The sequence below is a fragment of the Hymenobacter sp. M1-2 genome (assembly GCF_057808495.1).
Window position 1 is genome coordinate 114,584 of record NZ_JBTYZO010000004.1, and the last position, 56,636, is coordinate 171,219.

Consider the following 56,636-nt stretch of genomic DNA (forward strand, 5'->3'; position numbering starts at 1 on the left):
CCTGTACTGGTTCACGGCGGAGTTCGGCCTGTTGCGCCAAGCAGATGGTTTGCGCATCTACGGCGCCGGCCTGCTGTCTTCGCACGGGGAGGTGAAGTTCAGCCTCAGCGAGAAACCCACTCGTCTTGATTTCACGTTGCGCGGGGTATTAGAGACGCCTTTTGAGAAAGACCATTTCCAGGAGCTCTACTTCGTACTCGACGATATGCAGCAACTCCCGGAAGCCTTGCAGGAACTGGTGCAGCAACTAGAGCAATAAGTATAAAACCGTAGGGGCCGGTTCGCACTGCGAACCGGCCCCTACGGTTTTATAGAAAGTCGAAGTTTGATAGGAGTGCTGGGGCGCTAGGCTACGTTCAGAAGATATGCAGAGAGGCGTACCATAACGTAGTCTGACTTCTCACCTCTCAGTTCTAAGCTCTTCCTATTTAGTACCTCCAGCCCAGTGCTCGGTAGACGAAGTGCAACAGCCACAATGGCCCGATAAGTAGGAACTGCACGTCTTTGAGAAAGGACGGTTTTTTGCCCTCTATCTTATGCCCCCAGAACTGGCCTATCCAAGCTACTACAAACACAATCAGGCACACGGCCCACAATGGCAGCACCGCGCTACCATCGACAAAGCGAAGAGCCGCCGCCATCACAGCCCACACCAGCAACATACCAATGGAGAGCCGCACCGAAAGCCGCAGGTAGTACACTATAGCTAGAAGCATCACCAGAGTGCCCAGATTCAGCCACGGGCTAATGGCGCGCAGGGCCACCGGCATCGGCACCGACCACAGCAAACCCAGCAACGAAAACATGATCAGCGGCACGCACACCCAATGCACGAGCTTGTTGGTGGGATTTTGGTGACTTTCGCCGTATTCGGAAAGCAAGGTGGGAAGAGTGGCCATGGCACGAAGGATGGGTGGGATGAGAAGCACAGAAGAAGCCTAGGTGGTAAAAGATAGAGCTTAGTACTTAAAAAGAAAAGGAGCAGCCTGTTGAGGCCGCTCCTTTCATTAACGGACAGCGCCGCCTCGGTAATGAGCTGAGGTTAGCTTTTCAGCTTGAGGTTTTTCTTCAGGTAGGTTACGGCAGCCGCGTGCGCGTCGTCGCCAAAGGTCTTGTTGTACTTAGGATTGGACGGATTGGCAAAGCCGTGGTCCGCGTCGTAGGTTTTCACGGCCAGGCCTTTTTTGGCGGCAGCCATGTCTTTCTGGAACTGGTCCACTACCTTCTGATTGATCCACTCGTCTTTTTTGGCAAAAACGAATACCACATCCGTGTTTAGCGTCTTGAGCTTAGCCACGTCTTTTTCGGGCATACCGTAATACATCACGCAGGCTTTGGTTTGCGGGCCAGCTAGCAGGGCAGTTTGCAGGCTCCAGCCCCCACCAAAGCACCAGCCGATGGTGGCTACCTGCGCTTTCGGACCAGCGTATTGTATGCCGCCTTTAATGATGGCCTGGGCCCGGTCGGTTTTTACGGCTTGCATGAGCTTGCCGGCTTCATCGGCAGTGGTAGCTACTTGTCCGTCGTAGAGGTCGAGGGCTATAACGTTAACGCCGGGTAGCTCTTTGGCGAATTTTGCGGCTTCCTGCTTGATATAATCGTTGAGGCCCCACCACTCGTGAATCACGAACAGGTACTTGTCGGATGGTGTGGCGCTCTTGACCTCGAAGCCTTTGCCGGTTTGCCCATCGGGCGTTTTAAACTCAATAGCCTGACCTTCGCCGGCGTAGGTGTAGGGTAGGGGAGTGTCGTGGCTGCCGGAGAAATTTTCGTTGGAGGCCAGCATGGCAAACGCCTCGGTGGCATTCTGGCTGGCCGGTTTCGCGCAGCAGCTCATGGCGCTTTGGGCCGAGGCCATGGTGATAGTGCTCAGCAATGCTGCGCAAAGAGTCCAGAGTTTTTTCATGATGGGCAAAAAGTAGAACGGTGAATGGTTGTGCCTCCCACAAGATGCAGAGGCACTATTTTGTTTGCAGAAGCAGGCAATGCCGCAGCAATTTCACAGCAGCCTAAGACAAAACTCTCCGCTACAAAGTAGCAGGATCATAGATAGCACCGCTGAACAGCACGACCCGCGTCTGCTCATCCACAATGGCGCAAAAGAAAGGTTTATCTGCCCGCACAACCACGCGCTTAGGAGCAGCTTGCGGCGGCCCGGCACCTGCCATGGCCATTAGTGCTGTTGCGGCAGCTGCTTCGGTGCCTTGTTCGTCTACAGTTAGGTACGTTTTGTGGAGGATGGCATCAATAAAACCACCTTCCGGAACAGGAAAGCCCATAGGAGAAAAATCGGCTCCGGGTGTAAATATGGGTGCTAGTCCTGCCGCTTTCAGCGGTTCAACTAAATCTTGTTCCCAAGTCACCCGAAACCGAGGTAGAGTGAAATCTACTTCCAGCCGCTCAGACTGCTGCCGGAAAGCAGCCATCCACTTTTGCCAGTTTTGCTCCGTGAGCTGGTCTAGGAAGGCTGGTAGACCAGCTGGGTTATCGGGCACAAAGATGTACATGGCCGTATAGCGCGGATACCCTTCGTAAAATAAGCGCACTGCCTGCCAGCCTTTTTCACGAAAGTATCCAATATCGGTACTAGTCTGCTGCATGAGAGGTAGCTGCCGATGTTGGCCGTTAACCAGAGTAAAGTTACCAGGCTTGGTGTCGGCGGCATCAAACTCATTCTGCCACTTCCCTTTAAAGTACACGCTATTTACCAACACCACGGAGACTGAGGGCGGGCCAGCTAGTGCTTCTGGACTCACTATTGCCGTAATCTTACCTTGGGTGTGCTGGTCAACCCAACGGTTGATACGTGGAGCAGCATCCGCCGCCGTCATGTCCAGCGTGGCAGCCTCGGCCTGATAAAAGGTGCGGGCACGCTCTGCAAAAGCAGGTGCCAGAGTCAGATGTTTATCGGCCCAGATGCTGTTGGCAACGTGGAGCGTGGCCTGTGCGTCACTGTTTTGCAGGAAACTTTGGAGCTGCGTTGCTATGGTTTGGTCCAGAACGTCGGGAGCTACATGCTCTAGGTGTAGTGCACGGGCCAGTGCCTCACGCGTAGTGCCCGCCGTACCGCCCAGCACCATCGTGAGAGCCGAAGAAACGCTGAAGGGCGACAAGAAAACGTTGCTATGCGCCGCAGATTGAAGCAGTACCTGCCGGAGCAAGGCAAAGCCGAACTGGTTTTGAGCGGCGGCCAGATTCTCTACTGGCAAAATAGGCTGTGGGGCAGCTCCACTGGAATCAAACGAAGTAGTAGAATTAGGCATAGCTGATGGAAAACGAGAAGTCTTGCGCCTTCTGACGTATAGCCAGACAGCAGCAATACAGGCAATAAGAAACGCGGCGAACAGTAGCTCAGTCTTCATATACCAGCGCGGCAGTTGATTAACGAAGCCACTCCGCGTGGGCAAGCTACTATAAAGTAGCGACCGGCTGGGGCACTTCAGCCTTGGTGTGCACCACGGCGCGCAGCTCCGTAAGCAAGGCGTACAAGCCTACGTAAGTGCGGTTGAGGTAGATAAAATGCTCGGAGCCGCGTGGTTCCCGCTGCTGGCGCAGTTCGGGTTGCTGCATCAGGTCGTCGCCGAGGGCGTAGAGGGCCTGCATATAAGAAGGGTCGCCGAAGTCGAACGTGGGCTGGCGGAACGGGCGGCCCACGAGTTCCAGCGAAGCTTGCATGGTACTGATATAGAAGCTCCTTTTGTTGGGCGCATCTTCGGGGCGCACTACGCCGGCTTCTTCCAGCAACGAAGCAAGGCGGGCTGGATCGGCGAGAGTTTCGGGGGCGAGTAGGGCAGTGAACAGGCGGTGCACATCGGCCGGAATTTCTTTTACGCACCCAAAATCGAGGACGCCTAGCGTGCCGCCGGCTTCGGTGCGCAGCAGAAAATTGCCGGGGTGCGGGTCGGCGTGTACCTGGCGCAACTCATTGAGCTGGAACATGTAGAAATCCCAAAGCGCCTGCCCGAGTTGGTTGCGCACTTCCTGGGTGGGATTGGTTCCTAGAAACTCCCGCAAGTGCTGGCCTGCTAGCCAATCCATGGTCAGGATGCGGGCGGCGGAAAGCTCGGGATAGTAGCGCGGAAACTCCAGATGGGGCAGTGCGGCACAGGCGGCGGCAATCTGCTGACCCCGACGCAGTTCCAAAGCGTAGTCCGTTTCTTCGACCAGCCGCGTTTCCACCTCTTGCAGATAGGGCCGTACCGTAGCTTCATCAAGCCCCAATACACGCAAGGCAATAGGCTTCACCAGCCGAATGTCGGAGCGGATGCTGTCAGCCACGCCGGGGTACTGCACTTTTACGGCCAAGGCTTTGCCGTCTTTGCGAGCGAAATGAACCTGCCCGATGCTGGCGGCCTGCCGAGCGGTGAGGTCAAACTCATCAAAAACCTCGAACGGCGACTTGCCAAAAGCATCCCGAAATGACTTCACCACCAACGGCCCTGACAGCGGGGGCGTTTGGTACTGCGCCTGCGCAAATTGGTCGGTGTAAGCAGTGGGCAGCAGATTTTTTTCCATCGCCAGCATTTGCGCCACCTTCAGGACCGAGCCTTTCATCTCACTTAAGGCACCGTACAACTCAGCCGCGTTGGCCGCGTGCAGGTTTTCGGTGGTGCTTTCCGCGCCTACGGCCCGCTTGGCATAGTGCTTCACGTAGTTGGCGCCCACGTTGAGGCCGGTTTTGGCGAAACGCGCAGCCCGCGCCACTTTGGTGGTGGGCAGCGAGGAAAGAGGCGTATTTTCGGTTGGTGCGGACATGTGAAGATATCTCCCGAAGCGGTGCTTCGGCCAGAAAAATTTGTTGAACCGTTTTAGCTGTGAAGCCCTACTTATACCAAGCCTCTGGCGCCGCGCTATATGCTCTCATACAACTTGGTGATGGATACGGGCTACGAGCGTTGCTTAACGTCGGCGGCGGTTGTGCAGCAGGAAACGGACGAAGTCGGTGGCTGAATCCAGCGTGTTGCGGCCTACGAGGTCGAAGCTTAGAGTTACCGCTTTCTCGATGGCGGCGTCGGTGCGCTCGAAGTTGATGCTTTCATCTTTGGCGAAAAAGCCGAGTACGAACAGCTGTTGCTGCCAGAAGAAGCGCGGGTAACCATCCTGAATAACCTGCCGGTTCGCCACTTCCTCTCGCTGGCGGCCTTCACGCAGAATATCCGCCACGAAGTCCTCGAAGTCCTGCCGGAAATCGGCGAGCACGCGCGGAGTGAGGCCGGGCATTTTAGACAACGAGCGGCGCAAGGCGTTGAGCGCGTAGCTGCGGTTGCGCTTCAGAATTTCAATCAGCGTGTAGTAAAAGCCGAGTAGCTTTTCGCGGGCGCCGTACTGCTCCCAAACAGGCTCTTTGGATATCGTGGCCCGAGCTTCGCGGCCAAAATCGGCCCACAATTCCCGGTCAATAGCATCGAAATTGGGATAGTAGAGGTAGAATTCCTGCTCCGGCAAACCGAGTTGCTGCGTGAGTTTGTACACCGAAGCGGGCTGCCGGCCCTTGTCCAAGACGTAGTCGAGGTAGGCTTGCTTGATACGGGCTTTGGGCGAGGCCGCCGTTTCGGGGGCTACCTGGGGAGAGGGTTGCTGTTCCATAGTGCAGCTATAACCAGCAAATCAACCAATAAGTTGACTTAAAGGCAGAACGAAATGTTTTTCGTGCTTACCCCGGCCCAGCTGCCCGATAAGCCGCCCGGAGCGTGTCCACGGCCCGTCCCCGCGCGAATTTGTGGTCCACGATGGGCGGCGGATAGGCACTGGTTCCGTACTCAGGCACCCATTTTTTCACGTAGGTCAGCTCCGGGTCGTACTGCTCCAGCTGGCTTTGGGGGCTGTACACGCGGAACCACGGCGCGGCCACTACGCCGGTACCGGCCATCCACTGCCAGTTGCCGACGTTCTGGCTCATGTCGTAATCAAGGAGCTTATCGGCAAAATACCGGTCGCCCCAGCGCCAGTCGATGAACAGGTGCTTCACCAGAAAACCGGCCGTAGCAATTCGGGCCCGGTTGGGCAGGTAGCCGGTTTGGTTTAATTCGCGCATACCGGCATCTACCAGCGGATAACCGGTTCGGCCCTCGCACCATGCCTGAAATTCTGCCTCGTTGTTGCGGTAGGGCACGTGGCGCAGGCGCGGCTCGTAGCTTTCGGTGGCCGTGTTGGGGTAGTGCCAAAGCAGCATCATGAAATAGTCGCGCCAGATAAGCTCGGCCAGCAGCTTGGGATTCAGCTGCTGGGCTTGGCGCATCAACTCCCGGACGCTCAGTGTCCCGAAGCGCAGATGCACGGAGCGGCGCGTGCTGCTATCTACCCGGCCGGGCAGGTTGCGGGTGAGATGGTAGTTGCGCACCAATTCCTCGGCGGGCAGCTCAGCGGCGGGCACATACTGCCGAAACTCCTCGAACCCCATATCCGCTAGCGTGGGGCGGGCGGGCAGGTTGGGCAGTTGCGCCAAGTTTTCAGCTCCGAATAATTCAGCCGAAGGATGGGGGAGCAGTTGCTCGTCGCGCAGAGCCTCCAGCCATGCTTTGCGGTAGGCTCCAAATACCTTGGAAGGCTTGCCCGACTTGCCTAGTAATTCTTGCTTGGCGAAAATCACCTGATCTTTCAAGGCGTGAAACTCGGCACCGTGCTGCTGGCAAAGCTTGGCTACGGCCGTATCGCGCTCCGTGGCGTAGGGCTCGTAATCCTCGTTGGTGTACACGGCCGCCACCTCGTGCTCGGCCAGGAGCCGCGCAAAAACATCCAGCGGCCGGCCGTAGAAAGCCAGCAACTGACCGCCAGCCTGCTCGGCCTCACGACCTAGTCGCTCTACTTCATCATAGATAAACGTGACGCGCGCGTCGCGGCGGCTGGGCAGCAAGTCCAGAATTTCACGGTCGTAGATGAACAAGGGTATTACCGGAAAGCCGCTTTGCAGGGCCGCTGTCAGCCCGGCGTTATCGTGAAAGCGTAAATCGCGCCGGTGCCAGAAGAGAGCAACTTTCAAGATAGCAGAAGTAAGAAGTGAGAGAAGTCAGACCAGAGAAAAGACGTAGATTTTGTTGCTCTTGTTGTCAAACGGCCGTCTTGTTTCTTGCTCTGGCTTCTCCCCGCTACAATTGTTTATTTCAGCCGGCCCATGCCACCGTCTACGGGCAGCACTTGGCCCGTAATAAAGGAGCCATGGTTGGAAAGCAGGAAGGAAGCGGTGTAAGCCAGGTCTTGCGGCTGACCGATGCGCTGCAAAGGGTGGCGCTTGGCGCCGGCTTCCGCCTTTTCGGGCGTGTTCAGCAAGGACGCCGCCAAGGGGGTGTCGGTGAGCGAGGGGGCAATAGCATTAACTCTAACATTGCTGGCTGCATACTCGGCGGCTAGGGCGCGAGTAAGACCTTCAATACCAGCTTTAGCGGTGGCAATACTGGCGTGGAAGCTCATGCCGGTATCGGCGGCCACAGTGCTGAATAGCACCACGGAGGCGCCACCAGCTTTCTTGAGGCGCTTCATAGTGGCTTGCAACACTTGCACGGCACCCAGCACGTTCAACTCGAAATCAGCCCGAAAGTCCTCCACTGGAATTCGCTCGAAAGGCCGCAGCTTGATACTGCCGGGGCAGTACACCACGCCGTGCAACACCTCGGGCAACCCATCCAGCGCCGCGCCGAGCGGCTGCGTTACATCCAGTTCCTGGAAGGCAGTGCCCAATGCGGCTAGCTCCGGCGAAAGGTGGCGCGAAGCCGTGAACAAATTGGCTTCAAGCTCGTGTAGCAGTTGGGCGGTGGCCAGTCCGATACCCGACGAGGCCCCAACGATGAGGATGTTTTTGTTGGCGAATTCCATGAATGGTGGTTCAGATACGTAGCATTCCTCAGCAAACTCTGCTGTAGGAATAAGGTTTGCCGCATCTATTGTTCAATCTAGAAAGAAAGCCCGCTGAGTTGAGCGGAAAACCGCAAGGGTAACTACCATTCGGTACTACTTTGGGTCGGAAGATCGAACTACTGGTGGAGCGGCTTGCTACTTGTGAGAGCAGATAATCTAACACGTCGAGCAGTACGGTGCGGAGCTATCTACAGTGAGCTTGTATTGTAGCCTAGAACGATTCTGATAGCGTGTGTAAAAAAGAGGGTAAAGCTTATGCCATAGATGAAAGTATAGTTATTCTGGATTTAAGAATAGTCGTTTAGTATAGTTTAAAGAATATGTATTACATTTAAACGTCTTTTTGGATTCACTGCTCTCTCACATGAATCGTTCTCTACGCTTTCTGCTCTTTTTCTGCTTTTTCAGGTTCTTAATACTTGAAGCAGCAGCTCAGAACCAAGCCGTTGCCAGCATGAAGGGCACTGTACAATCGGCCAACAAAGAATCACTTTCCAGGGCTTCCATAACCATCGTACATATGCCTTCGGGCACACGCCGTACTGCCAGCACTGATGAGTCAGGCAGCTTCTCCATCGTGGATTTGCCAGTCGGTGGCCCCTACACGGTCCTGATCACCCAGCCGAGCTACGAGAAGGAGATAGTGAATAATGTTTTCCTGCAAGCGGGCAAAACGGCCAACGGCACATTTATGCTGCGTCCGGGCCCAAAATCTGCGCAAGCAGCTAAGCGCGGCAGAAACCACTCCACTGCTTCTCCCGATGATGTGCCCGGTTACACGCCTGCCCGCATCGAGCAAGTAGTAGCCTCTACCGCCCCGCCAACACCCGTTTTAGCGCCAGCAACAGCTTCAGCATCGGCTTCCGCAACAACCGCGGCAGTAACTCCTGAACCGGTTTCCGCTCGCCCTTCGCGCTATCCGGCCCGCCGGTACTCGCCCCGGGTGGTTGTTCCAATAGTCGGCGGACATTATGATGCCAAAACCGGCAACTACATCTATGATACGGGTGCGCTTACGGAGTTGAAATTGCCCAATGGCGACAAAATAACGGATGTTGGTGTCAGTTCGACGGAGAACCTGCTGTATCGTTTTCTTTCTGATCCGAGCGTAAAAGTGGACACCGTAGACTTGAGCCAAGGCTGGATAAACTTTGACCGGGTATTTTTTGAAAGCGGCCGAGCTACACTCACCAAAGAGTCAAGGACGCAATTGCGCAACATAGTTCTGCTGATGGGAGGTTATCCTAGGGCCCGTATTAAAATTGGCGGCTACACCGACAGCACTGGCACTTACAAGGTAAACCGATTGCTGAGCGAGGCCCGCGCCCGAACCGCTTGGTCTGCCCTGGTTGAAATGGGTGTCAGCCCCACCCGCATTGATGCCAGAGGCTACGGCTCCAATTACAACATCTCCACCAACCAAACCGAAGAAGGCCGCGCCATGAACCGCCGCCTGAGCGTGAAAGTGCTGACGAAGTAGCTTTAGGCGCTTAAAGCAGTTGGCACAACCGCTTAGCGATGTTGCTCACTGTTAGAAAGCTACATAGAGTAATGCCCCACCGAAAAGAAAGAGCCGGAAAGAGTTAGCGAATTTTCGCTAACTCTTTCCGGCTCTTTCCGTAGCTTGCTACGCGCATTCTCCCTCTACCAAACCCTGCACTTCAAGATGAATATCCGCAAATTGCTGGTCGCCAACCGGGGCGAAATTGCTATTCGCGTGCTCCGGGCCGCAACCGAGCTGGGCATCCAAACCGTGGCCATCTACACCTACGAGGACCGGTACTCGCTGCATCGCTACAAGGCCGATGAGGCCTACCAAATCGGGCGCGACGACGAACCACTGCGGCCCTACCTGGATATTGAAGGCATCATCCGAACGGCCAAAGAAAACGGTGTCGACGCGATCCATCCGGGCTACGGCTTCCTGAGCGAAAATGCCACGCTGGCCCGGCGCTGCCGGGAAGAAGGCATCATCTTCGTAGGGCCGCGGCCAGAAGTAATGGAAGCCCTCGGCGACAAAGTAGCGGCCAAAAAAGTGGCCGTAGAGTGCCAAGTGCCCATCATTGAAAGCAGCCAGCAAGACCTCACCGACGCGGAAATCGCCAAAGAAGAGGCGCACCGCATTGGCTACCCCGTGATGCTGAAGGCCGCGGCTGGTGGCGGCGGGCGCGGTATGCGTGTCATCCGCGACGATGAAGAGCTGGAACGCGGCTTCTTCGAGGCTCGCAATGAGGCGCTGAAAGCCTTCGGCGACGACACCGTGTTTCTGGAGAAGTTCGTGGAGAAGCCCAAGCATATCGAAGTGCAGCTGGTGGCCGACAACCACGGCGGACTGGTGCACCTCTACGAACGCGACTGCTCGGTGCAGCGCCGCTACCAGAAAGTAGTGGAAGTGGCGCCTTCCCTCAACCTGCCCGACCACATGCGCCACCTCATATATGAGTACGCGCTACGCCTAGGCCGGGCCGTAAGCTACAACAACGTCGGGACCGTCGAATTCTTGGTGAATCCCGAGCAGGACCGCATCTACTTTATTGAGGTGAACCCGCGCATCCAGGTGGAGCACACCGTCACGGAGATGATTACGGGCATCGACCTCATCAAAACGCAGCTCCATGTTGCCGATGGCCGCCGACTATCGGACCCAGAGATTAGGCTGGGCAACGGGCAAAAGCCGCTGAAAATTGGGTACGCCATTCAGTGCCGCATCACCACCGAAGACCCCGAAAACGACTTCAAACCCGATTACGGCACCATCACGGCCTACCGCTCGGCGGGGGGCTTCGGCATCCGGCTCGACCAGGGCTCGGTGTACACCGGCGTGAAAGTGTCGCCGTTTTTCGACTCGCTGCTCGTGAAAGTGTCCACGCAGGCGCCCACGCTACAAGACGCAGCCACCAAGATGGCCCGCACGCTCGATGAATTTCGGGTGCGCGGGGTGCGGACCAACATTCAGTTCCTGCAAAACATTATTGCCCACCCGGTTTTCATGGCCGGCGAGGCCAACGTGGACTTCATCAAGGACCACGCTGAGCTATTTCGGTTCAAGACGAGGCAAGACCGCGCCACCAAGGTGCTCAGCTTCCTTGGCGACGTGATAGTGAACGGCAACCCCGACGTGCGCGGCCTGCTCGACCCCAAGCGCGACCTGCGCAAGCCCCGTCTCCCCGAAGCCGATACGACGCAGTTCATCCCGGCCGGCACCAAAGACCGGCTCAGTGAATTGGGGCCGGAAGATTTTGCTAAGTGGTTGCGCGCCGACAAGCAGATTCACTACACTGACACCACCCTGCGCGACGCCCACCAAAGCCTGCTGGCCACCCGCATGCGCACCTTCGACATGCTGAAAGTTGCCGAGCGGTACGCCCGTCAGCACCCGCAGACGTTCTCGCTCGAATGCTGGGGCGGCGCTACGTTCGACGTGGCGTTGCGCTTCCTGCACGAAGACCCCTGGGAGCGGCTGGCCCGCTTGCGCAAAGCCGTGCCCAACATTTTGCTGCAAATGCTCATTCGCGGGGCCAACGGCGTGGGCTACAAGGCCTACCCCGACAACCTGACCGAGCGTTTCGTACAGCAAGCCGCCGAAACGGGCATCGACGTATTCCGCATTTTCGACTCGCTGAACTGGATGCCCGGCATGGAAGCTTGCATCGGCTTCGTGCGCAACAAAACGCAGAGCCTAGCCGAAGCCAGCATCTGCTACACCGGCGACATTCTGGACCCGCGCCGCAACCAGAAATACAACCTCGAATACTACCTGCGCCTCGCCCGGCAGATCGAAGATGCTGGGGCCCACATTCTGTGCATCAAGGATATGGCCGGACTCTTGAAGCCCTATGCCGCCACCGAGCTTATCACCGCCCTGCGCGATACCATCAGCCTGCCTATTCACTTGCACACCCACGATACGTCGTCGTTGCAGGCCGCTACGTATCTGAAAGCCGTGGAGGCGGGCGTCGATGTGATTGATGTGGCGCTGGGCAGTTTGTCGGGGCTCACCTCGCAGCCCAATTTCAACTCCGTCGTGGAGATGCTGCGCGGGCAGGAGCGCCACCGGGAGTTCGACCAACTCTCGCTCAATGAGTTTTCCAATTACTGGGACACCGTGCGGGAGCATTATTATCCGTTTGAGTCGGGCTTGAAGGCGGGCACGTCGGAGGTGTTCCAGCACGAAATTCCGGGCGGGCAGTATTCCAACCTGCGGCCCCAGGCTGCTTCGCTGGGCCTGCTCGATAAGTTTGAAACCGTGAAAACTACCTTCGCCGACGTCAACCAGCTCTTCGGCGACATAGTGAAGGTGACGCCTAGCTCCAAGGTGGTAGGGGATATGGCGCTGTTCCTCGTTTCCAACAACCTCACCACCCAGGACGTGCTCGAAAAAGGCGCGACCCTGAATTTCCCCGAATCAGTACGGGAGTTGTTCCGTGGCGATATTGGACAACCCGAGGGCGGCTGGCCGCAAGATGTGCAGCAAGTCATTCTGAAAGACGAGCAGCCTTTCACCGACCGTCCCAACGAGCATCTGGCCCCCATAGATTTTGAAGCCGAGGAGCAGCGGTTCGAGGAGAAATTTGGGCGGCGCGGCAAGTTCACCGACGTGCTGTCGTGGTTGCTCTACCCGAAAGTATTTGAGCAGTACTGGGCGCATCAGGAGGAGTTTGGCAATGTGTCCGTGGTGCCAACTACCGTGTTTTACTACGGCCTGCAACCCGGCGAAGAAACCATCATCGACATTGCCCGCGGCAAGAGTATTATCGTGGGCCTACAAAGCATTGGGCCGGTGAATGAGGACGGTATGCGCACCGTTTTCTTCTCGCTCAACGGCCAAACCCGCAATCTCGAAATCCGCGACAACTCGGTGGAGGTGAAGCGCGTGCAACACCCCAAAGCCGACAAGGCTAACCCCCGCCAGATTGGCGCGCCGCTGCAAGGTCTGCTCTCGAAAGTACTGGTGAAAGACGGCGAAGAAGTGAAGCGCAACGCCCCGCTCTTCATCATCGAAGCCATGAAAATGGAAACCACCATCACCGCCAACGACGACACTACGGTGCAAGCCATCAACCTCCCCGAAGGCACCCTCGTGAATGCCGATGATTTGGTGTTGACGCTAGGGTAAACAGCACTACGAAGCGGCATAGCTTACGCAGTAGGATTCGTTTTATTTTAAAAACGAATCCTACTGCGGTTCACCCACCTCGACAGCAACCCGGCAACGAACAACGGGTCCACTCTACAGAGCGTACGGTGGGCCCCTGAAGTCGGGGTTTGAACAGCCATTAGCGCAGATACACCGCGTGCAGCACGGCTACTGGCGGCGTGGCCTCTTCCCCGAATAGCGGTAGCGTGTCGCCGCTGATACGGTAGGTGCGGGTGGCAGCAAGGGCGCGCATAAAGCCGCTTTCCGTGTTGTTGTCGGCGGGACTGGCGCAGGCCATGCGAGTAGAGAGCAACGCACCGAAACGCAACTGTCCTTCGGCGGGTAGCTCAAAAGAACCCCGAAACCGGTTGCAACTGCCATTGCCTTCGGCGCTTAGTTCCGTGTTGCGAAGCAGTACATATGGCTCGCCATTGGTGGGGGCGGGTACGGCTTGGCCATTTAATTGCTGTAACACCCAACGAGTGTTGCGTAGCTCGGCATTAGGTGCGACAGTGCTTTCCGCTGGAGACTGAGGTGTATTCCTGCCTGATGTAGAATTAAATGCCTGACAGCCAATCAGTAAAATCAGTAAAATAGAGAGGCAGGAAGAGAGTTTCATCTTGAAAACGGGGCGAAAACCAGTTCGTCACTAGTTGGTCAAATAACAAAAAAGTTACTGACGTTCTAAACAAATTGTACAGAAGACAGAACAAAACGGTTATTTTGCGGTATGCGAAAAATAACCTTCTTCGTTCTGCTTCTGTTTACTGCTTCTTTTTCGCTGCATGCCCAAAAGAAGCTAGGTACTGTGCCGGCTACGCCGGGCGTATCGGCAAGCACAGTGGAGAGAGTAGTAAAAGCTCTAGCCGCCGACGATATGCAGGGCCGCGCTACTGGTAAACCGGGGGAGCAAAAGGCCGCCCAATACCTAGCCAACGAGTTTCAGCGAATTGGTTTGGAGCCGCTACCGGGCCTTACCACCTACGAGCAAACATTCCCAGTCTACGAATCTTACGTGGCTGCTTTATTCGTGACGCTTAATGGAGCTTCCATGTCCAAAGACAGAGTGTTGTTGGTTTCCAGCCAGCCGCACCTAAACTGGACCGACGAGGATGAGCCTGCCACGCGGGTAATAATGATAGGCGCACAAGATCCACAGGATAAGATAGATAAATGCCTGCGCGACATCTTGCGTCCTCGCGAGAACACCGTGGTGTTGCTTCATCCAACGCATATAAAATCATTCAAACGTCTTGCTTACCAAGCTAGTGCTAGCGGGTTGCGTCTCGAAAAAGCCGGAAACGCCTTCTCCAGCTTAGTGGTGCTTACCCCGCCTCCGACAGAGGGTAAGGTAAAGTTTCAGGTGGCCGGCAATACCACGGTACGTACGGTGGAACTGCGCAATATCGTAGGCGTGCTGCCAGGCAAGGATGCCAACCTGGCGGCAGAGCAAGTGATTTTTTCGGCCCACTACGACCATCTTGGCGTATTGGACGCCGTAATGGGCGATTCCATCGCCAATGGGGCTGATGATGATGCCAGCGGTACGGCGGCGGCGGTGGCCCTGGCCGAGTACTTCAAAAAGAAGGACAACAACGCCCGTACCTTGGTATTCGTAGCCTTCACGGCCGAAGAAATAGGGGGCTTTGGGTCGTCTTATTTCTCCCAGCAGCTTGATGCCGGCAAGACAGTGGCCATGTTCAATATCGAGATGATTGGCAAGCCAGCGAAGTTTGGACCCAACACCGCCTTCATTACGGGCTTCAACAAATCAAACCTCGGGCAGATGTTGCAGGCGGGTGTGAAAGGAACCCCATTTCGCTTCGAGCCCGATCCATACCCAACGCAAAACCTATTCTACCGCTCCGATAATGCCACGCTCGCCCGCCTCGGCGTGCCCGCCCACAGCATTAGTACCGACCAAATCCCGACCGACAAGCTCTATCATTCCGTGGATGACGAAGTGAAGAGCTTGGATTTGGCTAACATGACAGCCGTAGCGACGGCCATTGCCCGGGGTGCAGCTGGTATTGTAAACGGGCAACAAACGCCCACGCGCATTGCCCCGGAAACCGCCGCGAATCCAAAGCCTTGAACTGGGAAGTAAGCGCAACAGAAAAGGCTCTACACTAGCAGTGTGGAGCCTTCCGCGGCAATAGAAAAGGGCTGTAGGTTACTGAATAAGTTGCAAGCAGTGTGAAAAGAGGGCCAGGTTTGCCGGAGTGAAAATCACCGGTTGGTGGGGCAAAACTATTGGCTTCCAGGTCGGACAAGCACATGATGATGTGATACTGACCTCAACGAGGTAGGCGCAAACTCAGGCCGCTGCCGATGTATGGCCCAGCTGGAGTATAGGAACTAGTACCAGCACCTCCTCCCGCTGTAACATCGAGCCGAAAGTTGGGCCAGGGCCGCCAGTAAATACCCGAGCTAAGGCCTGGCCGCCACCCTGCCGTGCGCTGCCACGTGGTGTAGGTTTCGGCGAAGAAACCGAAGTTCTCCCCCAAAGGTCCATTGAGTGCCAAGGTTCCTAAATAGTGGCCGCGGCTGGTATCGGCCGCCTTGAAGCCTCGCTGCCGAAAACCCAAATTAGCTTCCAGTCCAAACCGCCGGCCTAGTTGCTGCGAGACTAGCAGGCGGGCCGCCGGTTCGTACACCTTATCGGAAAAAGAAGCATTGCCAGTGCCAGGAAAAGTTAGCTCGGCCAGCACTGCCACTTGCGAGCGAGTGTCTTGATTGGATGAGGCCAGCATCTTTGTGCCCACCGTAAGCGGTGTGAAGCCAGTTGGTCGCGGAATTGGCATTGCGCCACCTGCTTCGGCAGTAGAGGAAACCGAGCCAGGGCGACTGTGGCAATAGCTTTGCTCGACCCGTAATTCCATCAAACCGAAAAAGCCTACTCGTAGCAGACCACGGGAAAAGCCGGGTGCCGTGTTCGCACCGGCCGTTGACTTCACCTGGCGTTGGGTACCCATTTCCACCTGCACTTGTCCCGGCCGCAGGATATTGGTCGTTATGGTCTGGCCGGGTCGGTCGGGGCGAATGTTGCGGATGAAAGGCGTGTCGGTATTGTCGACGTTGGGATCAATGGTTTGGGCCAGGGTGCAGGCCGGACCAGCGAGCAGGAGCCCGGCGGCGGTCAGCAGAGTGGTCGTGCGCATAGTCCCCCGGACGCCGGCCACGGACGGAAAGTTCGTAGCCACCAGCGGATTCTACAGCCGCACCTCGATTTTCGGAGCAGATTACAATCCAGAGGCTGAATGATGCCACTATTTTTTTAGGCAGAGCATATTTCGTCGGCTAGTCGTCCTCGTAGTCCAGGCCGAGACATTGGTTGAGGGCTTGCTGCAACTCGCTGGCGGCGTGCATCTGGCCGGCTTTACGGCTCACTCGGAGACCTTCGCGGTAAACTTTCTCGGCTTCATCGGGCTTTTGTAACTGTTCGAGCAACTTGCCGGCGTGGTAGTACGTGCCCACGTAATCGGAATGTTCGGTCAGAAGTTTCTGAAAATATTCCAGTGCCCGCAGTGGCTCAGCCCTCTTGTATTCCGTTGCCAGCGCGTAAATGGTGAACGGGTCGTTGGGGTCGTCTTGATAGAAGGCCAGGAGTTGCTGCAAACGACTAGGTTGGGTTTCCATGGGGCGGGAGTTTTCAGTATCTTCGCCCCAAATTTGGGGCTTTCCCGCAGTTTATCCTCCACTCAAGCAGCCGTAGATGAAGTTTCTCGTTTGCATCAGCAACGTGCCCGACACGACCACCAAGATTGCCTTCACTCCCGATAACAAGGAGTTCAACAAGGCTGGTGTCCAATTCGTGATTAATCCTTGGGACGAATACGCCCTCACCCGTGCTATCGAACTGAAGGAAGCGCAGGGCAGCGGCACTGTTACCGTCCTCAACGTTGGCGAAGCCGACACGGAGCCTAACATTCGCAAAGCCCTGGCCATTGGCGCCGATGATGCCATCCGCGTCAACGCGGCTCCTAAAGATGCCTTCTTCGTAGCGCAGCAGATTGCCAACATCGCCAAAGAAGGCGGCTACGATGTCATTCTGATGGGTAAGGAAAGCATCGACTACAACGGTTTCCAGGTGCACGGCATGGTGGGCGAACTGCTCGGCATCCCAACAGTAGCCCCGGCTATGAAGCTGGACATGAGCGGCAATACTGCCACGCTGGAGCGCGAAATCGAAGGCGGCAAGGAGATAGTAGAAGTAAATACGCCGTTCGTGGCCTCGTGCCAGCAGCCCATGTGCGAGCCCCGCATCCCCAACATGCGCGGCATCATGACGGCCCGTACCAAGCCCCTGAAAGTGGTAGAACCCACCGGCGACGCTCCCCGTACCGAAGTAGCCGAATACGCCCTGCCACCCAAGAAGCAAGGCGTCAAGCTCATCCCGGCCGAAAGCGCCGGTGAGCTTATCAAACTACTCCGCAACGAAGCCAAGGTCATTTAAAGAGACATGAGACTTGGAGACATGAGAAGTGAGACAGGCGCCAAGTCTGCTTCATGTCTCTCCAACAAAAGTCGTCTGTCTCACTTCTCATGTCTAACAATCTCACCTCTAAGAAAATGTCTGTACTAGTTGTTGTTGAATGTGATGGTGGCGAGGTAAAGAAGTCCTCGCTGGAAGTGGCTTCCTACGGGAGCCAGGTGGCCCAGCTGCTCGGCACTACGGCTACGGCCGTGGCGGTGGGCGAAGCTACCGAAGCCAACCTCGCCAAACTCGGTGAGCAGGGAATCAGCAAAGTGCTCTACGATGCGGAGCCGCGCCTGAAGGATTTCGTGAACGGTGCGTACACCAAGCTCATTGCCGCCGCCGCGCAGCAAGAAGATTCCAAAATAATTGTGCTGGCCAACTCCAATATTGGCGCTTCGGTGGGCTCGCGCCTGTCGGTGCGGTTGCAAGCCAGCTTGGCCACCAACGTAGTAGAGCTGCCCAAAACGGATGGTGGTAGCTTCGTGGTGAAGCGCGGTGCTTTCTCCGGCAAAGCCTTCGCCGATGTGAAGCTGGAAGGTGAGCGGAAAATCATCGCCGTAAAGAAAAACTCGATTGAAGCCCTGCACGAAGCCGGCAAAACGGCGACGGTAGAATCCCTCTCGGCCCAGCTCACCGACGCTGATTTCGCCGATGCTCCCAAGCAGGTAGTGTTGCAGGACCAGGCCGGTGGCATCTTGCTGCCCGAAGCCGATAAAGTGGTATCGGGTGGCCGCGGCATGAAAGGTCCCGAAAACTGGAATCTGATTGAAGACCTCGCCAAAGCACTCGGCGCGGCTACGGCTTGTTCCAAGCCAGTTTCGGACGTTGACTGGCGCCCTCACCACGAGCACGTAGGCCAGACGGGTATCACGGTATCGCCAAACTTGTATATTGCTTGCGGCATCTCGGGTGCTATTCAGCATTTGGCCGGCGTCAATTCGTCTAAAGTGATTGTCGTCATCAACAAAGATCCCGAGGCCCCGTTCTTCAAAGCAGCGGACTATGGCATCGTGGGCGACGTCTTCGACGTGCTGCCCAAGCTCACGCAGGCCGTGAAGGAACTCAGCTAAGTGAGCGAATGAAGAAGAGAGCGAATGCGTGAAAAGCCTAAAAAACATTCACTCATTCGCTTTTTTCACGTTAGACTTGTCATTCGCTCATCCACCATTTACTCATTCACTTATTCGTGAAGAAGATTCCGCTCGAAATCCTTGGCTTGTCCTCGAGCCAGTCGCAGTCAGGTTCTTTCGCTCTCATTTTGGGCGAGAAAACCGGCAATCGGCGTTTGCCGATCATTATTGGCATGTTTGAGGCGCAGAGTATTGCCATCCAGATAGAGAAAATTAACCCGAACCGGCCCCTCACGCACGACTTGTTCAAGTCTTTCGCTGAGCATGTGCACGTGGCTGTGCTGGAAGTCCTCATTTCGGACCTCAAGGAAGGGGTGTTTTACTCGAAAATCGTCTGCTCCGATGGCGCCAGCACGTTTGAGCTGGATGCTCGTCCTTCCGACGCCATTGCCATTGGGCTGCGTTTCGGCGTGCCAATCTTCACGGTGGAAAGCGTACTGAGCGAAGCCGGCATCATTCTCTCTGACCTCGACGAAAATGCCGATGACACGGACGATGAGGACGAAGACGAGGATGACGACGACAGCAACAATGAAGGTCCGGCCAAGCCGGAACCTACCCCGCGCGACCCAAGCGGGCAAGTGTCGTTGGATGAGCTGACCAAAATGTTGGCCCAGGCGCTGGAGCGCGAGGACTATGAAAAAGCCGCCAAAATCCGCGACGAACTGAATAAGCGCAACGGCTAGTTGCAGATTTCTTTCTATTAAGAAAGGCCGCACCTTACTAGGTGCGGCCTTTTCTTTGTCCGGTTAGCCGGTAAATGGAAGGCAGTGAATGTCTCTCAGATGACGCTGCCGTGGTAGAAATAGTCGCCTAAGCCTACCGTGAAAATAAGCATGCCGTAGAGGGAATGCTCCAGCCATGCTAGGCGTAGCGAATAGGTGCGAGCGTACGTTTCGGCGAAGAGCCAGCCGCCGGCTAAGGTGAGCAGTACGGCGGGCCAGTTTTGAAATATCAAGTGCATGAAGCCAAAAGCGGCGGCGCTACCTAGCAGGGTGGCGTAAGCACTGCGAAACAGCGGACGGTACCGGCCGAAGAACAGCGCCCGGTAGATTACCTCCTGCGGATAAACCGAAAATAGCGGATAAAAAACCAGAATCGATAGCCACAGCCGCGGCTGCGTGCGAGGCAGTACGAATAATCGATTAGGCGTGAGAATCCATACCAAGGCTATCAACAGAATAGCACTCAGGGTAAAGCGCCACAGCAGCCGCTTTAGTTGTCGCTGCTCGTTGCGCCCAACGGGGCCGCGCCACAAAGGGCGGTAGTGTGGAAAGTGCTGCCGCGTGAGCCACCACGCTCCCCAAGCGGTGAGCAGGACGAGTAAAGCCAGCAAGACAGCTGGTTGCCACCAGATACGCAATGCCACCGGGCCTACTACAAACAACACTAGCCACTCCGCCCACCGCCATACCCGTGGGCTTATAATACGCTGCTTCAAAGCCCGATGGAGTTAGAAAAACACATGTTGCCGACAGCCAAAGTTTCGAGGATAGCCAACGAATTACGGCTTACGGCGGCATTATCAAATGGTTAATTGCGTAGACTTGCGCCGCGCTAGCGGCTCCTCGGTGGCGCTTCAACCCTGAAAATATGTCTGCTGCTGACCTCGATCTGCGCTACCCCATTGGCCATGCTACGTTGCCCGAAGGCCCCTTGGAGCGAGGCGCCCGTACGGCGTACATCGCGCAAATTGCCCTGCTGCCCGACCAAGTGCGAGCTGCCATCACCGGCTTAAGCCCGGCGCAGTTGGATACGCCCTACCGCTCCGGCGGCTGGAGCGCGCGCCAGGTGCTTCATCACTTGCCCGATTCCCACCTCAACTCCTACACCCGTTTTCGGCTGGCTCTTACCGAAGATTATCCGACCATCCGGCCCTACGAAGAGCAACTCTGGGCCGAACTGCCTGATGTAGCGGCCACGCCACCCGCCGTGTCATTGGCTTTGCTGGAAGCCTTGCACATCCGCTGGACCATCCTGCTACGCCACCTCACCGACGCGCAGTGGGCGCGCACATTCTATCATCCCGGCATGCAGCGCGACTTTACGTTGGACCAAGCGCTGGTACAATATGCTTGGCACGGCCGCCACCACCTCGCGCACATCACAGAGCTGCGCAAACGAGAAGGGTGGGAGTAATGACATGCGCGTAAGGCATCTGTCATTGCGAGGAGGCACGACGACGCAATCCTTCCTATAAGAGCGCGAAGCCCACTGAAGCGAAAAAGCCCTTGACGTTAGCGTACGTCAAGGGCTTGTCTGTTTAGGAAGCTTATCACATGAAGAGGAAGGATTGCTTCGCGCTGCTCGCAATGACAGTCGGCAGCAGTTATACTTCCGACAGTGGCTCGCTGGCTAAGGCTTCGAGGCCGCCTTCCGATTCTTCGTCTACGCGCTTGGCGGCGCGCACGAGGCTGCTGCTGAAAATGAACTCGCGCAGTTCGGGTACCTGGGCGTTCAGGATTTCGTCCTTGGTGCCGTCCCAGAGCTTGAGACCCTTGTGCATGAAGATGATATGGTCGCCGATTTCTATCACCGAGTTCATATCGTGGGTGATGACGACGGTGGTGATGTTGTATTCGTGGGTGATTTCGTAGATCAGCTTGTCGATCTTGATACTGGTGGCCGGGTCGAGGCCGGAGTTGGGCTCGTCGCAGAAGAGGTAAGTACAATTCGGCGCGATGGCGCGGGCAATGCCTACGCGCTTCTTCATACCACCGGAAATTTCGGACGGCATCTTGTTGCCCGCATTTTCGAGGCCCACGCGCTTGAGGCAGAATTCTACCCGGTCGCGGCGCTCCTCTTTGCTCATCTCAGGCGTGAGCATCTTCAGCGGAAACTCGGTGTTTTCGAACACCGTCATGGAGTCGAACAGCGCCCCACCTTGGAACAGCATCCCGATTTGGCGGCGGATTTCCTGACGGATATCCACTTTGTTGTTGGTGAAAACGGTGCCATCAAAGGTGATGCTGCCCAGATCGGGCTTCATCAGCCCCACGATGCATTGCAGCAACACGCTCTTGCCGGTACCAGAGCCACCTAGCAACAAATTGCACTTGCCCGTCTCGAATGTAGCCGTAATGCCCCGGAGCACTTGGTTGCCCTCGAAAGCTTTCTGGACGTTATGAACCTCAATCATCTTGGTTGCTGGTTTTTGGTTTTTGGCTCTTGGCTTTTGACTTTGGATGTAGTGTTGAACCGGCACGTGAAGCCAACTGAACGACAACCAACAACTAAAAACCAACAACCAACAACCTAAAGTAGAATGGCTGCCAGCGCGTAGTCGGCTAGCAGGATGGCAATGATGGAATTGGTAACGGCACCGGTGCTGGCCGCGCCAACTTCGAGCGCGCCGCCTTGTGTGTAGTAGCCCTTGAAGGATGAAATAGCCGACACGAGGAAGGCAAATACCACCGATTTAATCAGGGCAAACGTAATGTTGTACGGCACGAAATCGGTCCGGATGCCCTCAATGTACTCTTGCGCCGACATAGCCCCCGACAACGTGCCCGCCAGGTAGCCGCCCAAAATAGACAGCAGCATGGCTAGAATCACGAGCAGCGGGAACATGAGCATGGCCGCGATAATGCGCGGCAACACCAGGTAGGAAGCCGAGTTGATGCCCATTACTTCTAGCGCCGATACTTGCTCGGTGATGCGCATGGTGCCCAAGCCGCCCGCGATGCTGGAACCCACTTTGCCAGCCAGCACAATGCTCGTGATGGTAGGAGCCAGTTCCAGGATGGTCATCTCGCGCACCATGTAGCCAATGGTGCTCTTCGGGATGAGCGGGTTGATGAGGTTGTATGCAATCTGCACGCACGTTACGGCCCCAATGAAGGCCGACACGATGGAGACGATAAATACTGAATCGATGCCGATGAGGATGCACTCGTCGACGGTGCGCTGCCAGAGCACGGCAAACCGTTCTTTGCGCAGGAGCATGCTCTGCATGAACAACAGGAAAGAGCCGAAGGTCTTAACCATGAGAAGAGAAATGAGAGGAAAAGCAGGAACTTGCGGGGCGGCCCTAGCAGGGCCGTAGGAGCCCGGCCTCCTTACGTAAAATCTGAATCAATAATCAAAGGAATGGAAAAATATGTCGTGGTGACAGGGGGCAGCAAAGGAATTGGGCGCGCCGTAGTGTTAAGCTTTCTGCACGCCGGGTATTCGGTTGTTACGTGCGCCCGTTCGGCGCAGGATCTGGCTCAGTTAGAAACAGCTGTCAAGCAAGATGTTCCCGGCGCCGTGCTCCACACGCTACCCGCCGACCTCAGCCAGCCCGCCGACTGCCGTCGTTTCACCGATTTCGTACTAAGCCTGGGTGGTGCCGTGGAAGTGCTGGTAAACAATACCGGCGCCTTCTTGCCCGGCCGTTTGCAGGACGAGCCGCAGGATGGCTCCCAGCTGCGCCAGATGCTGGCCGTAAACCTGCTCAGCGCCTACGACGTGACGCTGCCGCTACTGCCCGGCCTGATTGCGCGCCGCCGGGGCCACATCTTCAACATCTGCTCCACGGCCAGCATTACGGCCTACCCCAACGGTGGCTCCTACGGCATTGCCAAACACGCTCTGTACGGCTTCAGCCGCAATTTGCGCGAAGAGCTAAAAGAGCACGACGTGCGCGTTACGGCCGTATTGCCCGGTGCTACGCTCACGGCCAGCTGGGAAGGAGTAGACTTACCCGCCGAACGGTTCATCAAAGCCGAGGACGTAGCCGCCGCCATCTATTCCGTCTATACCCTTTCGCCGCAGGCCGTAGTGGAGGAATTACTGATCCGGCCACAGCTCGGCGACCTATGATTCAATGAAGAAGGAGGAGTTGGTCGTTGGGTCCGTTCAGCCCGCTTTTTTGGCGGGCTGAACGGTCAAAGAGCGCACCGTTTAGTTAATGAACAATTGCGTAACCGAGCCCATAAACAACATCAGCTGACGGCGAGCGTTCAGCCCGCCAAAAAGCGGGCAGACCGGCGGGTGATTGAATGAGGAATAAAGAATGAGGTCAACCCGGCTGGTCGAAGGTCGCATAGGGCATTCTTCATTCAGTCCAGTTTCCAGACTGGTAGGACGCTGAGCCAGCCATCAATCAACTCAATTGTTGGCTGAGCGACGCACATACTTGACATATATAAAATCTAGTATTACCGCCCAGAAGCTCACGGTTAGCAGGCTTGTCACCCACGGCAATAGGACTCGTGCTGATAAGCCCAAACTAACTCCGAATAACCCTAGCGCGACTACGTAGCTGAGCTTGAAGAAGTCGAGCCGCATTTTCACGGGTTTACGTCGGAACCAAAGAGCGTAAACGAACACCAGTGCCGCTCCACTGATGCTGAGGATGATCCTATTCCCTGCCCAGTGCTGAATGTAGAAAAGCATTCCAACGCCCAAGCCCTGCACTGCTAGGAAGGTCAGCAGTAGAAAAGGCCTGTTGTGCCACATCGTGCCGTGCCAGACAACGAATAAAAACAGACCAAAGGAAAGTAGCTGCAACCCGTTGTACAGAGGGCCCGACGTAGCAAATAGCATTATGAAGCTGAATTGAAGAGGTAGTTAGTCCTGTTTTACCAACTTGCCTTTGCCCGTCAGACTGACTTGAGTATAGCTAGGGTTACCGGAATAATAGATGGTGCCAGAGCCGGCATGTATACCCGCAATGCTTTGGGAGCTATTGAGATAGATGCTATTAGCGGCGTAGAGTGATAGGTCCAGGGAGCAATATTGGGCGTGCATGCCGGTGGCGAAGAAGCGGCCTAGCCCGCCGCCGGATAGCAGAAGCTGGTCGGTTTGGCCGCGCAGGCGGTAGTCGCCAAGCTCGTACTGGTCGAGCCAGAGGTAGTTGCTGCGTAAGTCGAGGTCGTAATCGCCGGCAGCGCGCATGTGAATGAAGACCGTGTCGGCGCGGAACTGGCCTTCGGTGCGCACGGTACCCTGGCCTTCGTGGTCCATGTTGATAAGCGTAGGTAAGTGTAGAATCACCTCGTGCGCCACGTCGTAGCTGCGGGACCAGTTGCAGCTGCTTTCGTTGGAAACCGTTAGCCTTGGGCCTTGTATATCAAGCTTGATATCGGACTGCAAATGCGAGCCGGTGCGGACTTCGGCGTACGTTTCGGTATCCTGCACTAAGGTTACGTCTAGGTTGTCGGTGATGGTGAGGTCGTGGAAAGCGGACAGCTCGCGGCGCTCGGTGGTTTCTTCGCCCGCGCTTTTGAGGCAGTCGTTGTTTTGGCACGAAGCGAAGAGCCCGGGTATCAGCCCCAGGGCCGCACTGACACGTAAAACCCGCCAGGGGCCGTTAACTTGCAATCCGAACGTACGCCGAAACATCATCTTACAGCTATGGAACTAAGCGGCAAGGTAGCCATAATCACAGGGGTCAGCAAAGGGATTGGGCGCGCCACGGCCGAGGCGCTGCTGGCGCGTGGGGCTGTAGTGGCCGGCTGGGGCCGCACCGCGCCGGAAGGCTTAGCGCACGAGCGGTTCCAGTTTTTCGAGTGCGATGTGCGCAGTGAAACTGCCGTGCAGGAAGCGTACACCAATACACTTCGGGAGCTAAGCCCCGCTGTGCACGTACTTGTGAATAATGCGGGTATCGGCAATTTTGGCCCTGTGGATGGCTTTTCGTCGGAGGCCTGGCACGAGATGTTCGATACCAACGTGCACGGCTTGTTTTACTGCACGAAGGTTGTGCTACCCCAGATGAAACAGCAGCAGGAAGGCCACATCATCAACGTGGCTTCCTTGGCTGGCACGGCGGGCAGCGCCAATCTGGCCGGCTACTGCGCCACTAAGTATGCCGTGCGCGGCTTCTCCGATTCGCTGTTTAAGGAAGTGCGGCCGCAGGGCGTGCGCGTCACGTGCATCATGCCCGGCTCCGTCGAAACCAACTTCAACGGCGCCACGCCCGGCCAGGAGCCCGACCCACACAAGATGCAACCCGAAGACATTGCCGCCGCCATTGTGCACGCGCTGGAAGCTCCGCAAAGCACCATGATTTCGGAGCTGCAAATGCGCCCCACACAGCCTAAATGAGTTTTTGGTTTTAAGTTGTTGGCTTTTGTTTTGAAGGGCCAAAACAGCTGATGCTGCTGAATGTAGCCCGCACACAAAAACGTTAAGAACCAAGAAAAGCAGCTAGCAACGCAGTACATGGTAGAAGTTCAGCATCTGACGAAGACTTTCGGTTCGCAAACGGCCGTGAATGATATATCCTTCTCGGTGGGGAAGGGTGAAATACTGGGCTTTCTGGGGCCGAATGGGGCCGGAAAATCTACCACTATGAAGATGGCCACGGGCTACCTGCCGCCATCGGCGGGCACCATTGTGATAGAGGGCTACGACGTGCAGACGGCTCCGCTGGAAGTGCGCCGCCGGGTGGGCTACCTGCCTGAGCACAATCCGCTCTACCTCGATATGTACGTGCACGAGTACCTCGAATTCATTGGCTCGGTGCACGGCCTGAAAGGGAGTCAGCGCCGCCAGCGCGTACAACAACTCGTGGATAGAGTAGGGCTGGGGCGCGAGCAGAACAAGCAGATTGGGGCTCTCTCGAAAGGCTACCGCCAGCGCGTGGGCCTTGCCCAGGCCCTTATCCATGACCCCGGCGTGCTGATCCTCGACGAGCCTACCACCGGCCTCGACCCCAACCAGATCGGCGAAATCCGCAGCCTTATCCGGGAATTGGGCCAGGATAAAACGGTCATCTTCAGCACCCACATTCTGCCCGAAGTAGCCGCCCTGTGCAGCCGCGCAGTCATTATCAACCGCGGCCAGCTTGTGGCCGACTCGCCGGTGAGCGAGCTAGGTGGCAAAGCCCGCCGCGAAACCATCATCCGCGCCGAGTTCGAGCAGCCCATCGACACGGCGCCGCTGCTGGCCCTGCCCGGCATCAGCCACGTAGAGGCAGAAACGGGCAACACCTACCGTATCCGGGCCGCCGCCGGCACCGACCAGCGCGGCGCCATCTCCCGCCTCGCCGCCCAGCAAGGCTGGATACTGCTAGGCCTGCGCCAGGAAGAACAGTCGTTGGAGCAGGTATTTCAACAATTGACGAAATAAATGACTTAATGGCTGCATGGTTAAATGGTTGGTCGTTCCGCCGGCTCGTTACACAATCAATCATTCAGCCATTTAACCATTTAGCCATTTAACCATGCAGCCATTTAACAATTAAACTATTCAACCATTCAACTAGATGCTCGCCATCCTTCGCAAAGAATTCAATGCCTTTCTCAACTCGCCGGTGGCCTACGTCGTCATTGGCGTGTTTCTGGTGGCCACCGGCTTGTTCGTGTGGGTGTTTCCCGACAGCTCGGTGCTCAACTACGGTTTCGCCGACTTGCAGACGCTCTTCAACATGGCCCCCTGGATTTTCCTCTTCCTGATTCCGGCCATCACCATGCGCACCTTCGCCGAAGAGAAGAAAGCCGGCACCATTGAGCTGCTGCTCACCCGCCCGCTCACCGATGGGCAAATAATAGGAGGGAAGTACCTGGCCTGCCTGCTCCTGGCCCTGCTGGCGCTGCTGCCCACGCTGCTCTACTACTACTCCGTGTACCAGCTCGGTAGCCCCCAGGGCAACATCGACTCGGCCGCTACCGTGGGCTCCTACCTGGGCCTGACGCTGCTGGCGGCAGTATTCGCCGCCATCGGCATCTTCGCCAGCGCCATCACCCGCGACCAAATCATTGCCTTCCTCGTGGCCGTAGTCGGCTGCTTCCTGGTCTACTCCGGCTTCGACTCCCTGGCCTCGGTCTTCGATGGCGCCCCCGCCTACTACATCGGCCAGCTCGGCATCGCCGCCCACTACCGCGACATCAGCAAAGGCCTCATCGACTCCCGCGACCTGCTCTATTTCTTCAGCCTCGTTATTCTGCTGCTGCTTGGTACCCGGCTGGTACTGCAAAGCCGGAATTGGTGACCTAACCCCCTCTCCAAAAGAGAGGGGGAACTAGCTCTAGTTCTTAAAACTAGAAGTCTAGTTCCCCTCTTTTTTTAAGGAGGGGTGGCCGCAGGCCGGGGTGGTAAAAATCGTTGAACGACTACTAGCTCTAGCCCACTAACTCTAATCATCAACCACCCCCAACCCCTCCTTAACCAAGGAGGGGAGCTAGTTCTAAAAACTAAAACTAGTTCCCCCTCTCCCTTAGGAGAGGGGGCTAGGGGGTGAGGCCCCCGTCACACATGCCCGACCAACAACCCACCCCACCCACCCGCAAACGCCGCGACCTGACCCGCTTTCTGCTGGTCGTGGGCTTGCTGCTGCTTTTTAATTTCCTCGGCCAGCAGTTCTTCTTCCGGCTCGACCTCACGGAGGAGAAACGCTACACTATGTCCGGTGCTACCAGGCAGCTGCTAGAAAATTTGCGGCAGCCCGTTACCGTGACCGTGTATTTGACTGGCGACTTCCCGCCCGCTTTCCGCCGCCTAGAGCAGTCGGTGCGCGAAACGCTAAACGAAATGCAGGTCTATGGTGGCACCAACCTGCACTACGTCTTCCTCGACCCCTCGGCCGCCAGCACCGAAAAGGCTCGTAACGAGTACTATCAGACGCTGCTCAAAAAAGGCCTGCGCCCCACCAACCTGGGCGCCAATGAAAATGGCAAGCGGGTCGAGAAGATCATCTTCCCGTGGGCTACCGTGGCGGCGGGCGGCAAAGAGCAGCAGGTGCTGCTGCTGCGCGGCAACCAAGCCGCGCCCTCCGATGTGCGCCTCAACCAAAGCATCGAAGGCTTGGAATACGAGCTGGCCAGTGCCATCCGTAAGCTGAGCCCCAGTCAGCGTAAGCGCATCGGCATTGTAGAAGGGCACGGCGAGCTGAGCAACGTGGAAGCTGGGGACCTGATCGGCTCACTCAGCCAGTTTTATGATGTATTCCGGGTGAACCTGGCCAAGTCGCGCCCGCAGGATTTGCGCACGCTTAGTGCCCTCATCATTGCCAAGCCGACCGCCGCGGCCTATTCCGAGCCGGAGAAGTTCAAGCTCGATCAGTTTGTGACGCACGGCGGCAACGCGTTGTTTTTCCTCGATGCCATGCGGGTGAATCTGGATAGCGCCAACCGGGGCGGTATGCTCTCGTTTCCGCTCCAACTCGGCCTCGACGACCTGCTGTTCAAGTACGGCGTGCGCGTCAACCCTGATCTACTGCTAGACCTCAACTCCGGCGTCATTCCGCTCGTGACGGGCACCGAGGGCGACAAACCCAAGGTAGAGCCCATGCCCTGGCAGTTCTACCCGCTCATCAACAACTTCAGTCAGCACCCCATCACCCGCAACCTCGACGCGGTGTACACCAAATTCGTGAGCAGCCTCGATACCGTGAAGGCCACCGGCATCCGCAAAACGCCGCTGCTCTTCACTTCGCGTTACACTCGTGTGCTGCCCGCGCCTGTGCCCGTCAACCTCAACGACGCCCGGCTGCCACCCGAGCAGAAACTCTACACTTCCAAGTTCAAGCCGGTGGGTTATTTGCTCGAAGGCCAGTTCCGCTCTCTCTACGCCAACCGCGCTGAGCCCGGCACCACCCGCTTCCAGCCCGCCACCTCACCCCAGGACCGCCCCGCTAAAGTACTGGTACTCTCCGACGGCGACTTCGTGCGCAATGAAGCGGACCCCAAAACCGGCCGCCCGCTGCGCCTCGGCTTCGACCGTCTCGCCAGCACCGAATTTGCCAACCGCGAGTTGGTCCTCAACGCCGTCGACTACATGCTCGACGAAAGCGGCCTCATCTCTGTGCGTAGCAAGCAAATCACCCTCCGCCCGCTCGATAAGCTGCGCGTGGCCGAGCAGCGCAGCCGCTGGCAACTGCTCAATCTGGCCGCGCCGCTGGTGCTATTAGGCATCTTTGGGGCTGTGCGGGCCTGGCGTCGCAAGCGCCGGTACGCGCGGTTTGGCGGGTAGCAGTTACAGTTACAAGCTGGTAAGTGGTCTGGCCGTATGATGAATGTGCGTAATATCTACTCGCGTTGTATCAACGAGTTCGTATATAATCCGGTAGCGCCCTTCTCTTACTTCGCGTACTTTTTCATCCTGATACTCTGGTACAATGCGGCCAGCTTGAGGAAAACGAGCTAGCATATCAGTTTTGGATATGATCCGTTCTACAAGTTGTTCGGCGTAGCTCCGGGAAGCCTGCATAGCATAGTCCCGGACGCTACTGAGGTCTTCCAGTGCCGAGTTAGTCCATCTTATTTGAACCACGTTCTTACGATTTGCTTCACTTCTTCATGTGAAACAGTCTCGTCATTGCGGCTCTGCTCACGCCCTTTCTCAATCTTTTCAATAAAAATGAGCCGTTCTATAAGCTCATCCAACTCAATCTCTTCTGGTAGCGCGTTTACCGCGTCCAGAATTGTTTGCTTGTTCATGATGATAGGTTAGTGTAAGTGAAGTGAAACAAGGTAAGAGTTTCAACTACTTATTGGTTCGACATACAGCATGGCACAATTGGCGTCTGCTTTCCATCATTAGTGTTACATACCCTGCAAGTCACCGTCGATGATAGAATTATAAGGTTGCTTGAAGATTTTAACATACTACCCCACGTTGCGTAGTAGCCGCGTCGCGGCGGCAGGTTTGTAGCCTCAAGTTGATTCAGCGGATAGCGCCGCGTAGCGGTGCTAGATGGGCAGGTGTCTCTAGCACTGCTACGCGGCGTGGGGTCGGTCTAGGTCTGGTGTTCTACAAGCCTGAAGCCGCTACGCGGCAACTTGAGTATGCTATTATTTACGCCGCTTAACCTTTCGGATCAGCTAAGTAACAGCTTGAAAATAAACTGAGTTGACGGTCCACGAACGCACGAAGCCGCTCCTGTAGCGAATCATGTGGAGGCTATAGCAAAGCATGACGCCCCTGTAGCCAGCCATGCCAGGGTTGTAGCAGCCTTTGCCACCCCTGTAGCGGTCCATGACGCACCTATAACCGACCATGTCACCCCTGTAGTGGTCTTTGCTACCCCTGTAGTGGTCTTTGCCACCCTTGTAGCGGAGCATGTCACCCCTACAACGGTCTTTGCCACCCTTGTAGCGAAGCATGTCACCCCTGTAATGAGCTTTGCCACCCCTGTAATGGGCTATGACGCCCCTATAGCGGAGCATGTCAAGGCTGTAATGGTCTTTGCCACCTCTGCAATGGTTCTTGCCACCTCTACAATGGCTCTGCCGATACTGAAAGCAGCTTCTGCGGCGCTAGAAAACCCCGTTGCCGTTGCCTATCTTTGTCCACTCCCCCAAAACTCCGCAACGCTCCTTTCTTATGAAGTTCATCGTCTCGTCTTCCGCCCTGCTCAAGCAGCTCCAGAGCATCAACGGCGTGGTTACGAACAACCCCGTGGTGCCGATTCTGGAGAACTTTCTCTTCGAGATTGAAGAAGGCAAACTGACGATTACGGCCTCCGATCTGGAGACCAGCATGATAACGGAGCTGCCCGTGGAAGCCCGCGAAAGTGGCCGTATTGCTGCTCCCGCCCGCATCCTGCTCGACACCCTGAAAAACCTGCCCGACCAGCCCGTAACCTTCACCCTGGACGAGGAAACCTACACCATCGAAATCGCCAGCTCCAACGGTCGCTACAAGCTGGCCGGCGAGAATGCTACTGATTTCCCCCGCGTGCCCGTTGTAAAAGGCTCCGCGCCCGTAGAAATTCCTTCCTCTTCGCTTTCGCGAGCCATCAACAAGACCATCTTCGCCGTGAGCACCGACGAACTGCGTCCGGCCATGACTGGCATTCTGGTGCAGCTCGCCGACGCGCAAGTAACCTTTGTGGCCACCGACGGCCACCGCCTGCTGCGCTACCGCCGCTCCGATGTGGGTGCCGGGCAGACCGCTAACCTTATCATTCCGCGCAAAGCCTTCAACCTGCTGAAGGGCGCACTACCCTCCGAGGCCACGCCGGTGCGGGTGGAGTTCAACAACTCCAATGCCTTCTTCAGCTTCAACCAGATGCGCCTCGTGTGCCGCCTCATCGATGAGCGGTATCCCGACTACGAGAACGTGATTCCGGTATCGAACCCCAACAAGCTCATCATCAGCCGCCAGGAGCTGCTGAACTCGGTGAAGCGCATCAGCATCTATTCCAACAAAACCACCCATCAGGTGCGCCTGCGCCTCGCCGGCTCCGAGCTGACGGTTTCGGCCGAAGACCTCGACTTCAGCAACGAAGCCAACGAAAAGCTGGCCTGCCAGTACGACGGCGAGGACATGGAAATTGGCTTCAACGCCAAGTTCCTGCAAGAAATGCTCAGCAACATCGACTCCGAGGAAATCACCCTGGAGCTGAGCACGCCCAACCGCGCCGGCCTGCTCATGCCCACCCTCGCCGACGACAATGAGAACATTCTCATGCTCGTGATGCCGGTGATGCTGAATAACTACGTCTGATCACGGATGAGCACGGATTTTAGCGGATTTCACGGATTTTGTAGGCGACGCCTTACTGACCGTTTGATTACGCTTCGCTTTGGTTCGTGCTTTTCTAAATCATTTGGGCAGGTGTTTGGCCCTTCAAAGAAAATGCTGGCAGCCGCAAGGCTATAAGCTTGCAGCCCAAGTTGCCGTCCAAGTTGCAGTCCAAGCGTCGCCAGCGCCGTCCACAAAATCCGTGAAATCCGTTTAAATCCGCGCTAATCAGTGATCAAGAAATCCGAAATCCGCTTCAGCATTGCCCTCGACGACCAAAAAGTGCCGGAGGCAATTAGCTGGACGGCTACCGATGCTGGCCCCGACATTCACTTTGCCAAAGCCATCAACGTGGCCATCTGGGACCGGGACCAGGAAGGCACCATGAAAATTGACCTCTGGACCAAGGACATGCCTGTCGATGCCATGAAATACTTCGTGGTCGACAACATTGGCTCCATGGCCGAAAGCATCATGACGGCTACCAACGACGTAGTAATGGCCACCAAGATGCGCGATCTATGCCGCGTCCTCACCGACCATATCGACGAGGAATCTAAGAAGCAGAAATAGCTCCCCGTGGCGCGGACTTCAGTCCGCAGCCGTGTTGATTAAGCTCGTTGGCCTCAGTGCCAATTGAGTAACCCTCTTTATAGCGTGGGCTTTAGTCCGCTGCCATGCCAGTAGGAGCAAATTACACGGCATTGATTGATGCAGATGTGAGGAGCAGCGGACTAAAGTCTGCGCTACACGAAAAAGCCCTTCTGGTAGGTACCAGGAGGGCTTTTGGCTGAAAAATAATCTCTCGACTAGCGGGTTTGCGTGGTGGCTGGCTTACGGCTCGGGGCAATAACCGCGCTGTTAGTAGCCGGCGAAGGATTCTGCACCGAGTTGACGAAAATGTCGTTGGTGGAGCGGGCGGCGTAATCCTTGTCGAACTTATAGAAGTTGGAGCGGGAACCGTAGTAGCTGGTATACTGGTCGTTGGAAAGGACATCCTTCAGCTCCTTGTCTCGCTCTTTGCACACACCCTGGCACTGCTCATCCACCAGTTGGGGATTGCCAGCGTGCTTCTTCTCAATGGCCGCCATCTTGGCTACTTTGTCGTCGTTGATAGCGCGGAGGCGAGTTGCTTGATAGCCATTGAGGCGCAGGTCGCGCACCATTTGGTCGGAAAGGCGCTTGGCACGCTCCTGTACCGGATTTAGGCGCGGCGACGCTTGGGTCTTATCTCGAGGAGCCGGATTAGGCGGCGTTAAAGTCGATTTCTGTTGGGCCTGCACGCCGAGAGTTGCGGCGAGGAGCAGGGCAGCGGTGGCAAGTTGCTTTCTCATCGTTCGGAATATCGTTAACAGGTCAGACTAAACAAAAAACCACTGAACTGTAAACAGGGTGGGAAACTCCTGTTAAATGTCCTCTGCTAACGAAAAAACGTGCCAGGTAGTTTAATCTGGAAGTTTGAACGGCTGAATTGTTTTTGCCCCCTGTCATTGCGAGCAGCGCGAAGCAATCCTTCCTCTCACAGCGCAACACCCACTGAAGCAACAAGCCCTTGACGTTAGCATACGTCAAGGGCTTGTCTGTACAAGAAAAGTGAACCTTCGAGAGGAAGGATTGCTTCGCTCCGCTCGCAATGACACTCTGCTTCATACATGGACAGCAAGTGCTAAAACTTGTTTTTCCACATCATCGATTCCACGGGCTTCACCGTACGCTCGTTGTACTTGGCATTGGCCTTGCGGTTGTAGAAGGTTTCCACATCGCCTTGCACGGCGAAGTAGATGAGCTGGCCCACGGGCATAAGGTGGTAGATGCGTACCGGCATCGAGACGCTGATTTCCAGAGTCCAGGTGTTGCAAAACCCAATGTCTCCCTTGCCGGCCGTGGCGTGAATGTCGATGCCGAGGCGGCCGACGCTGCTCTTGCCTTCCAGAAACGGCACGTGCGCGTGGCTCTCGGTGTACTCCTCCGTTACGCCCAGGTACAGAATGCCCGGCTGGAGCACGTAGCCTTCTTCTGGTATCTCAAACACGTCTATTTCGTTGTGCTTACGCGCGTCCAGCACTTCGTCACGATAGGTGGCCAGGTAGCGGCCTAGGTGCACATCGTAAGAGTTGGTACCAAGGCAGCTTCGGTCGTAGGGCTGGATTACAATGTTGCCCCGCTCAATTTCGGCGAGAATCTGCTGGTCGGTGAGAATCATGGGTGATTTTAATTAGTAATTGATAATTAGTAATGAAGAATTGAGAGGTCATGAGCTACTTGATGCTAGCGCACAATGCCGCCAACAACCGAAAATTGCTCATTACTAATTCTTAATTACTAATTATTGTCTTCGTCTTCATACCGGTCTTCGGGGAGGGCTCCGGCGCGCGGACGGGGGCGAGAAGGGCTCTGCTTGTGCTCCACTTCTTCGGCAAGGCTGTCGAGGCGCGCGCGTAGATCGGGCAGCACGCTGGTGATGAGGAAAAGCAGCAGAAGGGTAGAGGAGCCGGCTAGCAGCAGCGTGAGGTAGTCCACCCAATCGTGGCGCGGAGCTACATCGAGGGCGCGCGCCGACCGGATGGCGGGCGCAGTTGACGTGTTGAGGCTGCTTTCAGGTTCGGGAGCAGGGTCTTCGGTGGCGGCTGCCGTGGAGGTGGGCGCGTCCACATCGGCGGGTGGCACGGCAGCCCCATCAGCCGAAAGGTCTTCTGGTACGGGGTCTTCGGAAGCATTGAATTGCGCGCTGCCCTGCCGGATCACACGTTGCAAGGAGCGGATCAGGGAAACTCGCTCATCGCGCGGCAGCACCCGGATAAAAAACTCAAAGTTCTTATCAACCAGAATGCTGTTCAACTGCTTCTCGAACTCCGCCAAATCGGTGCGGCCCTTGCCAAAGCGCCCCTTAAACCTTTCCGACACGCCATTGTAGTTGCGAAACAGCGTTTGCAGATCGGTACGGCCGAAGAAATTATCGAAGTCCTTGCGGTCCTTGGCCGTGCGCAAATTAGCCGGAAACTTGCCGCGCGTGAACGACTTGTCGTACACGGTTTCCATTGTGCGGAAGTTCAGCTCATCCACCGTGCGGTCGAAAAGGAGCTTGTTGGCCGCGGCGGGGCTGCTCGTTTGGGCGCGAAGTGCGGCGGGCACAGCAAGCCACAGCAACAGAAAAAATGCTAGCAGCGGACGAAATCGGGACATGGCAACACGGGTGGTTGCCGCAAATGTCGTAAATGCTTGTTCGTTTTCCGTTTTTGGTTGTTCGTTTTTCGTCAGGGCCTGAACCACGACGAAAAACGAACAACCAAAAACGAAAAACAAGACTACAGCCCGTGCGCCTCCCGCATAGATTCGCGGCAGGCCGTGAGGTAATGGTCCACGAGGTCGTCGGTAATGGCGGCGCTCACGAAGAGGGCCTCGTACTGCGCCGGCGCCAAATAGATGCCGCGGTGCAGCATGGCCCGGAAGTAGCGGCCGAAAGCCTCCGTATCGGAAGTTTTAGCTTCTTCGAGGTTGGTGACGGGCTTGTCGGTGAAGAACACGCTGAACATGGAACCGACCTGGTTCACGGTGTAGTTCAGGCCCAGCTCGGCGCAAATCTGTCGGGTACCATCGGCGAGGCGCGTCGTGATGCGGTTCAGCTCGTCGTACAGCTCGGGGTGCTCTTGCAAATAAGTGAGCTGCGCGATACCGGCAGCCGTGGCGATGGGGTTGCCGGAGAGCGTGCCCGCCTGGTACACTTTGCCAGCCGGCGCCACATTGTCCATGATGTCCTGGCGGCCGCCGTAGGCCCCCACTGGCATACCACCGCCAATGATTTTGCCGAGCGTGGTCATGTCGGGGGTGATGCCGTACAGTTCCTGCGCACCGCCGCGGGCAAGACGGAAGCCAGTCATCACCTCATCGAAAATAAGCACGATGCCGTGCTGCGTGCACAGGTCGCGTAGTCCTTGCAAGTAGCCTTCCTGCGGCGCCACGAGGCCCATATTGCCCACTACTGGCTCCAGAATTAGAGCCGCCACTTGCCCTTCGTTGACCACAATAATTTGCTCCACGGCGGCAAGGTCATTGTAGGGAACCGTGAGCGTGTCCTGGGCTACGCCCGCCGTTACACCCGGCGAATCGGGGGTGCCGAGGGTGAGGGCGCCGGAGCCGGCCGCAATCAGGAAGGAGTCGCCGTGGCCGTGGTAGCAGCCTTCAAACTTGATGATCTTGTCGCGCCCAGTGTAGCCCCGCGCCACCCGAATAGCCGACATCGTAGCCTCCGTACCAGAATTCACCAGCCGCACTTTCTCAATGCTCGGCACCATCTGCTTGATCAGTTCGGCCATTTCCACCTCCCGCCGCGTGGGCGCCCCAAACGACAGCGAAGCCGGAATAGCGGCCTGCACGGCTTCCAGCACGATGTCCGGCGCGTGGCCCAGAATCATCGGCCCCCAGGAGTTGATGAAGTCGAGATACTTATTGCCGTCCACGTCCGTGAGCCAGGCGCCTTTCGCCGACTGCATAAACACCGGGTGCCCGCCCACGGCGCGGAAAGCCCGCACTGGCGAATTGACGCCGCCCGGAATGTGGTTTTTGGCCCGCTCAAAAAGGTCGGCGCTGGTAGAGAGAGCAAGTTCGGGCGAGGCAGTCAGGGGAGAAGGTTGCATAAAGCGAAAAGTAGCGCGAAGCTCCAGCCCCGCGTATCGTTGAACAAATGTGGTGTTGCTGGTGCGGCGGAGGCGGGAAACCAACGTCCGGCGGCCCGTAAATACAACCTACCGCAGGCCCACAGGGTTCAGTACTTCCACCTCCAAACGCTCTAGTTTGGTGAGGGGCACGTACTGGTTGTCGTGGGCGCCGCCGGGGTAGCCGATGCCTTGGAAAACAGCGCCGGAAATGGGGCCGCCGTTGGCTAACTGCTGCTGAAAAGCCACGCCATTGAGGTGCAGCTGGCTGCCGAAGTAATACAGCAACTCGAAGCCCGTGAAGGCGAAGACCGAGGGCGGCAGGTTCTGGCGTTGGATGTAAAGCTGGCGAAAACGCTGCACGCCGAGGTTGGTTTTGTCGAGGAATTTGGGATGCACAAAATACACGTCGCGGGCATCGAGCTGGCCCAGGCTCACCCGGTTGTTGTCGATCCAGGAAGCATAGGTGAACAGCGGCACGCGGGCTCCTTGGGTTTGCAGCGTGCTAAGGGTGTACGCCCCGGCCTTCTTCCCATCGGAAGCCACCACAAGGTGCCCAACCGTCTTCAAATCCACCCCGGCAAAACCAGCTGCCATCGACTCGTCCACGTCGGAATTGATGCGGCGCAGTTGCAACACTTTGCCCCCGAGGGCTTCGTATGCTTGCTTGTAAGCTAGTCCGAAGGCAGCTTCGTCCTTGGTGTCTTCGTAGAGCACCAGCGCCGTGCGGGGGCCACCTAGGCGGTTATAAGCAAATTGCGCCGCCTGCTTGGCCTGGGTGGCGGTACTAGGCTCGAACAGATAATACCAGGTGTTATCGAGCACCAAGTCAGCATCCTGAGAAAGCGGATTCACGCAAATAATTTGCTTCTGCTGCGCGTAACGGGCCAGAATCTTACTGCCCGATTTGTACACTGGCCCAATAATCATGTCCATCGAAGCCAGTTCCGGTAGAGCCAGCACTTGCTTGAGCGTGAGCGTATCGGCGCCGGTATCGTAGGCAAAGAGCTGCACGGCCCGGCCCTCGCGTTGCAAAGAATCCTGAGCCAGGCGCAGGCCCGCGTAGAGGTCCGTTACAAATTGATTTTTGCGGCGGGTTTCCCAGCTCGGGTCGTTGAACTCGAAAGGCAGCAGCACCGCAACGTTGTAACTGGGCTTTTTAAGAATGCGTGGGCGGGGCGTGTAACGAGTCCGGTCCAGCGCAAATTGCGTAATAAGCTGGTCGAGCTGGGGCTTGTCGGCGTCGGTGTACCAGCCGCCGTTGGCCAGCTTATCGGCGTAGGCACGGCCCACGGCGGCTTCCTGCGGGTACGTTTTCAGCAAGCTCTGGAAAGTAGCTTTGTCCTTGACGCGCGGCAAATATTGCGCTTTCATCGCCTCTCGCTCCTGAGGCAGCTTGTCGGCGGGCAGTAGAGCCAGCACCTTCAGGGCATTGTCGAAGTCATTCAACTCAAACGACACTTGGCCTTGCAGAAACAAGGCTTCCGGCAGATTGGGCCACTGCGGATACTCGTTGCGCAGCAGGTTGAGCATCTGCTCGGCTTCGGCCCACTTCTTGGCGCGGCCAGCGGCTACGGCATATAAGTAAGCTGCTTCCGGGGCGCGCTCATATTTTTTGGTTGGCGCTGTAATGGGTTCTAATTCCTGCATGGCCAAGTCGTAGCGGGCCTGGTCGAGGAGGGTTTTGCCGTTTTTGTAACGGGTGTTGGGGTCCAAGGAACCCAGATTGGCTGGTAGGGGCGGGCCGGTTGGCCGAGGCGCCGGAGCCGCCGGTTTTGCGGTGGTACCTGGGGTGTTAGCGGGTTTTGTAACCGGCACGGCAGTTTTGGATGCTACACCCGCGGCCGGTTTGGCTGAGCTGGTGGTGGCAGGAGCCGGCGTAGCAGGTTTACTAGGAGTCGGAGCCGACGCTTCTTTCTTCGGTGGTGCCGTAGTGGCTGGCTTCGGTTTAGGTGTGGTGGGTTGCTGCGCTTGCGCGGACGAGAAGCCCAATGCAACACCAATACACACAGCAGCAACGTGCAAAGAATAGAAAAACCTCATAGACCGAGGAGCCAAAACGAAAGAGGCGGAACAACCAAGGAGCCGCCACCCAGCGGCTCTGCTAACAAAGGTACGCAGGAACCATAGCGAAGGTAAATAAGTCAAAAATGTTTAGCTACAAATTTTGATAGTATTACTATCAAATAAGAAAGTTGCCTTTATATTTGCGCCGTAATCATTCTTCACCACCTGGCGGCTCAGCCAGCCAGGACAAGCTTCGCAGAGTATGCAACCCAAAGCCCGCATTACAGTGGCGGCCGGCGACGGTATCGGCCCCGAAATCATGACCCAGACGCTGCGCATTCTCGACGCGGCTGGAGCTGCCATCGAGCCGGAATTTATTGAGGTAGGGGAGCAAGTGTACCGGGCGGGCCAAGCTTCTGGTATCGGCCCCGAAGCCTGGGAGTCGTTGCGCCGCACGCGGGTACTGCTGAAAGCGCCCATCACGACGCCGTTGGGTGGGGGCTATAAGAGCCTCAACGTGACGCTACGCAAAACGCTAGGCCTCTACGCCAACGTGCGGCCCTGCCGCTCCCTGTTTCCGGCCGTTGCTACGCGTCACCCTAATCTGGACGTGGTGGTAATTCGGGAGAATGAGGAGGATTTGTACGCCGGCATCGAGCACCAGCAGACACCCGAGGTGATACAATGCCTCAAGCTGGTGAGTCGGCCGGGGTGCGAGAAAATCGTGCGCTACGCCTTTGAATACGCCCGGCGCCACGGCCGCAAGCGCGTAACGTGCATGACCAAGGACAACATCATGAAGCTTACCGATGGCCTTTTCCATCGCGTGTTCATGGAAATTGGCCAGCAGTACCCCGACATTCAGCAAGACCACCAAATCATTGATATCGGGACGGCGCGGCTGGCCGATACGCCGGAGGCGTACGACGTGGTAGTGACCTTGAACCTGTACGGCGACATCCTGTCGGACGTGGTGGCCCAGCTCACGGGCTCGGTAGGCTTGGCTGGTTCGTCCAACATCGGCGACCAAGGGGCCTTATTCGAAGCCATTCACGGCTCGGCCCCCGACATTGCGGGCCGCGACATAGCCAACCCATCCGGACTGTTGCAGGCGGCGGTGCTTATGCTCGTGCATCTAGGCCAAAATGAAGTAGCCGAGCGCGTCCATAACGCCTGGCTCTGCGCCCTCGAAGATGGCCAGCACACAGCCGATATTTATCGTCCCGAAACCAGCCAAGCCAAAGTCACGACGACAGGCTTTGCCGATGCCGTAATTGAGCGTCTGGGCCGTACACCCAAGCAGCTGGCCCCTTTTCAAGCGGCTCCGGCCACCCCGCCTTCTGAGGGAGCAACTCCGCATTATGAGCGTACCCCCGTAGTGCAGGAACTGGTCGGGATAGACGTATTCGTGCGCTGGGATGGTGCCAACCCTGTGCTGCTTGGTCGCCAGCTCGAAGCACTTGCCGGCCCGCTGCTCAAGCTTAAACTCATCACCAATCGGGGCGTGAAGGTTTATCCCGACGGCCACCCCGAGACGTTCTGCACAGACCACTGGCGCTGCCGTTTCGTGGCTTCCGAAGCTATTAGCAATGCTCAGCCTGGCTACACACCCATTCATTTCGCCGATGTGTTGGCTTTGCAGCACCGATTAGCCGATGAGGACGTCTACATCGTCAAAACCGAAAACTTGTATCTAATGGATGGGCAACGAGCCTTTTCACTAGGCCAAGGGGAGTAAGAAAGGGCGCTATATTTTAATTGAAAATTAAGCTCCATTTAATGAAGTCTTAAGAACGCGTATGCCATCCGGCGGTAATTTTGCCCTCAAGAAGGAAAGTAAATTTCTTGCGCAGTATTGCTCGTCTGTTATGGTATACGCGTTTGCTTCACTGGATGAAAGCAATACTTCCATACATTACTAGCTCACCTTCCTTCATAGCACTCATGAGCACCGCCCTTCGCATTGACCTGAATGAAAAACTTTACCTCCGCGACCCACAGGATACGGATTTAGGCCGGCGCCTGATTGCGGAGAGTATCAAGCTGATTGATGAAGTCGGTTTCGAGCAATTCACCTTCAAAAAGCTTGCGCTGCGGATAGAGTCGACGGAAGCGTCCCTGTACCGCTACTTCGAAAACAAGCACCGGCTGCTTGTCTACCTCGTATCATGGTACTGGGCTTGGTTGAGCTTCCAGATTCGGTTTCACACGCACAACGTGGCCGATGCCCGCGAACGGCTGCGGCTAACGTTGCGCATCCTCACCCGCGCCCACCACGATGACCCCACTACCTCGCAAGTGGATGAGGCGGCGCTTTATCGCATTGTCGTGAATGAGGCGTCGAAGGCTTACCTCACCAAAGATGTAGACGAGGATAATCAGGCTGGGCTGTTTCGGGAATACAAGCGGCTAGTAGCGGGAATTGGCGATGTAGTGAGCGAAATAAACCCCAACTACGCCTACCCGCACGCGCTGGTGAGCACCCTAATGGAGGCAGCACGCAAGCAGTTCTTCTTCGCTCAGCACCTACCTTCCCTCACCGACGCGCCCACCAAAAACGCGGCCATCGACGATACCGTGTATGTTTTCCTCGAAGGCCTGGCCTTTGCAGTGTTAGGCTAAAGTATCTGCCTGTGGCAGTTACCCCGCAGACCCTAGCATCATCGGCAAACGGAAAATAGCAACCAGTAACAAGAATTTGCCCATCACCCATGGCCGACGCCCATCTTTCTACGCTTACGCCCGTGCAGCGCCTTTTTCGGCTGCTCGGGGCCGAGCGGCGCGATATTACCTACTTGTACGTGTACGCGGCCCTTACCGGGCTCATCAGCTTGTCGTTGCCGCTGGGCGTGCAGTCCGTAATTGGGTTTGTAAGCAGCGGCGACGTGAGTACTTCGCTGGTGGTCCTGATTGCGTTTATTGTGGTAGGCACGTTGCTGGTGGGGGCGCTGCAAGTGATGCAGGTGTATTTGGTGGAGTTCATTCAGCAACGGTTGTTTGCGCGGGTCAGCCTGGATTTTGCGGTGCGGTTGCCGCGGGTGCGCACCGAGTCCTTGGATGGGCAGTATTTGCCGGAGCTGATGAACCGCCTGCTCGATACGCCTACGCTGCAAAAAGGTCTTTCTACGCTGCTGGTGGAGTTTTCGGCGGCAGCATTGCAACTGCTGTTCGGGCTGCTGCTGCTCTCATTCTATCATCCCATCTTCATTGCTTTCGGGTTGCTGCTGGTGGGGTTGTTGGCTCTCATGATTCGCTTCACGGGTCCCAAAGGGCTGAGCACCAGCCTCACCGAATCGAAGTATAAATACCGCGTGGTGGCTTGGCTCGAAGACGTGGCCCGCACCGTGCACACGTTCCGGCACCCGCCGCGCCAGCAACTCGCCCTCGACCGAACCGACAGTTTGGTGGAAGGCTACTTGGCCGCCCGCAAAAGTCACTTCAGCGTCCTGATGACGCAATATTGGGGCTTCGTGGCCTTCAAAACGCTCATTACGGCGGCGCTGCTCATTATCGGCTGCTGGCTGCTGGTGAGCCGGCAAATCAACATCGGGCAGTTCGTGGCTTCCGAAATCGTAATCATCCTCACCATTTCGGCCATTGAGAAAGTGCTGCTCAAGCTCGATGTAGTGTACGACGCGCTGACTTCCATCGATAAGATCGGGCACGTGCTGGATTTGCCGATGATAGAAACGCACGCGGGAGCTGAGTTGCCGCTCACTGCCACGCAGCAAGGGCTGCGCGTGCAGGTGCGCCACCTAAGCTATCAGTATCCGGGCGGTACGCGGCAGCCAGTGCAGGATGTGTCGTTGGAGTTGGCGCCGGGCGAGCATGTTGGCTTAGCGGGGTTCGATGGCTCGGGAAAAACCACGCTGCTGCGCATTATGGGCGGCTTGCTGGAAGGCTACACCGGCGTGGTGGCCTATGATGGCCTGGCGCTGCAAGACATTTCAACCGAGGCGGTTGGCGAGTATATCGGCGACAATATCTCGCACCAAAACCTCTTCGAGGGCACGCTACTGGAAAATCTGACGCTCAGCCAGGCGGGCATTTCGCCCGAAGATGTGGCTTGGGCGCTGGATCTGGTGGGCCTGCGCGATGATATCTACGCCCGCCCCCTGGGCCTGAATACACCGCTCGGCGTTGGTTCCCCATTCGCCGACAGCACCCGCCAGAAGCTGCTTCTAGCGCGGGCGCTGGTGCGCCGCCCCCGCCTGCTTTTACTCGACCATTTCCTTCCTAATGTAGAGCCAGCCGAACGGCTACGCATCCTGCGCCGCATCCTGGCGCCCGAGCACTGCTGGACCGTGCTGCTGGCGTCCAACGACTCCCGCGTGCTGGCTTTGTGCCCGCGTCTGGTCCTACTCCGCGACGGCCGCCTCCTCGCTGACGGACCGTACGAAGACCTCACACGCCGCCCCGAAGTACAAGAACTGCTAGCGTAAATAATGAAGAATTGATGGGCACGGCGTGGTTTTCGCCTCGCTACTCGTCCTCGGTTCCTCGCGCTTCACAATTCCTAATTCTTCACTCCTCATTCTTAATTTCCAAAAGAAATGCCTTTCGCCGAACATCCGCTTGACGAAACCAACCCGATGGTGGCCCGTTTCCGCGCGTTCCGGCACGTGCAAACGCCCCGGTCCGGCCGTATGCTGGCCCGCTGGGCCGCGGGACTGGGCCTACTGGTGCTAATAGCCGGGTTCATGCCCTGGACGCAGAACATTCGCTCCACCGGTACCCTCACCACGCTCCGCCCCCAGGACCGGCCCCAAACCGTGCCTAGCACCATTGCTGGCCGCATCGACCGGTGGGAAGTGCGCGAAGGCCAGCGCGTGCGCAAAGGCGATACGCTGGTGGTCATCACCGAAATCAAGGACAAGTATTTCGACCCGCAGCTGCTGGCCCGCACCAGTGAGCAGCTGGAAGCTAAGATTGCCTCGCTGCAGGAAAACCGGGCTAAAGGGGCCGCCCTCAGCACCCAGCAGGTAGCCTTGCGCAGCGGCCTGCGCGTGAGCCTCGACAAAGCCAGAAACAAGGTGACCCAAACCCGCCTCAAGGTGAACTCCGACGAGGCCGAGCTACGCGCCGCCAACAATGACTTCGACATTGCGCGCCAGCAGCTAGAGCGCCAGGAGCTACTCTACAAACAAGGCCTGAAATCGCTGACTGAGTTGGAACAGCGGCGGCTGAAGTTTCAGGAAAGCACCGCCAAGCGCCAAGCCGTGGAAAACAAACTGGGCGCCAGCCGGCAGGAACTGGTGAATGCCCAGCTGGAGCTAGCTTCGTTGGCGGCTGAGTACCAGGATAAGCTGGCTAAGTCGGAGTCGGACCGGCGCTCAGTTACTTCGTATCAGTTTGATACCGAAGGGCAGATTGCGAAAATGCGCAACGAGCTGGCCAACCTGCGCATTCGTTCGGGCTTCTACCACATTCAGGCGCCGCAGGACGGCTACGTGGTGCGCGCCCTCAAAACGGGCCTCGGCGACATCGTGAAGGAAAGCGAGCCAGTAGTAACGGTAATGCCCGATGCCCCGCAGCTGGCCGCCGAGCTGTACGTGCGGCCCATGGATATTCCGCTGCTGAGCGTGGGCCGCAAGGTGCGCTTGCAGTTTGACGGGTGGCCGGCGCTGGTTTTCACCGGCTGGCCCGGCACCAGCTTCGGTACTTTCGGCGGGGTAGTATCCGTCATCGACAACATCGACTCGCAGGGCCAGTACCGCGTGCTCGTCACGCCCGATCCGGCGCAGGAAGCCTGGCCCAAGCCGCTGCGCGTGGGTTCCGGCGTCTACGGCTGGGCACTGCTCGATGATGTGCCAATTTGGTACGAGCTGTGGCGCCAACTGAACGGCTTCCCGCCCAATTTCGTGGGCAACCCTGATGCGGACGGCAAAGGTGGCAAAGAGGCAAAAAAAGCTGGCAAAGCCGACGCGGCCAGTGAAGACGAAGAAGCAAAATGACGCGACTAAGGTCAATGAGCAGTTACCAATGAGTAATGAGCAAGCCGTAGTCCGTGGCCGAAGAACCAGTAGCGTAAAGCCAGTGAAAATCAACAAGAAAGTAGCAAAGAGCCAGGAACGAGTAGGCGAGACCCTATGCCGGCCAGCCGCTCGTCGCCGGGTGCTACTTATTTTTTGCTCACTGCTCATTGCTCATTGCTCATTGCTCATTGAAAAGGCGCAGGCCCAATCGGGGGCTAATCGGACGCGGCCGGTGGTGAGTGCGCCGCCTGCCGCCCGCCCGGTGGAGCTGCCCGATACGAGCCGCGAGTTTCGCCTCGCCGACCTGCTGACCTACGTGGCCTTGCGCCACCCGGTAGCGCGGCAGGCCGGGCTGCTGCCCGAGCGGGCCCGCCAGGAAGTGCGCTTCGCCCGCGGCCTCTTCGACCCCGCCGCTACCAGCAAATACTACGGCAAAGCTTTCGGCGGCAAAGACTACTTCCACGACTGGGACACTCAACTACGAGTGCCGCTCTGGTTTGGAGCCGACGTGAAAGCCGGCTTCGAGCGCGGCGTGGGCACCTACGTCAACCCCGAAAACTATACCTCGCCGGCGGGGCTGAGCTACCTTGGATTGTCGGTGCCGCTGGCGCAGAGCCTGCTCATGGATGAGCGCCGGGCGGCCGTGCGCCAGGCGCAAGCCTTGCAAGGGCTGGCGGAGGCTGAGCGGCGCGGGGCCCTCAACAAGCTGCTGCTGCAAGCCGCCAAAGACTACTGGGACTGGAGCCTGAACTACCAGCGGCTGGACCTGCTGCGCCGCAACACCGAGCTGGCCGACGTACGGTTCCGGGCCGTGCGCGAGCGGGTGCGCCAGGGCGACCTGGCCGCCATCGACTCGGTGGAGGCCCTGACGGAGCTGCAAAACCGGCAGGCTACGCTGGTGCAGGCGCAGGTGCAATGGCAAAACGCTACGCTGCTCCTCAGCAACTACCTCTGGGACGAGCAGCAGCAGCCCCGCGAGCTACCCGCTGGCGTGCGCCCCCAGGTGCTGCCCGCGCCGGCCGCTTGGCGCACGCTCCCCGCCGATTCAGTGGCAGCTCTGGCGGAATTGGCGCTTCAAATTCATCCAGAACTGCAAAAAAGCCGCGCCAAACTCAGCCAACTCGGCGTGGAGCGCCGCTTGCTTTCCAACAAGCTGCTACCCAAGCTCAGCCTCGACTACAACTTGCTGCAAGCCGGCCAGCCCTTTAACCCGGAAACCAGCGCCAGTTTGAGTGGCAACTACCTCCAGAACAACTACAAGCTGGGCGTGAGCTTCGCCTACCCGCTACTGCTGCGCCAGGAGCGCGCCAAGCTGCAACTCAACCGCCTCAAACTGCGCGAAACCGAGTTGGATCTGCAACAAGACACGCGCGATATTCAAACCGGCGTGCGCACCGTGGCCAACGAATGGGAAGCCTTGCGGGAGCAACTGCGCCTTCAGGAACAGGTGGTGCAAAACGCCGAGCGCCTGCGCAATGGTGAGCAAATCCGCTTCGAAAACGGGGAAAGCTCGGTGTTCCTGCTCAACTCCCGCGAGGCCACCCTCATAAGTGCCCGCGTGAAGCTGGCCGAGTTGCAAGCCAAGTACGCCCAAACCCAGGCCACGCTCCGCTGGGCCGCTGGCGGAGTGGAATAGGGATAGATTTTGGGTGTCGTGTGCCTGATGAGATACAGAAGGCCAACTACTCCAATATACCTTTAACAGCCGTTAAGCCCCAGCGGGGCGACATATCGGTAGAAAAAACGACCGTAAGGTTAGGTAAAGCCCCATCGGGGCGACACCAAATCGTTGGATGCTTTGTGCCGCCCCGATGGGGCTCTGGAATGGTGAGGGGCACAACGACTACCGATATGTTGCCCCTCCGGGGCTCTTGTTCCGTAATTTGAGCTAGCCGGCCTATTTCCTGCTATCGGAACAATAACAGAACGTCAGCCGGTTGCGTTGGAAGACCAATCAACTTTCGCCGTTATGCAACTGCTTCCAGGCTTAAAGCGCAGACCCCGCACCCAGGGCAACTTCCCGCAAGATTCGGGCAAGTGGGGATGGTACATTATGGCCGTTGCGGTGGTGCTGTGGCTGATTTACTCGGTGTGGTTCGATAAATAGCGGATCGGGCTCTGCGTTTTTGTTATTGGCTGAGGTTCTGCTTCCCGGTACAATACGCGGCGCTACCTCAGCGTTTGCAAGCCCGGAATTTCCGTACTTGTGTTCATGCCGATGCCCGTAACTCTTGCTCTGCCTCAGATCCGTCAGCGCCTCAGCCTGCTGCTGATACTAGGCGCCTCCCTCACGCTCAGCGTGGTCCTGATTACGTTTCGGGTGTTTCTGACGCACCGCATCACCTTCGTGTTTCTGCTCTGGAATTTGTTTCTGGCGCTTATTCCGTTTGGGCTGAGCACTATGCTGGGCCTCTCGGCGGGCAAGTTGAAAGCCCGGATATTAGTGCCCGTTGGAGCCGTGTGGCTGCTGTTCTTCCCCAACGCGCCCTACATCCTCACCGACCTTTTCCACCTTGAACCCCGTACCGGCGTGCCGTACTGGTTCGACTTGGCCCTGCTGCTGAGCTGCGCCTGGAATGGTCTCATGCTGGCCTATGCCTCCCTCACCGACATGCAGGCGCTGGTAGCTCGCCGCCTGGGCTGGGGCGCGGGTTGGGGTTTTGCTACCGTCGCTCTACTACTGAGCAGTTTCGGCGTCTACCTGGGCCGCTACCTGCGCTTCAACTCCTGGGATATCATCACCAACCCGCTCACCTTATTCTACGACATCCTCAGTCGCGTGCTACACCCTGCCTCTCACTCCGGCACCTGGGGCGTAACGCTGCTTTACGGAGTGTTTCTGCTGCTCGGCTACGCCACGGTGCGCCTGCTCGGCCGGATGGGGGAGGAGCCACTGTAGACGGTTTAGATTAGGGTCGCGCCAGCGTCCCAATGCACCAAGCCCCATGTTCCTAGAACTACCAGCAGCCAGAACACGCCAATCACAGTTTGGTTGAGCGTAAAACTGCCGATTTGGGGGAGTCGATTCGCAAATTCTGGATCGGCGTGGGCGGTGTTAGGTAGCAGAATGCTGGGTACCATAGTCAGCCAATACAGAGCCACAAACCAAGCTGCGACATCGAAGTAAACCAAGGCGGTAGCAGGAGTGGGAGCGGGCCGCCACAAAAACCAAAGCGCCAACAGCCCCGAGCTGGTGCCAAGCAGCAATGTTTGCGCATTGTGATACTTGGCGTGCGGGGGCCAGCGCGGATTGAAAACGTGGGTTTCGTTGTAATCGGCTATCCACGGTACCACGGCTACTATTAGCGCCATTGTTGTAAACACGCCCCGCCCTAGCTGCAAGGCAGTCATGAGGCCGTTGGAGGTTTGGGGATGAACAGATGCTTATCGGCCCAAAACGTACCCAGCGGCACGAACGAAGCAACCAAGCCTAGCAGCACTTTGCGCAGTGGCCACCGGCTTTCGAGAGCGTTTTGCATCAGCAGCAGCACGTAAAGCACAAACAACACACCGTGCGCGGTACCTACTTGGCGCACGGGTTCGGGCTGCCCGGCCAGGTATTTTAGCGGCATCGCGACGCCAAGCAGCAGCAAAAAAGAGCAGCCTTCCAGAAAAGCAACCACCCGAAGGCGCCCTAGCGGGGTGGTCAGCAAAGAGAAATTCATAGAGGAAAACGCGTTAGATGGTCGTGCAGCCCCTGTTGGAAGCTTTGCGGACGCTGAGAATGTGAATGCCCATGAGGCCGGATTGAGTGCGAAACTGGTCGTAGAGGTCAGCCAACAAGATATTTAGCTCATTGGTGGCAGCCAGCAATTGGCCGCGCACCGTCCGCTGCCCACAAATACGACCGGCGCTGAGCGTAGCCAAAGTTAGTTCATAACGCACCCGGAAAACGGCGCGGGAGGCAAGGGGAGCCGCCAGAAGAGGAGTGGAATGCAGCAGTAAACGGGCCATTTCGTAGAGCATAGCGTCAAAACCGGAACCACGGACGCGAGGCAAACGGAACCCCCAGCAGAATAAGCAGTATCGCCAGAGAGTAGAATACGGCGGCTTGGCGGTGTTTCTGAGTATCGGAGGCCGCCCGCTTACTCAAGCTCCGTCCTACTTGGGCCAGCACTACGCCCGTCAGCATCAAGCTAATATGCTCCACCGACCAGAACCGCAGCGTTGGATCTTGCCAGGCAGTGCCCAAGCCTTGCTGAAAGGCTAGCCGGGGCCACGGACTAAGCGAGCTGTAGAGCCATAGGCCTAAGAGCAGTTGCAGGTGCAATGAGCCGGTAAGCACGGCGCCCGCCAGGTTATCGGGCCGGCCGAAGGCGCGGCGGCCTAGCCAGCCGCGCCACGCCAGCGTCAGGGCCATAGCGGCGGCCAGCAGCACCACCCAGCGGTTCCAGGAGTGCATAGTCAGAATGAAACGATACATGCGGCAAATGGAAAAGTCAGTTGCCGGGCCAGAAGAGTGGGCCGCGGCGTTGGCTCGCTGCACCAGCGAAACCCAACGCCGCAAAGGTCCGGCCCACCATCAGTAGCGGGTAGACTAATTCCGGCCGATACTGGGACAATTCAGGTAAGCCGACGGTAAGCCGAAGGCGAATAGCCCGTGTGCTTGCGAATGAGCCGCCCGAAGTACGACAGGTCATCGATATGCAGCTGGGCCGCTACTTCCGAAATGGGGCGGTCCGTTTGGCGCAGCAGCACGCAGGCTTCCATCACGAGCACCGTCGTAATAAGCTCGCTGGCGGTTTTGCCCGTGGTGCGTTTCACGCATTTGCTGAGGTAGTCGGGCGTCACGGCCAGCAGGTCGGCGTAGTCGGCTACGGTGCGGCGGCTGAGAATATGAACCGGCAGCAGCCGCTGAAATCGGTGCGCCAACGTAGCGGCGGCCGAAGTACTGTCGAGGGGCGAGGAGTGGCAGAACTGCTTGGCGCGCAGGCACACCAAGTAAAGCAAGGTGCTGATGAGAGCAGCTTGATCGGGCTGGTTGGGCGTGCGATAGTAGGCCTCCATCTGCTCGAAATAGCCATAAATGACGGCCGCCTCAGTTGCGGGCAGGCGCACGAGCGGGGAGTTGTCGAGGCGGAAGAAGGGCAGGTTCAGCAGGGTGTGCGCGTCCCGAAGCTCGTGCAGGAAATAATCGGCATCAAACAAAATGAAGTAGCCTTTACAATCCAGAGTGACTTCCTGCATGCTTATAATCTGGCCTGGGGAATCGAAGTATAAAGTATTAGGACCCAGTACATACGTGATGAGGCCATCGGTGCGGGTGAGCTGGCCTTCGCAAATTAAGCTGGCGGCGTATACCTGCGTGCGGGTCAACGGCACGGGCAGCCGAAAATCGTGGGCTACATCTTCGATTTTGCGCACGTCCATAAACCCACCCTTCGCTGAGTCTTTAGGCTGCAAAAAGCTGGGCTTGCTGTAATAGCGGTTCACCAGCGTGTAAGGGTCCAGGGACGGGATGGTATCTGACATGGGCAGACGAAAGCAGGAGCAGCCTCAAAGTTCGCTCTGTTCAGCGGAACAACTTCAGAAGGCCCGTCAAAACCTCGCGTCGTAGGCTGGTCCAACAGTAGAGAAGCCACTTTTTGCCACCCAACCCAACAAGCGGAGCGGGCTGACACCTTGCGCAGTGCAGCCTTACCATCATTGTCTGATACAGTGGCGTTGTTGGCGTTTGGCATTATAGGCAGACGCTACGCGTCGTCGGGCATGAATAAGATAGTTATAAAGTGCCATCGGCTTTTTAGAATTAATGCGTGGTTATTCGGAAACAGCCTGATTGCATAGTTGAGCTTTTATATTTTTTATTTCTGGTAAGAAGAAGTATCAACTGGCAGAAATAAAATTATATTGCTCTGTCGTTCAGTCTGCATTGGGCAGCCTGTTTTCCATTTATTGGTTTGTTGCCAACCTCCATGTTTCCCTCCCCGATTGCGCATGCTATGCGGCTCTGGCAAGATATGCTGGGCCAAGAACACGAAACTCCTCGTTCCTTCCTCTGGCAGAACGTGGAAGACATGGAGCCCGATGAGGCAGGAGCTATAGACTGGCGAAACAAGGAAGTAAAGACCCGCATCTACTTCAAAGGCGACAGAGTAATCTGCGTCTTAGGCGACTACAATCATTGGCGTCGGGAGTGGCTGGCATTCACCAAGTGGCATGAAGTGCCGCTCCAACAGCTAAGACCGAACTAGCGGGGCAAAGAACTTTCGGCGCGCCGAAGGTTCTTTGCATGTAAGCGCGCAGGCGGCGCTTGTACCTAAACTCAAGCAAGCCCAAAGAGGAAACCCCGGCCGCATCCTGAAACAGGAACTGCGACCGGGGCTTCTAACGCAGAGAAAGTGCGGTTCTCTAGCGGGCAATAAGCAAGCGTTGCGTCGAAGCGGCGCCTTTTGCCGGTGTGAGTCGCAGGTAGTACATACCCTTGGGCACTCGCTGCACATCCACCGACAGCGCATTCAGGCCCAGATTGGTGAGAACGGTATTCGTTTGCACCACCCGGCCCACAGCGTCGAGTACTTCTACGCGCACACTGCCCGTGCTGGTGCTCGTGTAGTCGACGCTAACCTTACGGTCAGCGGGGTTGGGGTACACCGCCGAGGTTTGCGCCCCGCCCGACTTGGCCGTTGTGGAGCTGCCAGTGCCCAAGGCCCGCGCTTGCGTGGTCGTAACTTTTTCCAGTTTCCACTGCTGGTTGGTGCCGCTCACATAGTCCCACTGGTGCACATTGACGTCGTTCTGCGTAGCGCCGGAGCCACCTGCTACATCGAGCGCCTTGCCGCTGTTGCGGTTGATGAGCTTGTAGTAGCCATCGGTAGTAGCCTCAATAGACCACTGCTGAGCCGAGGTGCCGTTGTCAGTCCACTGTTGCACGTTGGTACCATTGGTCGTGCCCGATCCACTCACGTCCAACGCTTTGTTGCTGTGCTTGGCCAGCAACTTGTAGTAGCCACCGCCCACGGAGCTGATGGTCCACTGTTGGTTGGCGGCGCCCTCGTAGTCCCATTGGTGCACGTTGGCGCCGTCCTGCGTGGCAGTGTTGCCGCCGTCTACGTCCAGCGCCTTACCGCTGTGCCGGGCCGTGATTTTATAGGTGCCGGAAAATCCGGTGTTTGTGGTGGCCTCGCCGGCAAAGGGTGGTGCCAGGGGCTGCCGGGGCGTACCACCGCCGCCGATGCTTGCCGCGGAATTATTATCCACCACTTTCAGCACGGCCATAATCTTCTTGAAATCCTGGTACCAGGCGTCGTTTTTGCCCGGATAGCCCTCGAAGCTGAACTCTGAGTCGCTGACCGACTTCTCCACGCACACGTTCACGGTGTAGCCGCCATTGGTTTGGTAGCCCGCCCCCGACGTATCTACGATGTAGGCACCATAGTCTTGCAGCACGGTGAAAATCTTGCGGCCCTGGGGAGTCTGCAAGTTGAGGCTGGCCAGCGTTACGGACGGCGGAATGGCCAGCAGGGCACCCATGGATAGGGCTTTGTCGGTCTTGTTGTACACACCGTAAGCTCCGGTCCAGCCATCGGCGTTGTACGCCGGCCAACGGTAGCTTTTCGCGCCATCCGTGGGGTCCTTCCACAAAACGTGGGTATCCAGCTCCAGCTTTATAGCGTGCCGGATAGGTTCCGAACTCGACATTTCGCCGCTGCGGATGGAGCCGCCCAAGGTGCTCAGGCTGGAGCCGAAGTGGGAACCCCAGGTGCCAGGTCCTTTAATGTTCTGCGAGTTCTGACCATCGCGGGAGGCATTATAAGCATACACCCGGCCGCCTACCTGGGGGCGGGTGAGGGGCTCCAACTCGATAATGGTTTCGCCATCGGGCTCAATGAAGGCGGCGCAATTGTTGGGCGTGTAGTAAGGCTCAAGCGTCGCGTCGGGCACCACGAAGTTGTCGGGGATGTGAACGGACACGAAAGAAGGCGTTTCGCCGCTGGGCACGCGGTGCGTAAAATCACCACTTACCAGGTGCACCGGCCGGAGCGGGTCGGTGGCGGTGCTTTTGTAGATGAACTCCACGTCATTGTTGACCAACCCAAGCGGGGGCATGTTCACGCCCACGTACACGGCATTACTGCCAATGGGCATGTTCCAGATGGACTGGGCCGAAAAAGGCCACAAAAAGGGAATGCGGGAAGTAGGCGCGGTCTGCGCCGCCGCCGGATGGAGCGGGCTTAAAGCCAATGCTGCCGCTGCAAACAGCGGCCAGGAGCGTAAGAAGCTTGTTTTCATATGAAGCTAGGTTAAGAGAACGAACAACTCACCTAAGCTACAGTATTTATTGACTAATTCCGTGTTGATATAAATTTGGCAATGTCATTGAGTGGGCTTGTAGCTCGTCAACCATTGCTCCTGCTAACAGCAGTGAAGTATTTTTTGATGTGTATACAATATTTTGGCTTGAGCTTACGAGAGTCGACTAACGGCCTCTGCACGGGAACGGAATAACCATCCCCAAACCGACCAAAGGCTACAATCCTCTTGCCGCCACACAGCTACGCCGCAACGCAGGGTTGCCATAGCAAGGCTGTTTCTCTATCCGTTCCAATGACTCACTAGTTCGCAGCGTTTCAAGCACAGCTTCTGAGCTTTTTCGCCGCTCAGGTGGGTGTTTTTCTTCTTCAGGCGCAACCCCGCATATGCCAGAAAGAGAAAAGACTCGTTTGAGGCTACAGAGCCACGAAAGCGTGGCCTTCGCCGTACCTTGCCTGCTCCATGCTTCACCTCACCCCCGATACCGCCGGCCCCACCATGACGTGGGAGCGGCTCCTGAGTCGCCGTCGTTATCCGGCCCAGCCCCAGCTCCACGTAGTGACCGATGCGCCGCCCGTACGCGGGTCTTTCGTGCAGGACTACGACCGGGTGGTGTTCAGCTCGGCGTTTCGGCGCCTGCAACGCAAAACACAAGTAATGCCGCTGCCCGAAACTGATTTCGTGCACACGCGCCTTACGCACTCGCTCGAAACCGCCTGCGTTGGCCGCTCTCTTGGCCGGCTTGGGGGACGTTTGCTGCTCGAAGAAACCAGCGGTTTGTCGTCCGCGCTACCTCACCTCGACTCCGATTTCGGCGACATCGTGGCCGCGGCCTGCCTGGCCCACGACATCGGCAATCCGCCGTTTGGGCACTCCGGCGAGGACGCCATTTCGGCGTACTTCCGTAGTTCGGCGGCCGAGCCCTTTGTGCGCATGCTCAACGCGGCCCAGCGTGCCGATTTGCAGCAGTTTGAAGGCAACGCGGCCGGCTTCCGCATTCTTACCCACACCTACGCCGCCCACAGCAGCGGCTCGGCTGGTCTGGGCCTCACCTACGCCACGCTGGGTGCCTTCACCAAATACCCGCGGCCTTCGGTGGTAGATGAAGCGGGCCGCACGCAGGGCACCAGCGAAAAAAAGTACGGTTACTTCCAGACCGAAGCCTCCCGCTTCCTGGAAATAGCCCGCGAGATGGGGCTGCTCAGCAAGCCGCCCGGCACCGACATTGGCGGCTTCTATCACCGCCATCCGCTAGCCTTTCTGGTGGAAGCCGCCGATGATATCTGCTTCCGAATCATTGATTTTGAAGATGGCCTGAAGCTAGGTCTGATTCCGCACGAAATGGGGCTGCGCATCTTGCGCGACATGCTAGGCGATGCCCCCGACCGGCGCGGTTCCGTGGAGTGGCGCGACTGGCGCGAGGAGCTGGGCTACCTGCGCGCCCGCCTCATCAACCGCCTCGTGCAACAAACCGCCCGCCTCTTCGCCGACCGCGCCGACGACCTGCTGCGTGGCCGCCCCGATGAGCCGTTGGTGCAGCAGCTCGACTGCTGGGAGCAGCTTCAGCACGTGCATCGCCTCACCGTAGACTACCTCTACCGCAGCCGCCCGGTGCTGGAGATTGAGGCGGCGGGCTTCGAAGTGCTGGCTGGGTTGCTCGATGCCTTCCTGCACGCCACCTTCGACCCGCAGAGCAGCCCCCGTTCCCGCAAGCTGCTGCAACTGCTGCCGGAGCAGTTTCGTGCCATGGGGGAGCAGGATGGCGCCACCGCTTACGAGCAAATCATCCTGCTGACGGACTACATCGGCGGCCTCACCGATCAAAACGCGCTGAGCCTGTTTCGCACCATTCGCGGCACCGATTTGCCCAAAGGCTTCTGAGGTTTTGCCGTAGTTATAGCTGGCGAAAGAACGGCGCTCCGTGCTGCAAATCCGCTGCTGCGCTTGTATTTTGGAGTAGTGATTGACTGACTGTAATTTCGCTATTTAAAATTTGTCTAAATAAACCTTGCCAGGCCCAACGGCTGGTTCTACCTTTGTGCTGTCGAAACTTCCTTCACAGCCCATGCACCGCCTGCTGCTCGCACTTCTGCTGCGCCTTCCTATAACTGTCTTCGTTCTTACTTCGACCTCCGTTGTTGCCTTGGCGCAAGCCACTGGCTCAGTAAGCGGCCGCATAACGGATAAGCTCGGCAGTAGCCTGCCAGGCGTTAATGTGGTGCTGCGCGGCACTACGTTGGGAGCTGCCACGCAGGCCGATGGCTCTTTCCGCCTGGATGGCGTGCCGGCTGGTTCCTATACGCTGGAAGCACGTTTCATCGGTTACAAAACGCAGCAGCAAAACATTACGGTAGGAGAGGGGCAGTCGGCGGAGGTACGGCTCACGCTCCCGGAAGACGCCGCGCAATTGAACGAGGTTATCGTGTCGGCGAGCCGGCGGGCGGAGACTATCAACGAAACGCCCGTGTCGGTGACGGTGCTGGGAGCCAAGGAAATTGCGGTGCAAACGGCCAGCACGCCCGGCAATATTGCCGCCGTGGTCGGCAACGCGGTGCCGGGTTTGGGGGTGAGCACCAACCAAACCGGCAATTTCGGCCAGACCCTGCGTGGGCGCAACCTGCTGGTGCTCGTGGATGGCATTCCGCAGAGTGCGCCGTTACGCGCCGGCTCCCGCGACATCCGCATCATCGACCCCGGCGTAATTGAGCGGATCGAAGTCATCAAAGGTGCTACTTCCATCTATGGCAACGGCGCCGACGGCGGCTTGATCAACTACATCACCAAGAAGCCGGTGGTGGGCAAAACCTTCGGCGGGCAAACGACGCTGGGCGTAAACAGCAGCCTGCCCGGCCTTGATGGCAACACGCTCGGCTACCGCGCTTCCCAGCAGTTTTACAGCAAACAAAAAGCTTTCGACTACGTGGTAAGCGGCTCTTACGACCAGACCGGCGTGTTCAAGGATGCGCGCGGGCAGGTGATTTCGCCGGAGTACGGCCTGGGTGAAACCAAAACCTACAACGGCTTCGCCAAGCTAGGCTACGACCTCACGCCCCGAGACCGGGTGGAGGTGATGTACAACTACTTCAGCAGCCGCCAACGCTCCGACTACGTGCTGCAAAACGGCGAGTACGGCGAGTTTCCGGCCATTGGTGTCCGCGGCGAGCGGCCGGGCACCGACGAAGGCACCCGCCACAACCACAATGCCTACCTCGTGTACCGCGGCCAGGAACGCCTGCCGCTGCGCACTTCCTTCGACCTGACCGGCTACTGGCAGGATTTCCGCACGATTTACAGCGTCGACCGCACCTTTTTTGAAAACAGCGGCCAGTCGGAAATCAACTCCGACAAGAAAGGCCTGCGCCTGAACCTGAACACGCCCATCCTGACCGGCGAGCAATTCAGCGCCGACCTCACCTACGGCCTCGACGTGCTCAACGACCGGACCTCGCAAACCCTCGTGGATAGCCGGGTGTGGGCCCCGGAAATGAACATGCGCAACCTCGCGCCCTACGCGCAGCTCCGCGCTACACTCTTCGAGCATTTGGTCCTGAAAGCCGGTGCCCGCCGCGAAAATATCCGCGTAGGGGTGGATGACTACCAAACCCTGCGCACGCAGAGCGGCACCACCTACGTGGGCGGCGACGCCGTGCAGGGTGGTACGCTCAAGTACAACACAACCGTGTACAACGCCGGCCTGCGTTACTCGCGTTTTAAGTGGCTGAACCCCTTCGTGAGCTACTCGGAAGGATTTTCGCT

At 57.4% G+C, this 56,636-nt stretch carries 52 protein-coding genes (2 of these 52 running past the window's edge); 25 read left to right on the forward strand and 27 right to left on the reverse strand.

Going from position 1 to position 56,636, the window contains the following annotated elements; all coding sequences use genetic code 11:
• Positions 1–259: the 3' end of a phenylalanine 4-monooxygenase gene (locus tag ACYSMN_RS05635; RefSeq protein ID WP_488922875.1), read on the forward strand. Its footprint begins 497 nt before the window's first position; 259 of the gene's 756 nt are visible here — the last part of the coding sequence; its start codon lies off the left edge, out of view; the stop codon is at positions 257–259.
• Between the two features lie 169 nt (positions 260–428).
• Here the strand turns inward: ACYSMN_RS05635 and ACYSMN_RS05640 are convergent, their stop codons facing one another.
• The 7 genes from ACYSMN_RS05640 to ACYSMN_RS05670 all read right to left on the reverse strand — a co-directional run bounded on the left by ACYSMN_RS05640 (position 429) and on the right by ACYSMN_RS05670 (position 7,809).
• The gene (locus ACYSMN_RS05640; RefSeq protein ID WP_488922876.1) at positions 429–899 is read right to left on the reverse strand and encodes an Mpo1 family 2-hydroxy fatty acid dioxygenase; all 471 of its coding nucleotides are present in this window, start codon (positions 897–899) and stop codon (positions 429–431) included.
• A gap of 143 nt (positions 900–1,042) precedes the next feature.
• On the reverse strand, positions 1,043–1,906 hold the full coding sequence (locus ACYSMN_RS05645) for a dienelactone hydrolase family protein (RefSeq protein ID WP_488922877.1): 864 nt from the start codon (positions 1,904–1,906) through the stop codon (positions 1,043–1,045).
• A gap of 121 nt (positions 1,907–2,027) precedes the next feature.
• The gene (locus ACYSMN_RS05650; protein WP_488922878.1) at positions 2,028–3,263 is read right to left on the reverse strand and encodes a serpin family protein; all 1,236 of its coding nucleotides are present in this window, start codon (positions 3,261–3,263) and stop codon (positions 2,028–2,030) included.
• A gap of 148 nt (positions 3,264–3,411) precedes the next feature.
• Complete coding sequence (locus tag ACYSMN_RS05655; protein ID WP_488922879.1) at positions 3,412–4,755, reverse strand: ABC1 kinase family protein; 1,344 nt, start codon at positions 4,753–4,755, stop codon at positions 3,412–3,414.
• A 144-nt stretch (positions 4,756–4,899) separates the two neighbouring features.
• Positions 4,900–5,586: a TetR/AcrR family transcriptional regulator gene (locus ACYSMN_RS05660; protein ID WP_488922880.1), complete on the reverse strand. Its 687-nt coding sequence runs from the start codon at positions 5,584–5,586 to the stop codon at positions 4,900–4,902.
• 67 nt (positions 5,587–5,653) lie between these two features.
• Positions 5,654–6,979, reverse strand: a complete 1,326-nt coding sequence (locus ACYSMN_RS05665) for a cryptochrome/photolyase family protein (protein WP_488922881.1) — start codon at positions 6,977–6,979, stop codon at positions 5,654–5,656.
• A gap of 116 nt (positions 6,980–7,095) precedes the next feature.
• Entirely contained in the window at positions 7,096–7,809 is a 714-nt protein-coding gene (locus ACYSMN_RS05670; protein WP_488922882.1) for an SDR family NAD(P)-dependent oxidoreductase, read from the reverse strand.
• Positions 7,810–8,305: 496 nt separating this feature from the next.
• Between ACYSMN_RS05670 and ACYSMN_RS05675 the strand changes: the two genes are divergently transcribed.
• Positions 8,306–9,331: an OmpA family protein gene (locus ACYSMN_RS05675; protein ID WP_488922883.1), complete on the forward strand. Its 1,026-nt coding sequence runs from the start codon at positions 8,306–8,308 to the stop codon at positions 9,329–9,331.
• 186 nt (positions 9,332–9,517) lie between these two features.
• Positions 9,518–12,967 carry a pyruvate carboxylase gene (locus ACYSMN_RS05680; protein ID WP_488922990.1) on the forward strand — a complete coding sequence of 1,150 codons (3,450 nt, stop codon included), beginning with the start codon at positions 9,518–9,520 and terminating at the stop codon, positions 12,965–12,967.
• A gap of 160 nt (positions 12,968–13,127) precedes the next feature.
• On the opposite strand, the gene ACYSMN_RS05685 is transcribed toward ACYSMN_RS05680, so the two are convergent.
• Positions 13,128–13,607: an META domain-containing protein gene (locus ACYSMN_RS05685; RefSeq protein ID WP_488922884.1), complete on the reverse strand. Its 480-nt coding sequence runs from the start codon at positions 13,605–13,607 to the stop codon at positions 13,128–13,130.
• Between the two features lie 111 nt (positions 13,608–13,718).
• Between ACYSMN_RS05685 and ACYSMN_RS05690 the strand changes: the two genes are divergently transcribed.
• Positions 13,719–15,083 (forward strand): M20/M25/M40 family metallo-hydrolase, encoded by a 1,365-nt coding sequence (locus ACYSMN_RS05690; RefSeq protein ID WP_488922885.1) that lies wholly within the window; start codon positions 13,719–13,721, stop codon positions 15,081–15,083.
• Positions 15,084–15,285: 202 nt separating this feature from the next.
• Here the strand turns inward: ACYSMN_RS05690 and ACYSMN_RS05695 are convergent, their stop codons facing one another.
• Together ACYSMN_RS05695 and ACYSMN_RS05700 are read right to left on the reverse strand one after the other, a co-directional pair.
• On the reverse strand, positions 15,286–16,149 hold the full coding sequence (locus tag ACYSMN_RS05695) for a transporter (RefSeq protein ID WP_488922886.1): 864 nt from the start codon (positions 16,147–16,149) through the stop codon (positions 15,286–15,288).
• 139 nt (positions 16,150–16,288) lie between these two features.
• Entirely contained in the window at positions 16,289–16,627 is a 339-nt protein-coding gene (locus tag ACYSMN_RS05700; protein ID WP_488922887.1) for a tetratricopeptide repeat protein, read from the reverse strand.
• 76 nt (positions 16,628–16,703) lie between these two features.
• On the opposite strand from ACYSMN_RS05700, the gene ACYSMN_RS05705 reads away from it, so the two are divergent.
• From ACYSMN_RS05705 to ACYSMN_RS05715, 3 genes are all read left to right on the forward strand, one after another.
• Complete coding sequence (locus ACYSMN_RS05705) at positions 16,704–17,444, forward strand: electron transfer flavoprotein subunit beta/FixA family protein (RefSeq protein ID WP_488922888.1); 741 nt, start codon at positions 16,704–16,706, stop codon at positions 17,442–17,444.
• A gap of 116 nt (positions 17,445–17,560) precedes the next feature.
• Entirely contained in the window at positions 17,561–18,538 is a 978-nt protein-coding gene (locus ACYSMN_RS05710) for an electron transfer flavoprotein subunit alpha/FixB family protein (RefSeq protein WP_488922889.1), read from the forward strand.
• Positions 18,539–18,654: 116 nt separating this feature from the next.
• A complete protein-coding gene (locus tag ACYSMN_RS05715) occupies positions 18,655–19,284 on the forward strand; it encodes a bifunctional nuclease family protein (RefSeq protein ID WP_488922890.1) in 630 nt (209 codons plus the stop codon).
• A gap of 95 nt (positions 19,285–19,379) precedes the next feature.
• Here the strand turns inward: ACYSMN_RS05715 and ACYSMN_RS05720 are convergent, their stop codons facing one another.
• Positions 19,380–20,039, reverse strand: a complete 660-nt coding sequence (locus tag ACYSMN_RS05720) for a CPBP family glutamic-type intramembrane protease (RefSeq protein ID WP_488922891.1) — start codon at positions 20,037–20,039, stop codon at positions 19,380–19,382.
• Positions 20,040–20,191: 152 nt separating this feature from the next.
• On the opposite strand from ACYSMN_RS05720, the gene ACYSMN_RS05725 reads away from it, so the two are divergent.
• Positions 20,192–20,737 (forward strand): YfiT family bacillithiol transferase, encoded by a 546-nt coding sequence (locus ACYSMN_RS05725; RefSeq protein WP_488922892.1) that lies wholly within the window; start codon positions 20,192–20,194, stop codon positions 20,735–20,737.
• 190 nt (positions 20,738–20,927) lie between these two features.
• On the opposite strand, the gene ACYSMN_RS05730 is transcribed toward ACYSMN_RS05725, so the two are convergent.
• Together ACYSMN_RS05730 and ACYSMN_RS05735 are read right to left on the reverse strand one after the other, a co-directional pair.
• Positions 20,928–21,737, reverse strand: coding sequence for an ABC transporter ATP-binding protein (locus tag ACYSMN_RS05730; protein ID WP_488922893.1), 810 nt, complete (start codon positions 21,735–21,737; stop codon positions 20,928–20,930).
• A gap of 116 nt (positions 21,738–21,853) precedes the next feature.
• A complete protein-coding gene (locus ACYSMN_RS05735) occupies positions 21,854–22,585 on the reverse strand; it encodes an MlaE family ABC transporter permease (protein WP_488922894.1) in 732 nt (243 codons plus the stop codon).
• A gap of 102 nt (positions 22,586–22,687) precedes the next feature.
• On the opposite strand from ACYSMN_RS05735, the gene ACYSMN_RS05740 reads away from it, so the two are divergent.
• Positions 22,688–23,401, forward strand: coding sequence for an SDR family oxidoreductase (locus tag ACYSMN_RS05740; RefSeq protein WP_488922895.1), 714 nt, complete (start codon positions 22,688–22,690; stop codon positions 23,399–23,401).
• 750 nt (positions 23,402–24,151) lie between these two features.
• On the opposite strand, the gene ACYSMN_RS05745 is transcribed toward ACYSMN_RS05740, so the two are convergent.
• The gene (locus ACYSMN_RS05745) at positions 24,152–24,928 is read right to left on the reverse strand and encodes a GIN domain-containing protein (protein WP_488922896.1); all 777 of its coding nucleotides are present in this window, start codon (positions 24,926–24,928) and stop codon (positions 24,152–24,154) included.
• Positions 24,929–24,937: 9 nt separating this feature from the next.
• On the opposite strand from ACYSMN_RS05745, the gene ACYSMN_RS05750 reads away from it, so the two are divergent.
• The 4 genes from ACYSMN_RS05750 (at position 24,938) to gldG (ending at position 29,497) form a co-directional block, all read left to right on the forward strand.
• Positions 24,938–25,630, forward strand: a complete 693-nt coding sequence (locus tag ACYSMN_RS05750; protein WP_488922897.1) for an SDR family oxidoreductase — start codon at positions 24,938–24,940, stop codon at positions 25,628–25,630.
• A gap of 117 nt (positions 25,631–25,747) precedes the next feature.
• The gene (gene gldA / locus ACYSMN_RS05755; protein WP_488922898.1) at positions 25,748–26,656 is read left to right on the forward strand and encodes a gliding motility-associated ABC transporter ATP-binding subunit GldA; all 909 of its coding nucleotides are present in this window, start codon (positions 25,748–25,750) and stop codon (positions 26,654–26,656) included.
• A gap of 136 nt (positions 26,657–26,792) precedes the next feature.
• Positions 26,793–27,518: a gliding motility-associated ABC transporter permease subunit GldF gene (gldF, locus tag ACYSMN_RS05760; protein ID WP_488922899.1), complete on the forward strand. Its 726-nt coding sequence runs from the start codon at positions 26,793–26,795 to the stop codon at positions 27,516–27,518.
• A gap of 263 nt (positions 27,519–27,781) precedes the next feature.
• Positions 27,782–29,497 carry a gliding motility-associated ABC transporter substrate-binding protein GldG gene (gene gldG / locus ACYSMN_RS05765; RefSeq protein WP_488922900.1) on the forward strand — a complete coding sequence of 572 codons (1,716 nt, stop codon included), beginning with the start codon at positions 27,782–27,784 and terminating at the stop codon, positions 29,495–29,497.
• Positions 29,498–29,506: 9 nt separating this feature from the next.
• Here the strand turns inward: gldG and ACYSMN_RS05770 are convergent, their stop codons facing one another.
• Positions 29,507–29,734, reverse strand: coding sequence for a type II toxin-antitoxin system RelE/ParE family toxin (locus ACYSMN_RS05770; protein WP_488922901.1), 228 nt, complete (start codon positions 29,732–29,734; stop codon positions 29,507–29,509).
• A 50-nt stretch (positions 29,735–29,784) separates the two neighbouring features.
• On the reverse strand, positions 29,785–29,964 hold the full coding sequence (locus ACYSMN_RS05775) for a hypothetical protein (RefSeq protein WP_488922902.1): 180 nt from the start codon (positions 29,962–29,964) through the stop codon (positions 29,785–29,787).
• A gap of 886 nt (positions 29,965–30,850) precedes the next feature.
• Between ACYSMN_RS05775 and dnaN the strand changes: the two genes are divergently transcribed.
• Both dnaN and gldC read left to right on the forward strand, forming a co-directional pair.
• Positions 30,851–31,975, forward strand: a complete 1,125-nt coding sequence (gene dnaN, locus ACYSMN_RS05780; protein WP_488922903.1) for a DNA polymerase III subunit beta — start codon at positions 30,851–30,853, stop codon at positions 31,973–31,975.
• 249 nt (positions 31,976–32,224) lie between these two features.
• Positions 32,225–32,566: a gliding motility protein GldC gene (gldC, locus tag ACYSMN_RS05785; RefSeq protein ID WP_488922904.1), complete on the forward strand. Its 342-nt coding sequence runs from the start codon at positions 32,225–32,227 to the stop codon at positions 32,564–32,566.
• A gap of 236 nt (positions 32,567–32,802) precedes the next feature.
• On the opposite strand, the gene ACYSMN_RS05790 is transcribed toward gldC, so the two are convergent.
• From ACYSMN_RS05790 to ACYSMN_RS05810, 5 genes are all read right to left on the reverse strand, one after another.
• Positions 32,803–33,327, reverse strand: coding sequence for a DUF4890 domain-containing protein (locus tag ACYSMN_RS05790; RefSeq protein WP_488922905.1), 525 nt, complete (start codon positions 33,325–33,327; stop codon positions 32,803–32,805).
• Positions 33,328–33,659: 332 nt separating this feature from the next.
• A complete protein-coding gene (dcd, locus tag ACYSMN_RS05795) occupies positions 33,660–34,196 on the reverse strand; it encodes a dCTP deaminase (protein ID WP_488922906.1) in 537 nt (178 codons plus the stop codon).
• A 119-nt stretch (positions 34,197–34,315) separates the two neighbouring features.
• On the reverse strand, positions 34,316–35,176 hold the full coding sequence (locus ACYSMN_RS05800; RefSeq protein ID WP_488922907.1) for a hypothetical protein: 861 nt from the start codon (positions 35,174–35,176) through the stop codon (positions 34,316–34,318).
• Positions 35,177–35,298: 122 nt separating this feature from the next.
• A complete protein-coding gene (gene hemL / locus ACYSMN_RS05805) occupies positions 35,299–36,627 on the reverse strand; it encodes a glutamate-1-semialdehyde 2,1-aminomutase (protein WP_488922908.1) in 1,329 nt (442 codons plus the stop codon).
• A 108-nt stretch (positions 36,628–36,735) separates the two neighbouring features.
• Entirely contained in the window at positions 36,736–38,670 is a 1,935-nt protein-coding gene (locus ACYSMN_RS05810) for an ABC transporter substrate-binding protein (protein ID WP_488922909.1), read from the reverse strand.
• Positions 38,671–38,914: 244 nt separating this feature from the next.
• On the opposite strand from ACYSMN_RS05810, the gene ACYSMN_RS05815 reads away from it, so the two are divergent.
• From ACYSMN_RS05815 to ACYSMN_RS05845, 7 genes are all read left to right on the forward strand, one after another.
• Positions 38,915–40,390: an NADP-dependent isocitrate dehydrogenase gene (locus tag ACYSMN_RS05815; RefSeq protein WP_488922910.1), complete on the forward strand. Its 1,476-nt coding sequence runs from the start codon at positions 38,915–38,917 to the stop codon at positions 40,388–40,390.
• Positions 40,391–40,596: 206 nt separating this feature from the next.
• Positions 40,597–41,274: a TetR/AcrR family transcriptional regulator gene (locus ACYSMN_RS05820; protein ID WP_488922911.1), complete on the forward strand. Its 678-nt coding sequence runs from the start codon at positions 40,597–40,599 to the stop codon at positions 41,272–41,274.
• Positions 41,275–41,363: 89 nt separating this feature from the next.
• Positions 41,364–43,094: a peptidase domain-containing ABC transporter gene (locus ACYSMN_RS05825; RefSeq protein ID WP_488922912.1), complete on the forward strand. Its 1,731-nt coding sequence runs from the start codon at positions 41,364–41,366 to the stop codon at positions 43,092–43,094.
• A gap of 111 nt (positions 43,095–43,205) precedes the next feature.
• Positions 43,206–44,606 (forward strand): HlyD family secretion protein, encoded by a 1,401-nt coding sequence (locus ACYSMN_RS05830; protein ID WP_488922913.1) that lies wholly within the window; start codon positions 43,206–43,208, stop codon positions 44,604–44,606.
• Positions 44,607–44,808: 202 nt separating this feature from the next.
• On the forward strand, positions 44,809–46,263 hold the full coding sequence (locus ACYSMN_RS05835; RefSeq protein ID WP_488922914.1) for a TolC family protein: 1,455 nt from the start codon (positions 44,809–44,811) through the stop codon (positions 46,261–46,263).
• A 333-nt stretch (positions 46,264–46,596) separates the two neighbouring features.
• Positions 46,597–46,734, forward strand: coding sequence for a hypothetical protein (locus tag ACYSMN_RS05840; RefSeq protein WP_488922915.1), 138 nt, complete (start codon positions 46,597–46,599; stop codon positions 46,732–46,734).
• 111 nt (positions 46,735–46,845) lie between these two features.
• Positions 46,846–47,526, forward strand: coding sequence for a DUF1361 domain-containing protein (locus ACYSMN_RS05845; RefSeq protein ID WP_488922916.1), 681 nt, complete (start codon positions 46,846–46,848; stop codon positions 47,524–47,526).
• A 5-nt stretch (positions 47,527–47,531) separates the two neighbouring features.
• Here the strand turns inward: ACYSMN_RS05845 and ACYSMN_RS05850 are convergent, their stop codons facing one another.
• From ACYSMN_RS05850 to ACYSMN_RS05870, 5 genes are all read right to left on the reverse strand, one after another.
• A complete protein-coding gene (locus ACYSMN_RS05850; protein WP_488922917.1) occupies positions 47,532–47,978 on the reverse strand; it encodes a DUF6640 family protein in 447 nt (148 codons plus the stop codon).
• Entirely contained in the window at positions 47,975–48,292 is a 318-nt protein-coding gene (locus ACYSMN_RS05855) for a DUF3817 domain-containing protein (protein ID WP_488922918.1), read from the reverse strand. Before ACYSMN_RS05855 ends, ACYSMN_RS05850 begins: the two co-directional genes overlap by 4 nt.
• A gap of 13 nt (positions 48,293–48,305) precedes the next feature.
• Positions 48,306–48,581, reverse strand: coding sequence for a hypothetical protein (locus ACYSMN_RS05860; RefSeq protein WP_488922919.1), 276 nt, complete (start codon positions 48,579–48,581; stop codon positions 48,306–48,308).
• Positions 48,582–48,597: 16 nt separating this feature from the next.
• Positions 48,598–49,050, reverse strand: a complete 453-nt coding sequence (locus tag ACYSMN_RS05865; protein ID WP_488922920.1) for a hypothetical protein — start codon at positions 49,048–49,050, stop codon at positions 48,598–48,600.
• Positions 49,051–49,190: 140 nt separating this feature from the next.
• Entirely contained in the window at positions 49,191–50,099 is a 909-nt protein-coding gene (locus ACYSMN_RS05870) for a helix-turn-helix domain-containing protein (protein ID WP_488922921.1), read from the reverse strand.
• 443 nt (positions 50,100–50,542) lie between these two features.
• Between ACYSMN_RS05870 and ACYSMN_RS05875 the strand changes: the two genes are divergently transcribed.
• On the forward strand, positions 50,543–50,821 hold the full coding sequence (locus tag ACYSMN_RS05875) for a hypothetical protein (RefSeq protein WP_488922922.1): 279 nt from the start codon (positions 50,543–50,545) through the stop codon (positions 50,819–50,821).
• Positions 50,822–50,978: 157 nt separating this feature from the next.
• On the opposite strand, the gene ACYSMN_RS05880 is transcribed toward ACYSMN_RS05875, so the two are convergent.
• Positions 50,979–52,859, reverse strand: coding sequence for a T9SS type A sorting domain-containing protein (locus ACYSMN_RS05880; protein WP_488922923.1), 1,881 nt, complete (start codon positions 52,857–52,859; stop codon positions 50,979–50,981).
• A gap of 483 nt (positions 52,860–53,342) precedes the next feature.
• Here ACYSMN_RS05880 and dgt point away from each other — a divergent pair, with 483 nt between their 5' ends.
• Positions 53,343–54,761, forward strand: coding sequence for a dGTP triphosphohydrolase (gene dgt / locus ACYSMN_RS05885; RefSeq protein ID WP_488922924.1), 1,419 nt, complete (start codon positions 53,343–53,345; stop codon positions 54,759–54,761).
• Between the two features lie 184 nt (positions 54,762–54,945).
• Positions 54,946–56,636 carry the 5' portion of a TonB-dependent receptor gene (locus tag ACYSMN_RS05890; RefSeq protein ID WP_488922925.1) on the forward strand. The gene runs 721 nt beyond the window's last position, so the window shows 1,691 of its 2,412 coding nt (coding positions 1–1,691); its start codon is at positions 54,946–54,948; the stop codon falls past the right edge of the window.

Excerpts from the sequence above, each read along its gene's own strand:
- ACYSMN_RS05870 (WP_488922921.1), bottom strand. The coding sequence starts at position 50,099 with ATGTCAGATACCATCCCGTCCCTGGACCCTTACACGCTGGTGAACCGC.
- ACYSMN_RS05695 (WP_488922886.1), bottom strand. The coding sequence starts at position 16,149 with ATGCGCACGACCACTCTGCTGACCGCCGCCGGGCTCCTGCTCGCTGGT.
- ACYSMN_RS05880 (WP_488922923.1), bottom strand. The coding sequence starts at position 52,859 with ATGAAAACAAGCTTCTTACGCTCCTGGCCGCTGTTTGCAGCGGCAGCA.
- ACYSMN_RS05745 (WP_488922896.1), bottom strand. The coding sequence starts at position 24,928 with ATGATGTTTCGGCGTACGTTCGGATTGCAAGTTAACGGCCCCTGGCGG.
- ACYSMN_RS05825 (WP_488922912.1), top strand. The coding sequence starts at position 41,364 with ATGGCCGACGCCCATCTTTCTACGCTTACGCCCGTGCAGCGCCTTTTT.
- ACYSMN_RS05660 (WP_488922880.1), bottom strand. The coding sequence starts at position 5,586 with ATGGAACAGCAACCCTCTCCCCAGGTAGCCCCCGAAACGGCGGCCTCG.
- ACYSMN_RS05800 (WP_488922907.1), bottom strand. The coding sequence starts at position 35,176 with ATGTCCCGATTTCGTCCGCTGCTAGCATTTTTTCTGTTGCTGTGGCTT.
- ACYSMN_RS05705 (WP_488922888.1), top strand. The coding sequence starts at position 16,704 with ATGAAGTTTCTCGTTTGCATCAGCAACGTGCCCGACACGACCACCAAG.
- ACYSMN_RS05775 (WP_488922902.1), bottom strand. The coding sequence starts at position 29,964 with ATGAACAAGCAAACAATTCTGGACGCGGTAAACGCGCTACCAGAAGAG.
- ACYSMN_RS05815 (WP_488922910.1), top strand. The coding sequence starts at position 38,915 with ATGCAACCCAAAGCCCGCATTACAGTGGCGGCCGGCGACGGTATCGGC.
- dcd (WP_488922906.1), bottom strand. The coding sequence starts at position 34,196 with ATGATTCTCACCGACCAGCAGATTCTCGCCGAAATTGAGCGGGGCAAC.
- ACYSMN_RS05840 (WP_488922915.1), top strand. The coding sequence starts at position 46,597 with ATGCAACTGCTTCCAGGCTTAAAGCGCAGACCCCGCACCCAGGGCAAC.
- ACYSMN_RS05735 (WP_488922894.1), bottom strand. The coding sequence starts at position 22,585 with ATGGTTAAGACCTTCGGCTCTTTCCTGTTGTTCATGCAGAGCATGCTC.
- ACYSMN_RS05730 (WP_488922893.1), bottom strand. The coding sequence starts at position 21,737 with ATGATTGAGGTTCATAACGTCCAGAAAGCTTTCGAGGGCAACCAAGTG.
- ACYSMN_RS05725 (WP_488922892.1), top strand. The coding sequence starts at position 20,192 with ATGTCTGCTGCTGACCTCGATCTGCGCTACCCCATTGGCCATGCTACG.
- ACYSMN_RS05685 (WP_488922884.1), bottom strand. The coding sequence starts at position 13,607 with ATGAAACTCTCTTCCTGCCTCTCTATTTTACTGATTTTACTGATTGGC.
- gldG (WP_488922900.1), top strand. The coding sequence starts at position 27,782 with ATGCCCGACCAACAACCCACCCCACCCACCCGCAAACGCCGCGACCTG.
- ACYSMN_RS05875 (WP_488922922.1), top strand. The coding sequence starts at position 50,543 with ATGTTTCCCTCCCCGATTGCGCATGCTATGCGGCTCTGGCAAGATATG.
- ACYSMN_RS05820 (WP_488922911.1), top strand. The coding sequence starts at position 40,597 with ATGAGCACCGCCCTTCGCATTGACCTGAATGAAAAACTTTACCTCCGC.
- ACYSMN_RS05855 (WP_488922918.1), bottom strand. The coding sequence starts at position 48,292 with ATGAATTTCTCTTTGCTGACCACCCCGCTAGGGCGCCTTCGGGTGGTT.
- ACYSMN_RS05690 (WP_488922885.1), top strand. The coding sequence starts at position 13,719 with ATGCGAAAAATAACCTTCTTCGTTCTGCTTCTGTTTACTGCTTCTTTT.
- ACYSMN_RS05675 (WP_488922883.1), top strand. The coding sequence starts at position 8,306 with ATGAAGGGCACTGTACAATCGGCCAACAAAGAATCACTTTCCAGGGCT.
- ACYSMN_RS05770 (WP_488922901.1), bottom strand. The coding sequence starts at position 29,734 with ATGCAGGCTTCCCGGAGCTACGCCGAACAACTTGTAGAACGGATCATA.
- ACYSMN_RS05640 (WP_488922876.1), bottom strand. The coding sequence starts at position 899 with ATGGCCACTCTTCCCACCTTGCTTTCCGAATACGGCGAAAGTCACCAA.
- ACYSMN_RS05845 (WP_488922916.1), top strand. The coding sequence starts at position 46,846 with ATGCCCGTAACTCTTGCTCTGCCTCAGATCCGTCAGCGCCTCAGCCTG.
- ACYSMN_RS05700 (WP_488922887.1), bottom strand. The coding sequence starts at position 16,627 with ATGGAAACCCAACCTAGTCGTTTGCAGCAACTCCTGGCCTTCTATCAA.
- ACYSMN_RS05650 (WP_488922878.1), bottom strand. The coding sequence starts at position 3,263 with ATGCCTAATTCTACTACTTCGTTTGATTCCAGTGGAGCTGCCCCACAG.
- ACYSMN_RS05740 (WP_488922895.1), top strand. The coding sequence starts at position 22,688 with ATGGAAAAATATGTCGTGGTGACAGGGGGCAGCAAAGGAATTGGGCGC.
- ACYSMN_RS05680 (WP_488922990.1), top strand. The coding sequence starts at position 9,518 with ATGAATATCCGCAAATTGCTGGTCGCCAACCGGGGCGAAATTGCTATT.
- gldF (WP_488922899.1), top strand. The coding sequence starts at position 26,793 with ATGCTCGCCATCCTTCGCAAAGAATTCAATGCCTTTCTCAACTCGCCG.
- dnaN (WP_488922903.1), top strand. The coding sequence starts at position 30,851 with ATGAAGTTCATCGTCTCGTCTTCCGCCCTGCTCAAGCAGCTCCAGAGC.
- ACYSMN_RS05655 (WP_488922879.1), bottom strand. The coding sequence starts at position 4,755 with ATGTCCGCACCAACCGAAAATACGCCTCTTTCCTCGCTGCCCACCACC.
- ACYSMN_RS05790 (WP_488922905.1), bottom strand. The coding sequence starts at position 33,327 with ATGAGAAAGCAACTTGCCACCGCTGCCCTGCTCCTCGCCGCAACTCTC.
- ACYSMN_RS05710 (WP_488922889.1), top strand. The coding sequence starts at position 17,561 with ATGTCTGTACTAGTTGTTGTTGAATGTGATGGTGGCGAGGTAAAGAAG.
- ACYSMN_RS05750 (WP_488922897.1), top strand. The coding sequence starts at position 24,938 with ATGGAACTAAGCGGCAAGGTAGCCATAATCACAGGGGTCAGCAAAGGG.
- dgt (WP_488922924.1), top strand. The coding sequence starts at position 53,343 with ATGCTTCACCTCACCCCCGATACCGCCGGCCCCACCATGACGTGGGAG.
- ACYSMN_RS05670 (WP_488922882.1), bottom strand. The coding sequence starts at position 7,809 with ATGGAATTCGCCAACAAAAACATCCTCATCGTTGGGGCCTCGTCGGGT.
- ACYSMN_RS05850 (WP_488922917.1), bottom strand. The coding sequence starts at position 47,978 with ATGACTGCCTTGCAGCTAGGGCGGGGCGTGTTTACAACAATGGCGCTA.
- ACYSMN_RS05865 (WP_488922920.1), bottom strand. The coding sequence starts at position 49,050 with ATGTATCGTTTCATTCTGACTATGCACTCCTGGAACCGCTGGGTGGTG.
- hemL (WP_488922908.1), bottom strand. The coding sequence starts at position 36,627 with ATGCAACCTTCTCCCCTGACTGCCTCGCCCGAACTTGCTCTCTCTACC.
- ACYSMN_RS05860 (WP_488922919.1), bottom strand. The coding sequence starts at position 48,581 with ATGGCCCGTTTACTGCTGCATTCCACTCCTCTTCTGGCGGCTCCCCTT.
- ACYSMN_RS05830 (WP_488922913.1), top strand. The coding sequence starts at position 43,206 with ATGCCTTTCGCCGAACATCCGCTTGACGAAACCAACCCGATGGTGGCC.
- ACYSMN_RS05645 (WP_488922877.1), bottom strand. The coding sequence starts at position 1,906 with ATGAAAAAACTCTGGACTCTTTGCGCAGCATTGCTGAGCACTATCACC.
- gldA (WP_488922898.1), top strand. The coding sequence starts at position 25,748 with ATGGTAGAAGTTCAGCATCTGACGAAGACTTTCGGTTCGCAAACGGCC.